This is a genomic window from Kaistia adipata DSM 17808 (genome assembly GCF_000423225.1).
Classification (GTDB): Bacteria; Pseudomonadota; Alphaproteobacteria; order Rhizobiales; family Kaistiaceae; genus Kaistia; species Kaistia adipata.
The window spans coordinates 1-57,671 of record NZ_AUHO01000012.1 but is presented as its reverse complement, the minus strand read 5'-3'; the positions used below and the strand labels follow the sequence as shown (position 1 = coordinate 57,671).

At 67.2% G+C, this 57,671-nt stretch carries 45 protein-coding genes (1 of these 45 running past the window's edge); 37 read left to right on the top strand and 8 right to left on the bottom strand.

All coding sequences use genetic code 11. The features are described from left to right. From G539_RS0112540 to G539_RS24615, 15 genes are all read left to right on the top strand, one after another. Positions 1-886, top strand: partial view of a hypothetical protein gene (locus G539_RS0112540; RefSeq protein WP_029075511.1) — the 3' portion only. The gene continues 419 nt to the left of window position 1, outside the view; the window shows 886 of its 1,305 coding nt (coding positions 420-1,305); its start codon lies off the left edge, out of view; it ends in the stop codon at positions 884-886. A 174-nt stretch (positions 887-1,060) separates the two neighbouring features. Further along, a complete protein-coding gene (locus G539_RS24620) occupies positions 1,061-1,981 on the top strand; it encodes a glycoside hydrolase family protein (protein ID WP_051231345.1) in 921 nt (306 codons plus the stop codon). Then, positions 1,978-2,355 carry a hypothetical protein gene (locus G539_RS0112530; protein WP_051231344.1) on the top strand — a complete coding sequence of 126 codons (378 nt, stop codon included), beginning with the start codon at positions 1,978-1,980 and terminating at the stop codon, positions 2,353-2,355. The genes G539_RS24620 and G539_RS0112530 overlap by 4 nt, the downstream gene beginning before the upstream one ends. A 64-nt stretch (positions 2,356-2,419) precedes the next feature. Beyond that, the gene (locus G539_RS0112525) at positions 2,420-2,731 is read left to right on the top strand and encodes a PepSY domain-containing protein (protein ID WP_035831268.1); all 312 of its coding nucleotides are present in this window, start codon (positions 2,420-2,422) and stop codon (positions 2,729-2,731) included. 2 nt (positions 2,732-2,733) lie between these two features. Continuing rightward, positions 2,734-3,417 (top strand): response regulator transcription factor, encoded by a 684-nt coding sequence (locus tag G539_RS0112520; RefSeq protein ID WP_029075508.1) that lies wholly within the window; start codon positions 2,734-2,736, stop codon positions 3,415-3,417. Continuing rightward, positions 3,417-4,778 (top strand): ATP-binding protein, encoded by a 1,362-nt coding sequence (locus G539_RS0112515; protein ID WP_029075507.1) that lies wholly within the window; start codon positions 3,417-3,419, stop codon positions 4,776-4,778. The genes G539_RS0112520 and G539_RS0112515 overlap by 1 nt, the downstream gene beginning before the upstream one ends. A 90-nt stretch (positions 4,779-4,868) precedes the next feature. Further along, complete coding sequence (locus G539_RS0112510) at positions 4,869-5,336, top strand: glycine zipper 2TM domain-containing protein (protein WP_029075506.1); 468 nt, start codon at positions 4,869-4,871, stop codon at positions 5,334-5,336. 87 nt (positions 5,337-5,423) lie between these two features. Continuing rightward, the gene (gene ccmI, locus G539_RS0112505; RefSeq protein WP_029075505.1) at positions 5,424-6,566 is read left to right on the top strand and encodes a c-type cytochrome biogenesis protein CcmI; all 1,143 of its coding nucleotides are present in this window, start codon (positions 5,424-5,426) and stop codon (positions 6,564-6,566) included. A 9-nt stretch (positions 6,567-6,575) separates the two neighbouring features. Next, a complete protein-coding gene (ccmE, locus tag G539_RS0112500) occupies positions 6,576-7,040 on the top strand; it encodes a cytochrome c maturation protein CcmE (RefSeq protein WP_029075504.1) in 465 nt (154 codons plus the stop codon). Further along, a complete protein-coding gene (locus G539_RS0112495) occupies positions 7,037-9,016 on the top strand; it encodes a heme lyase CcmF/NrfE family subunit (RefSeq protein WP_029075503.1) in 1,980 nt (659 codons plus the stop codon). Before ccmE ends, G539_RS0112495 begins: the two co-directional genes overlap by 4 nt. Before the next feature lie 5 nt (positions 9,017-9,021). Continuing rightward, positions 9,022-9,477 (top strand): cytochrome c-type biogenesis protein, encoded by a 456-nt coding sequence (locus tag G539_RS0112490; protein ID WP_029075502.1) that lies wholly within the window; start codon positions 9,022-9,024, stop codon positions 9,475-9,477. Between the two features lie 228 nt (positions 9,478-9,705). Beyond that, positions 9,706-11,232 carry a Do family serine endopeptidase gene (locus tag G539_RS0112485; protein WP_029075501.1) on the top strand — a complete coding sequence of 509 codons (1,527 nt, stop codon included), beginning with the start codon at positions 9,706-9,708 and terminating at the stop codon, positions 11,230-11,232. Between the two features lie 140 nt (positions 11,233-11,372). Next, positions 11,373-12,053: a response regulator transcription factor gene (locus G539_RS0112480; protein ID WP_029075500.1), complete on the top strand. Its 681-nt coding sequence runs from the start codon at positions 11,373-11,375 to the stop codon at positions 12,051-12,053. After that, the gene (locus G539_RS0112475) at positions 12,037-13,431 is read left to right on the top strand and encodes an ATP-binding protein (protein ID WP_029075499.1); all 1,395 of its coding nucleotides are present in this window, start codon (positions 12,037-12,039) and stop codon (positions 13,429-13,431) included. Before G539_RS0112480 ends, G539_RS0112475 begins: the two co-directional genes overlap by 17 nt. Before the next feature lie 17 nt (positions 13,432-13,448). Further along, positions 13,449-16,439, top strand: a complete 2,991-nt coding sequence (locus tag G539_RS24615; protein WP_035831258.1) for a bifunctional [glutamine synthetase] adenylyltransferase/[glutamine synthetase]-adenylyl-L-tyrosine phosphorylase — start codon at positions 13,449-13,451, stop codon at positions 16,437-16,439. Positions 16,440-16,461: 22 nt separating this feature from the next. Here G539_RS24615 and G539_RS24610 read toward each other — a convergent pair whose 3' ends face one another. Further along, positions 16,462-18,786, bottom strand: coding sequence for a PAS domain-containing sensor histidine kinase (locus G539_RS24610; protein WP_245576876.1), 2,325 nt, complete (start codon positions 18,784-18,786; stop codon positions 16,462-16,464). 267 nt (positions 18,787-19,053) lie between these two features. Further along, on the bottom strand, positions 19,054-21,699 hold the full coding sequence (pepN, locus tag G539_RS0112460; protein WP_029075498.1) for an aminopeptidase N: 2,646 nt from the start codon (positions 21,697-21,699) through the stop codon (positions 19,054-19,056). A 244-nt stretch (positions 21,700-21,943) separates the two neighbouring features. On the opposite strand from pepN, the gene G539_RS0112455 reads away from it, so the two are divergent. The 9 genes from G539_RS0112455 (at position 21,944) to G539_RS0112415 (ending at position 31,515) form a co-directional block, all read left to right on the top strand. Continuing rightward, positions 21,944-22,318 carry a hypothetical protein gene (locus tag G539_RS0112455; protein WP_029075497.1) on the top strand — a complete coding sequence of 125 codons (375 nt, stop codon included), beginning with the start codon at positions 21,944-21,946 and terminating at the stop codon, positions 22,316-22,318. An 80-nt stretch (positions 22,319-22,398) separates the two neighbouring features. After that, positions 22,399-22,917 carry a YcnI family copper-binding membrane protein gene (locus tag G539_RS0112450; protein WP_029075496.1) on the top strand — a complete coding sequence of 173 codons (519 nt, stop codon included), beginning with the start codon at positions 22,399-22,401 and terminating at the stop codon, positions 22,915-22,917. Positions 22,918-22,921: 4 nt separating this feature from the next. Next, positions 22,922-24,520: a copper resistance CopC/CopD family protein gene (locus tag G539_RS0112445; protein WP_029075495.1), complete on the top strand. Its 1,599-nt coding sequence runs from the start codon at positions 22,922-22,924 to the stop codon at positions 24,518-24,520. A gap of 73 nt (positions 24,521-24,593) precedes the next feature. Continuing rightward, complete coding sequence (locus G539_RS0112440) at positions 24,594-25,619, top strand: LacI family DNA-binding transcriptional regulator (protein WP_156911949.1); 1,026 nt, start codon at positions 24,594-24,596, stop codon at positions 25,617-25,619. 74 nt (positions 25,620-25,693) lie between these two features. After that, on the top strand, positions 25,694-26,749 hold the full coding sequence (locus G539_RS0112435; protein WP_029075493.1) for a sugar phosphate isomerase/epimerase family protein: 1,056 nt from the start codon (positions 25,694-25,696) through the stop codon (positions 26,747-26,749). A 31-nt stretch (positions 26,750-26,780) separates the two neighbouring features. After that, positions 26,781-27,959, top strand: coding sequence for a Gfo/Idh/MocA family protein (locus G539_RS0112430; protein ID WP_029075492.1), 1,179 nt, complete (start codon positions 26,781-26,783; stop codon positions 27,957-27,959). Between the two features lie 22 nt (positions 27,960-27,981). Next, positions 27,982-29,514 carry a sugar ABC transporter ATP-binding protein gene (locus G539_RS0112425; protein WP_029075491.1) on the top strand — a complete coding sequence of 511 codons (1,533 nt, stop codon included), beginning with the start codon at positions 27,982-27,984 and terminating at the stop codon, positions 29,512-29,514. Next, positions 29,511-30,515 (top strand): ABC transporter permease, encoded by a 1,005-nt coding sequence (locus tag G539_RS0112420; RefSeq protein WP_029075490.1) that lies wholly within the window; start codon positions 29,511-29,513, stop codon positions 30,513-30,515. Before G539_RS0112425 ends, G539_RS0112420 begins: the two co-directional genes overlap by 4 nt. Before the next feature lie 55 nt (positions 30,516-30,570). Continuing rightward, on the top strand, positions 30,571-31,515 hold the full coding sequence (locus G539_RS0112415; protein ID WP_029075489.1) for an ABC transporter substrate-binding protein: 945 nt from the start codon (positions 30,571-30,573) through the stop codon (positions 31,513-31,515). Between the two features lie 392 nt (positions 31,516-31,907). On the opposite strand, the gene G539_RS0112410 is transcribed toward G539_RS0112415, so the two are convergent. Then, positions 31,908-32,360 (bottom strand): Lrp/AsnC ligand binding domain-containing protein, encoded by a 453-nt coding sequence (locus tag G539_RS0112410; RefSeq protein ID WP_029075488.1) that lies wholly within the window; start codon positions 32,358-32,360, stop codon positions 31,908-31,910. Positions 32,361-32,621: 261 nt separating this feature from the next. On the opposite strand from G539_RS0112410, the gene putA reads away from it, so the two are divergent. The 4 genes from putA to G539_RS27055 all read left to right on the top strand — a co-directional run bounded on the left by putA (position 32,622) and on the right by G539_RS27055 (position 39,463). After that, a complete protein-coding gene (gene putA, locus G539_RS0112400; RefSeq protein WP_029075487.1) occupies positions 32,622-35,717 on the top strand; it encodes a bifunctional proline dehydrogenase/L-glutamate gamma-semialdehyde dehydrogenase PutA in 3,096 nt (1,031 codons plus the stop codon). A 143-nt stretch (positions 35,718-35,860) separates the two neighbouring features. Beyond that, positions 35,861-37,828, top strand: a complete 1,968-nt coding sequence (locus G539_RS0112395) for a potassium transporter Kup (RefSeq protein WP_029075486.1) — start codon at positions 35,861-35,863, stop codon at positions 37,826-37,828. 1,097 nt (positions 37,829-38,925) lie between these two features. Next, the gene (locus tag G539_RS27060; protein WP_156911948.1) at positions 38,926-39,174 is read left to right on the top strand and encodes a hypothetical protein; all 249 of its coding nucleotides are present in this window, start codon (positions 38,926-38,928) and stop codon (positions 39,172-39,174) included. Beyond that, the gene (locus G539_RS27055) at positions 39,167-39,463 is read left to right on the top strand and encodes a hypothetical protein (RefSeq protein ID WP_210162820.1); all 297 of its coding nucleotides are present in this window, start codon (positions 39,167-39,169) and stop codon (positions 39,461-39,463) included. The genes G539_RS27060 and G539_RS27055 overlap by 8 nt, the downstream gene beginning before the upstream one ends. Positions 39,464-40,440: 977 nt before the next feature. Here G539_RS27055 and G539_RS0112385 read toward each other — a convergent pair. The 4 genes from G539_RS0112385 to G539_RS0112370 form a co-directional block, all read right to left on the bottom strand. Continuing rightward, positions 40,441-41,421: an SDR family oxidoreductase gene (locus G539_RS0112385; protein ID WP_029075485.1), complete on the bottom strand. Its 981-nt coding sequence runs from the start codon at positions 41,419-41,421 to the stop codon at positions 40,441-40,443. Positions 41,422-41,531: 110 nt separating this feature from the next. Further along, on the bottom strand, positions 41,532-42,728 hold the full coding sequence (locus G539_RS24605) for an MFS transporter (RefSeq protein ID WP_035831245.1): 1,197 nt from the start codon (positions 42,726-42,728) through the stop codon (positions 41,532-41,534). Beyond that, positions 42,728-43,141 carry an SET domain-containing protein gene (locus G539_RS0112375; protein ID WP_029075484.1) on the bottom strand — a complete coding sequence of 138 codons (414 nt, stop codon included), beginning with the start codon at positions 43,139-43,141 and terminating at the stop codon, positions 42,728-42,730. The genes G539_RS24605 and G539_RS0112375 overlap by 1 nt, the downstream gene beginning before the upstream one ends. Before the next feature lie 4 nt (positions 43,142-43,145). Further along, positions 43,146-43,967, bottom strand: coding sequence for a hypothetical protein (locus G539_RS0112370; RefSeq protein WP_035831244.1), 822 nt, complete (start codon positions 43,965-43,967; stop codon positions 43,146-43,148). A 409-nt stretch (positions 43,968-44,376) separates the two neighbouring features. On the opposite strand from G539_RS0112370, the gene G539_RS0112365 reads away from it, so the two are divergent. From G539_RS0112365 to G539_RS26225, 3 genes are read left to right on the top strand one after another with little or no spacing between them, the layout of a single operon-like run. Beyond that, positions 44,377-46,584, top strand: a complete 2,208-nt coding sequence (locus G539_RS0112365) for a putative bifunctional diguanylate cyclase/phosphodiesterase (protein ID WP_084639968.1) — start codon at positions 44,377-44,379, stop codon at positions 46,582-46,584. 45 nt (positions 46,585-46,629) lie between these two features. After that, entirely contained in the window at positions 46,630-47,919 is a 1,290-nt protein-coding gene (locus G539_RS0112360) for a winged helix-turn-helix domain-containing protein (protein WP_029075481.1), read from the top strand. 36 nt (positions 47,920-47,955) lie between these two features. Continuing rightward, positions 47,956-50,133, top strand: a complete 2,178-nt coding sequence (locus G539_RS26225; protein ID WP_051231343.1) for a putative bifunctional diguanylate cyclase/phosphodiesterase — start codon at positions 47,956-47,958, stop codon at positions 50,131-50,133. 9 nt (positions 50,134-50,142) lie between these two features. Here the strand turns inward: G539_RS26225 and G539_RS0112350 are convergent, their stop codons facing one another. Further along, positions 50,143-50,787: an SGNH/GDSL hydrolase family protein gene (locus tag G539_RS0112350; protein WP_029075480.1), complete on the bottom strand. Its 645-nt coding sequence runs from the start codon at positions 50,785-50,787 to the stop codon at positions 50,143-50,145. Positions 50,788-50,957: 170 nt separating this feature from the next. Here G539_RS0112350 and G539_RS0112345 point away from each other — a divergent pair, with 170 nt between their 5' ends. The 6 genes from G539_RS0112345 to G539_RS0112320 form a co-directional block, all read left to right on the top strand. Further along, a complete protein-coding gene (locus G539_RS0112345) occupies positions 50,958-51,542 on the top strand; it encodes a nitroreductase family protein (protein ID WP_029075479.1) in 585 nt (194 codons plus the stop codon). Between the two features lie 358 nt (positions 51,543-51,900). Further along, the gene (locus G539_RS0112340; protein ID WP_029075478.1) at positions 51,901-53,181 is read left to right on the top strand and encodes an ABC transporter substrate-binding protein; all 1,281 of its coding nucleotides are present in this window, start codon (positions 51,901-51,903) and stop codon (positions 53,179-53,181) included. A gap of 104 nt (positions 53,182-53,285) precedes the next feature. Beyond that, positions 53,286-54,224 (top strand): carbohydrate ABC transporter permease, encoded by a 939-nt coding sequence (locus G539_RS0112335; RefSeq protein WP_245576875.1) that lies wholly within the window; start codon positions 53,286-53,288, stop codon positions 54,222-54,224. Then, positions 54,221-55,075 carry a carbohydrate ABC transporter permease gene (locus tag G539_RS0112330; protein ID WP_029075476.1) on the top strand — a complete coding sequence of 285 codons (855 nt, stop codon included), beginning with the start codon at positions 54,221-54,223 and terminating at the stop codon, positions 55,073-55,075. The genes G539_RS0112335 and G539_RS0112330 overlap by 4 nt, the downstream gene beginning before the upstream one ends. A gap of 74 nt (positions 55,076-55,149) precedes the next feature. Next, positions 55,150-57,171 carry an aldo/keto reductase gene (locus G539_RS0112325; RefSeq protein WP_029075475.1) on the top strand — a complete coding sequence of 674 codons (2,022 nt, stop codon included), beginning with the start codon at positions 55,150-55,152 and terminating at the stop codon, positions 57,169-57,171. 201 nt (positions 57,172-57,372) lie between these two features. Beyond that, on the top strand, positions 57,373-57,671 hold a 299-nt coding region (locus tag G539_RS0112320), incomplete at its 3' end, for a transposase (protein WP_029075474.1).

The window sequence follows — 57,671 nt, the reverse complement described above, 5'->3', positions numbered from 1 at the left end:
CGTCGCCCGCTCGACGGTGACGGTCGTGCTCGACCTGCTGCAGGCCAACGGTTTCGGCAATCCGGTCGAGCTTGCCCGGGTAGCCGATGCGGCCGCCTGCAACGCGATGCCGGGCTCCTGGGCGCAGGATGGCGGCACGCTCTATGTCCGCCGCGCCGACGGGCTGGCGCCGACCAACGCCAATACGCGCGTGCTCATCGTCGTCGACGCCTTCTCGATCGATGTGACCGGCAAGTCCGTCTATCTCGAAGGCTTCGATTTCCAGGGCGGCGCCAATGGTGGCGTCTATATCCGCGGCACCGCCAGCCGCGCGATCGTCTGCGTCGATTGCTCGGCCCGCTTCGCCGGCGGGCCGAGCCATGCCGGCGACGGGTTCCGCATCGAGGACAACTCCGGCCTCGCGGCGCTCGTCCGATGCACCGCCGCCGCCAACGCCAAGGAGGGGCTCGATTTCCGCTGGTCGCTCGGCGGGACACCCGCCCTGCGGCCGCTCGCGATCGATTGCGAAGCCTATGACAATGGCCGCCACGGACACCTCTCCGACAGCGGCCTTGCCTGCCGCGAGGGGCTTGGAGGCATCGCGATCGGCGGCGACTACCACCACAATTTCGGCGCCAATCTCCGCCTCGGCGAGGCGTCGAAATTCTGGTGCCTCGGCACGATCGCGCGCGACAGCCAGGGCGACGCGGCGCGCGGCGGCAGCACGGCTGCCATCGACTTGGCCGCGTCCGGTACGGCGCAGTTGTGGCTGGAGCAGACGCGTTCGGCCGGATCTGCCCAGGCGATGGCCGCGACCGATACCGCGGCGATCCGCTTCCGGCGTCATGGTCCGTCCGCCGGTCAGGCTTATGCGGCGGTGGGCGGCGCCAGCATCGTCGACTTTTGACGGGCTGAAACGTGGAGCCCGCCGCTGGGGGGAGGAGCGGCGGGCTCGCCGGTTGGGGCACCGGGGAATGAGACGCATCGCATCTCAGCCAGCAAACGTCGCCGGATCCCCTTGGTTCCCGGCCGTTCCGCCGCCGATGTCGGTTTTTCCAGATCCTGGACGGGAGGCATCTCGATGTCGAACCCTGCTTCGCCTGCCGGCCGCGCGATCAGCGCCGCCGGGCTCGAGCAGTTGATCGCCGAGGAGGGCGAGGTGCTGCGCGCCTATCGCGACATCGCCGGCGTTTGGACCATCGGCGTCGGCCTGACGGCGGCGTCGGGCGTCGTGACGCCGAAGGCCGGCATGACCATTACCCGCGCCGAAAGCCGCGCGCTGCTCGCCGAGGCGCTGGCTCGCCGCTACGAGCCGCCGGTCGCGGCCGCCATGCCGGGCGCGGCCCAGCATGCGTTCGACGGCGGCGTGTCGTTCCATTTCAACACCGGCGCGATCGGCCGGGCCGCCTGGGCCGCCGCATGGCGGCGCGGCGACCGCAACGCGGTCCGCACCGGCCTCGCCGCCTGGAACAAGGCGGGGGGCCGCGTGGTCGAGGGGCTGGTCCGCCGTCGCGCCCGCGAGGCGGCGCTGATCCTCGATGGACGGCGCGAGACCGCCGGCGCGTCCTACGCCGCCTTGCGGCGCGGCTACACCGGCGAGGCGGTCCGCCTGCTGCAACGCGACCTGATCCGGCTGGGCGTCCTCGCCGGCGCCGCCGACGGAGCCTTCGGCCCGGCCACCGAGGCTGCGGTGCGCGCCGTTCAGGCGTCGCATCCCCAGCTCGTCGTCGACGGCATCGCCGGGCCGGGGACGCTGGCGCAGATCGCCCGCGTGCTCGCCGCCCGGGCCACCGTGGCGTCCACGGCGGCGGGCGGGGCCGTGGCCGCCGGTGGCGTCGTGGTGACGGGGACCGGCCCGGCGACGGAGACGGGCGCAGTTCCGGCCGATGCCATCGTCGCCTTCGGCATCCTTGCAATCTGCGCCACGCTGCTCGCGATCGTCCTCTGGCGCTATCGCGATGAGATCCGCGCCTACGTCACGCTGAAGAGGAGACGTCGATGATGCCCACGCTCAACCCGGTCGAGATCCTGCTCGGCGCACTCTCCGGCGCCGTGAACCGCATGGTCGGGCGCCCCGACGTGCCGCTTTCGCCGACGATCGCGCCGACCCTCACGGAGGCGCTGAAGGAGGAGCTGGTCGCTGACCCGGCGCTGCGCCACATCGCCAATGCCGAGCCCTGGTACGCCTCGCGCGTCACCTGGGGCGCGATCCTCGCGGCGCTGTCGCCGATCCTCGGTCTCGTCTTCGGCCATGCGCTTTCCGCAGAGGACAAGGCCTCGCTGGCCGAGATCGCCGTCGCGCTCGGCACATTGACGGGCGCGGGACTGGCGCTCTACGGTCGGTGGCGCGCCCGGGCGCCCCTTCGTCTCAAATGACGTTTCTCGCGCGGAGGTTGTCGGCATTCAGATCATGTTCATGTCCAGCCGGCTACGAGGGGGCATGTCAAAGCACCTCCTCACGATCCTCCTGCTGGCGGCCCTGTTTGTCTGGTTCGGATCCGATGTTTCGGGTCCGAAGGCGGCCTATGGAGAATCGTGCCTGTCGCAGGGGGAGGCCCGCCAGGCGGTGCAGCGCGGCGACGCGATCTCGCTGAGCGCGATCCGTGGCTCGCTCGCCGAGGGCGAGGTCGTTTCTGCGCAGCTCTGCATGGCCGGCAACCGCCTGGTCTATGTCGTCAACGTGCTGGGCGACGGCGGCGAGGTGAAGCGGGTGCGCGTCGATGCGCGCAGCGGCGCGGTGGTGGGACGCTAGACATGCGCATTCTCGTCGTCGAGGACGATCCCGATCTCAACCGCCAGCTCTCCGAGGCGCTGAAGACGGCCGGCTACGTCGTCGATTCCGCCAGGGATGGCGAGGACGGCCATTTCCTCGGCGATACCGAGCCCTATGACGCCGTGGTGCTCGACATCGGCCTGCCGCGCATGGACGGCATCAGCGTGCTCGAGGCCTGGCGCCGCGCCGGCCGCAACATGCCGGTGCTGATCCTGACGGCGCGCGACCGCTGGAGCGACAAGGTGCAGGGCATCGACGCCGGCGCCGACGATTATGTCGCCAAGCCCTTCCATATCGAGGAGGTGCTGGCCCGCATCCGCGCGCTGGTCCGCCGCGCCGCCGGCCACGCCACCAACGAGATCGAATGCGGCCCGGTCCGCATCGACACCAAGGCAGGTCGCGTCACCGTCGACGGCAATCCGGTGAAGCTGACCGCGCATGAATACAAGGTGCTCGAATATCTGATGCACCATCGCAACCGCGTCGTCTCGCGCACCGAGCTGATCGAGCATCTCTACGATCAGGATTTCGATCGTGATTCCAACACGATCGAGGTGTTCGTCGGGCGGTTGCGCAAGAAGGTCTCGGCCGACCTGATCGAGACGGTGCGCGGGCTCGGCTACCGCATCGTGACGCCGGGCGCCGCGGCCTCCGGCGGCGGCTGATGCGCTTCAACTCGCTCGCGTTCCGGCTGATCGCCGGCGCGTCGATCTGGAGCGCCATTGCTCTGGTCGCCGCTGGCATCATCCTGACCTCGCTCTATCGCGACACCGTCGAGCGCGCCTTCGACGAGCGGCTCTCCGTCTATCTGAAGACGCTGGTCGGCAATCTTGCGACCCAGGCGCCGGGACAGTTGAACGATCCCGGCAATCTCGGCGAGCAGCGCTTCGAGCTGATCTATTCCGGCTGGTACTGGCAGATCCGCCAGGTCAATGGCCCGGTGCTGCTCGCCTCGCGCTCGCTCTCCACCGATACGCTCGATCTCGCCAAGGCGACCTCGCGCTCCACGGTGGACGGTGTCGAGCAGGCGACGATCGAGGGGCCGGACCAGCAGCAGCTGCGGGTGCTGCAGCGGACGATCACCTTCGACGTCGACCATCGCTACGACGTGCTCGTCGCCGGCAACGCCTCGGAACTCAGCGAGGAGATCGCCGATTTCCGCACCAGCGTCGCCCTGACGCTCGCCGTCTTCGGCATCGGCCTGGTCGCCTCGACGGCGTTCCAGATCCGCTGGGGCCTGCGCCCGCTCGACCAGGCGCGGCGCGGCCTCGCGGCGCTCCGGAGCGGCAAGGAGCAGCGCTTCGACGGCCCGTTCCCGGCCGAGATCGAGCCGCTCGCCAAGGAACTCAACGCGCTGATGCAGTCGAATCAGCAGATCATCGAGCGCGCCCGCACCCATGTCGGCAATCTGGCGCACGCGCTGAAGACGCCGCTCAGCGTCATCACCAATGAGGCGCGCGCCGAGGACGGCAAGCTCGCGGCCAAGGTCGGCGAGCAGGCCGAGGTGATGCGGATGCAGATCAACCACCATCTCGACCGCGCCCGCATCGCCGCCCGCTCGCAGGTGATCGGCGCGGTGACGGACGCCGATCCGGTGCTGCAGCGGCTCGTCCGCGCCATGCGCCGCATCCACGAGGATCGCGGCATCGAGATTTCGCTCCATGTCGGGGCCGAGGCGCGCTTCCGCGGCGAGCAGCAGGACCTCGAGGAGATGGTCGGCAATCTCGTGGACAATGCCTGCAAATGGTCGAACGGCAAGGTCGCGGTCGAGGTCAGCCTGATCCCGGCCGGCCACGACATGGACGGTTCGCTGATCATCCGCGTCGACGACGACGGCCCGGGCCTGACCGCCGAGGAGATGCGCGAGGCGACCCGGCGCGGCAAGCGGCTCGACGAGAGCAAGCCGGGCTCCGGCCTCGGCCTCTCCATCGTCACCGATCTGGCGGGGCTCTATGAAGGGGCCTTCGAGATGGATCGCTCGCCGCTGGGTGGCCTGCGCGCGGAGCTTCGCCTGCCGGCGGCGTGACCGACTTCATTTCGCAATTCCGCCATGCTGTTATCGGATGGCGACGATGGATGGCTCCGGCCTCGTGCGGAGCAAAAGAGGTGGAATGTCATGCGGTTGGGTTCGTTGGTTGTCGTGGGGTTCGTCGCTTCGGCCCTGGCCGGCTGTGCCAGCACGGGCCGCAATGAAGGCGTCGGCACCGTCGGCGGCGCGCTGGCGGGCGGGGTCATCGGCAACCAGTTCGGCAGCGGCTCGGGTCGTGTCGCGGCGACGGCGGCGGGCGCGTTGATCGGCGGCGTCGCCGGCCAGTCGATCGGCCGCGGCCTCGACGATCGCGAGCGGCAGCGCGCCCAGCAGGCCGAGTTCCAGGCACTGGAATATGGCCGGCCCGGAACGCCCATCGACTGGCGCGGCGACCGCGCCGGCTATCGCGGCGAGGTCGTGCCCGGTCCGCGCTACCGCGTGAACGCCTATGATTGCCGCGACTACACGCATCGCATCTGGGCCGGCGGCGAGCCGCAGGCCGCGCGCGGTACCGCCTGCCGCCAGGGCGACGGCACCTGGCGTTCGATCGACTGACGCACTGCGGCGGAGACCTTCCGTCCGCGACACAATGCGGCGTGCGTCGCCGCAGGGGAAAGGCTAGAACCGGTCCAAGGACAAATCATGCTTCTTTGGATCGTCATGGCCGTGCTGACGGCCGCCGCCTCGCTCACCGTGCTCATTCCGCTGGGCAGGGCCCCTCGTGTCCAGACCGTTGCCTCCGGCGGCGCGGCGCGGTCGATCTATCGCGACCAGCTCGACGAGCTGGCGCGCGACCGCGAGCGCGGGCTGATCGGCGACGCCGAGGCCGAGGCCGCGCGAATCGAAATCTCCCGCCGCCTCCTCAATAGCGAGGCCGGCGCGACGACGTCGTCGGGGACCGGCTCGGCCTATCGCATCGAGCGGCTCGTCGCGGTGATCGCGGTGCCGCTCGTCGCCATCGGGCTCTATCTCTTCGTCGGCTCGCCGCAGCTCGCCGATGTCCCGATCGCGAGCCGCGCGACCGAGCCGGCGGCCGAAGGCAGCGTCGACGACCTGATCGCCAAGGTCGAGACCCATCTCGCCGCCAATCCCGAGGATGGCCGCGGCTGGGAGATCCTGTCGCCGATCTACATGCGGCTCGGCCGTTTCGACGATGCCGTCCGCGCGCTCGGCAATGCCAAGCGCCTGCTCGGTTCGACCGCCGAGCGCGAGTCGCTCTATGGCGAGGCGCTGACCCGCGCGAGCGGCGACGTCGTCACCGACGAGGCGCGGGCCGCTTTCGAGAAGGCGCTGAAGTTCGATCCCCAGGATATCCGGTCGCGCTTCTATCTCGCCTATTCGCTGGCCCAGTCCGGCAAGAAGGACGAGGCGATCTCCGCCTGGAACGCGCTGATCGATTCGGCGCCGACCGATGCGCCCTGGCTCGGCGCCGCGCGGGCCGAGCTGGCCAAGCTGCAGCCGACGACGACGGTGCCCGCCGAGGCCACGGTAACTCCTGCGGCGCCGGGGCCGACCCAGGCCGACATCGCCGCGGCGGCCGAGCAGACGCCGGCCGAGCGGCAGGCGATGATCGAGGGCATGGTCGGCGGGCTGGCCGCGCGGCTCGACGCCGAGCCGGCCGATCCGCAGGGGTGGGAACGCCTCCTGCGCGCCTATATGGTTCTCGGGCGCACGGACGAGGCGAACGCGGCGCTCGCCCGCGCCCGCACGGCGCTCAAGGAACGGCCCGATCTCCTCACTGTCGTCGAAACGGCGGCGCGCGACATTGGCATTGGCAAGGACTGATCGCACGACATGACCCGCAAGCAGCGCCGCCTGACCCTCATCGGCCTCGCCGGCATTGTGCTGGCGAGCGCACTCGGGCTCGTGCTCTACGCCTTGTCTGACGGCATCACCTTCTTCACCTCGCCCTCCGACGTGCTGGCAACGCCGCCATCGCCGGAGCAGCGCATCCGCCTCGGCGGCTTGGTGGAGCAGGGCTCCATCGTCAAGGAGACGGGCGGGATCGTGCGCTTCGCCGTCACCGACGGCAAGGCGACCGTCCCGGCGCGCTATGTCGGCATCCTGCCCGACCTGTTCCGCGAGGGGCAGGGCGTCGTCGCCGAAGGCAAGGTCGACGCGAACGGCCTGTTCGAGGCCGATACGGTGCTCGCCAAGCATGACGAGACCTACATGCCGAAGGAAGTGGTCGAGGCGCTGAAGAAGAGCGGCGAGTGGCGGCCCGAGGATGGCGCCGCGCCGGAAGCGGTGACGCAATGATCGTCGAACTCGGCCACTACGCTCTCGTTCTCGCACTCGCGCTCGCGCTGGCCGGCGGCACGCTGCCGCTCTGGGGCGCGCTGCGGAACGACACGCGCCTGATGGCGGTCGCCTCCACCACGGCGGTGGCGCAGTTCATCCTCGTGGCGCTTTCCTTCGCGGCGCTCACCTACGCCTATGTCGTCTCCGACTTCTCGGTCCTGAACGTCGTCCAGAATTCGCACTCCCTGAAGCCGATGATCTACAAGATCTCCGGCGTCTGGGGGAACCATGAGGGCTCGATGCTCCTCTGGGTGCTGATCCTGGTGCTGTTCGGCGCGCTGGTGGCGCTCTTCAGCGCGAACCTGCCGCTCCGCCTGAAGGCGCTGGTCCTCTCGGTGCAGGCCTGGATCGGCGCGGCCTTCCTCATCTTCATCCTGATCTCGTCCAATCCGTTCCTGCGGTTGCATCCGGTGCCCTTCGAGGGACGCGATTTGAACCCGCTGCTGCAGGACGTCGGCCTCGCCATCCATCCGCCGCTCCTCTATCTCGGCTATGTCGGTTGTTCGATCTCCTTCGCCTTCGCCATCGCCGCGCTGATCGACGGCCGCATCGATGCCGCCTGGGCGCGCTGGGTGCGGCCCTGGACGCTGGCGGCCTGGGGCTTCCTGACGCTCGGCATCGCGATGGGCTCCTACTGGGCCTATTACGAGCTCGGCTGGGGCGGCTGGTGGTTCTGGGATCCGGTCGAAAACGCCAGCTTCATGCCGTGGCTGTCGGCCACCGCGCTGCTGCATTCGGCGATCGTCATGGAGAAGCGCGAGGCGCTGAAGATCTGGACGATCCTGCTCGCCATCCTGACCTTCTCGCTGTCGCTGCTCGGCACCTTCCTGGTGCGGTCGGGCGTGCTGACCTCGGTGCACGCCTTCGCCACGGACCCGACGCGCGGCATCTTCATCCTGATCATCCTCTGCATCTTCATCGGTGGCGCCTTCTCGCTGTTCGCGGCGCGCGCCGGCACGCTGAGCCAAGGCGGCCTGTTCGCGCCGATCAGCCGCGAGGGCGCGCTCGTCCTCAACAACCTGCTGCTGACGGCGGCCTGCGCGACGGTCCTCGTCGGCACGCTCTATCCGCTGGCGCTCGAGGCGCTGACCGGCGAGAAGATCTCGGTCGGCGCGCCGTTCTTCGACATGACCTTCGGCCCGATGATGGTGCCGCTTCTGATCGCCGTGCCGTTCGGGCCGTTCCTGGCCTGGAAGCGCGGCGATATCGTCGCCGCCGGCCAGCGCCTGCTCTTCGCCTTCGGCGCGGCGATGGCCGTCATGATCCTCGGCCTCGCCCTGATGGGTACGCCGGCGGCGCTGGCGCTGTTCGGCGTGGCGCTCTCGGTCTGGCTGATGGTCGGCTCGATCTCGGAAATCGCGTTCCGCGTCAAGCTCGGGCGGGCCAGCCTCGCCGAGAGCTGGCGGCGCGGCGCCGGCCTGCCGCGATCGGCCTGGGGCACGGCGGTGGCGCATTTCGGCGTCGGCGTCACCGTGCTCGGCGTCGTGGGGGCGACTGCCTGGAACAGCGAGGAGATCGCCACGCTGAAGCCGGGCGAGGCGATGTCGATCGGCGCCTATTCCGTCACCATGGACGGCTTCGTGCCGCTGAGCGCCTCCAACTACACCGGCACGGCGGTGCGCTTCACCGTGCGCGAGGGCGGCAATGTCGTCGCCACGATGGAGCCGGAGAAGCGGCTCTACACCGTGCCGAACACGCCGACCACGGAGGCTGCGATCAAGACCTTCGGTTTCTCGCAGCTCTATGTCTCGCTCGGCGACATCGGGACCGATGGCGCGACGGTGGTGCGCATCTACTGGAAGACGCTGGTCACGCTGATCTGGATCGGCGCGCTGATCATGACGGCGGGCGGCGCCCTGTCGCTTTCCGATCGCCGCCTGCGCGTCGGCGCGCCCAAGCCGGCGCGTCGCGCCGTTCCCGTGCCGGCGGAGTAGGGCCCATGCGTCGCCTCCTGCTCGCCCTTTCCCTGCTCGCCGCCACCCTGCCGGCCTTCGCCGTGCAGCCGGACGAGGTCCTGAAGGACCCCGCACTCGAGGCTCGGGCGAGGGCGCTTTCCGTCGAATTGCGCTGCCTCGTCTGCCAGAGCCAGTCGATCGACGATTCGGATGCGCAGATCGCCCGCGACCTCCGGATCCTTGTCCGAGAGCGGCTCCAGGCGGGAGACACGGACGAAGAGGTCAAGGCGTTCCTGGTCGATCGCTACGGCGAATACGTCTTGCTGAGGCCGCGCTTCACCTGGCACACGGCGGTGCTCTGGGGCGCGCCGCTCGTTCTGATCGGGCTTGGCGCCATCCTGGCTGTCGGCCTGTTCCGGCGCCGCCGCGTGGTCGCCCCGGCCGGGCTGACGCGCGAGGAGGAGGCCCGCGTCGAAGCGCTCCTGGCGCGCGACGACTAGGTCTTTCCTCGCTTTCCCGGAAACGACGGACGGCGTCAACGCCTTGTTTGATCGCGCTTTCTCGCGCGGATGGACAGCGTTTCACGCGCGGACGCGTGGTCCGGGGCGAACATTACGAACCTTTCATGTTCGTGTCAGGCGGCTGTAAGGTTGCCTGCCCCATCTTCGTCGTCATGGAGCCGCGACCTCCCGCGCAGCTCAGCCTTCAAAATGTCGACGGAGACAGCAATGACCGAACAGACTCCCGCTCCGAAGCCCACCCAGCGGTTCCGCACTCGCGCCCTGCTCGGCACGGCGCTCGCCGCCGTGATCGTCGGCGGACTCGCGGGGCAGGCTGTTGTCAGCTCCCACACCCCGGCCTACGCCGAGGCGGTTCGCGTCCAGCCGCAGCAGATGCCGAGCTTCGCCGACCTGGTCGACAAGGTTAAGCCCGCTGTCGTCAGCGTCCGCGTCAAGTCCGTGGCGCCCGCTTCCGACGCGATGGGCGGCCCGGATGCGTTCGGCTTCCCGAACCCGGACCAGTTCCCGCCCGGCTCGCCGATGGAGCGCTTCTTCCGCCAGTTCCAGGACCAGCGCGGCCAGCAGGGCCAGAACCGGATGCAGCGTCCGCAGCAGCGCCAGTCCGTCGGCCTCGGCTCCGGCTTCTTCATCTCCGAGGACGGCTATGTCGTGACGAACAACCACGTCGTCGACGGTGCCAGCGAGTTCACCATCACCAATTCGGACGGCAAGGAATACAGCGCCCGTCTGATCGGCACCGACGAGAAGACCGATCTGGCTCTGCTCAAGGTCGATGACAAGGAGAAGTTCACCTACGTCGAGTTCGCCAAGGGCGAGACCCGCGTCGGCGACTGGGTCGTGGCCGTCGGCAATCCGTTCGGCCTCGGCGGCACGGTGACGGCCGGTATCGTTTCGGCCAAGGGCCGCGAGATCGGCGCCGGTCCGTATGACGACTTCATCCAGATCGACGCCTCGGTGAACAAGGGCAACTCCGGTGGCCCGACCTTCGACCTCAGCGGCCAGGTCATCGGCATCAACACCGCGATCTACTCGCCGTCGGGCGGCAGCGTCGGCATTGCCTTCGACATCCCGGCCGCCACGGCCGAGCGTGTCATCAAGGACCTGAAGGAACATGGCGAGGTCGTCCGCGGCTGGCTCGGCGTGCAGATCCAGCCGATCACCAAGGACATCGCCGACAGCCTGAACCTGAAGGAAGCTAAGGGCGCGCTCGTCAGCGAGCCGCAGGAAGACAGCCCGGCCACCGTTGCCGGCATCAAGTCCGGCGACGCCATCCTGTCGGTCAACGGCAAGACGGTCGAGGACGCCCGCAACCTGGCGCAGATCATCGCCGGCTACGCGCCGGATACGACGGTCAAGCTCAGCGTCTGGCGCGGCGGCAAGGCCGAGGAAGTCGACGTCAAGCTCGGCAAGCTGCCGGGTTCCGAGAAGCAGGCCAGCCTGAAGCAGGGCGACGAGAAGGGCGGCTCCGTCGCCGATCTCGGCCTCGCGCTGACTTCGGCGCCGGACGGCAAGGGTGTCGTGGTCGCCGACGTCGATCCGAATGGACCGGCCGCGGACCAGGGTATCCAGACCGGCGACATCATCCTCGCGGTTGGCGGCAGTGAGGTCACGCGTCCCGGCGACGTCGAGCGTGAAGTCGTCGATGCCAAGAAGCAGGGCATGAAGGCCGTGCTGATGCGGGTCAAGTCAGGGGAGCAGACCCGCTTCGTGGCCCTGCCCTTCGGCAAGGCCTGAAAACGGCCGATGGCCAGCGAGGGACCTGTGTGAGCCCCAGTACCCTCGCTGGGCCTGGCAGGCGGGATATCCATCCCGCCTGCCTCTTTTCGTTGTAGGGGGCGACTGCACAAGCCGGAAAAAGAGACTAACCTGCGGCCATGCGAATCCTGCTTGTCGAAGATGATCGTGAGACTGCCAGCTACCTCCTGAAGGCGCTGCGCGAGACCGGCCATGTGCCCGACCACGCCGCCGATGGCGAGGAGGGAGCCTTCCTGCTCGATTCCAACAAGTACGACGTCATCGTCGTCGACCGGATGCTGCCCAAGAAGGACGGGCTGACGCTGGTCGAGGAGACGCGGCGCAAGGGCAACGACACACCCGTTCTCATCCTTTCGGCGCTGGGCCAGGTCGATGATCGCGTCACGGGCCTGCGCGCCGGCGGCGACGATTATCTCGCCAAGCCCTATGCCTTCTCCGAACTGCTCGCCCGCATCGAGGTGCTGGCCCGCCGCCGCAAGCCCGGCGAGGCCGAGACGCTGCTGAAGGTCGGCGACCTCGAGCTCGATCGGCTCAGCCACCTCGTTCGCCGCGGCGACATCAACATCCCGCTGCAGCCGCGCGAATTCCGCCTGCTCGAATATCTGATGAAGCATGCCGGCCAGGTCGTGACCCGCACGATGCTGCTCGAGAACGTCTGGGACTATCACTTCGACCCGCAGACCAACGTCATCGACGTGCACATTTCGCGGCTGCGCTCGAAGATCGACAAGGGCTTCGCCGAGCCGCTGCTGCATACGGTTCGTGGCGCCGGATACATGGTCCGTGACAGCGTTCGGTAAGGTCGTCCGCACGACCGCTTTCAAGCTCTCGGCCGTCTATTTCGTCGTCTTCACGGTGTTCGCCGTCGTCTTCGTCGGCTGGATCACGCGCGAGACGGATCGCTTCCTGACGCAGCAGGTGCGCGATACGATCGACGCCGAGATCGGGGTCCTGGCCGACGAGGGGCTGCGCGGCGGCCTGACCGGCATCGTCGCCGCCATCGAGCAGCGCAGCCGCATTCCCGGTGCCAGCCTGTTCGTGGTGACGGATTCGCAGGGCCGCGTCGTCGCCGGCAACGTCACGGAGGTGCCGCCGGCGCTCCTGAAACTGAGCGGGCTCGATCCGGTCACCGTCCCCTACAAGCGGCTGGAGGGCGAGTCCGGGCACCATGTCGCCATGGTGCAGGTGCTGCCGCTTCCCAACAATTTCCGCATGCTGGTCGGCCGCGACATCAGCGAAGTCGAACGCATCCGGGACGTCATCGGCAAGGCGACAATCGGCGCGCTCGGCCTGCTGATCCTGCTTGCCCTTCTGTCCTGGTTCTTCGTCAGTCGTCGCGTGCTGAAGCGGATCGATTCCGTCACTGCCACCAGTCGCCGCATCATGGCGGGCGACCTGTCGGGCCGGCTCGAGGTGACGCCGGCCGGCGACGAGTTCGATCGCCTGGCGGAGAACCTCAACACCATGCTCGACCGCATCGAGCACCTGATGCACGGTCTCAAGGACGTCTCCGACAACATCGCGCACGATCTGAAGACGCCGTTGACGCGGCTGCGCACCCGCGTCGAGGCGACGTTGGCGGGACCGGAAGAGACGCCGGCCTATCGCGCGGCGCTCGAGGCGACGATCGACGAGGCGGACCAGTTGATCCGCACCTTCAACGCGCTCCTGATGATCGCCCGCGTCGAGGCGGGCTCGCCGGACGGTGCCATCGGTCCGATCGACATCGCCACCATCGCCGCCGACGTGGTCGAGTTCTATGAGCCGGTCGCCGAGGAGGCCGGTGTCGCGCTGACGCTGAAGCATGACGAGACGCTGCCGATGGAGGGCAGCCGCGAACTGATCAGCCAGGCGCTCGCCAACCTGCTCGACAACGCGATCAAATACGTGAAGAGCGGCGAGGGCGGGCCGGAAGCCCCCGCGGTGGCCGTCGAGGCGCGGCGGGTCGGCGACGACGTCGTGGTTTCGGTATCCGACAACGGCCCCGGAATCCCGCCCGAGGAGCGCATGCATGTGCTGCAACGCTTCGTGCGGCTGGAAAAGAGTCGTTCACAGCCGGGCAGCGGTCTCGGCCTCAGCCTTGTCGATGCGGTTGCGAGGCTTCACCATGGCGTGGTCGCCATGAGCGATGCCGGACCGGGACTCGTCGTGACGCTGCGCTTCCCCGTCCAGACCTGACGCGGAAGGACAGGGCGATGGCTGCACCGAAACCGAAATCGGCGATCGAGTCCGCCGGCCGTCCGCTCGCCGCCGCCATCGACGCTGACCTGCGCCCGCCCAAGGCGGCCCGCAGCCGCGCGATCCTCACCGACCTGCAGGCGGCCGCCAAGGAGGCGGACGCCGCGCCGGCGCTTGCTGCGCTCCTGCAGGCCAATTCCGGGCTCGGGCCGTTCCTCGCCGCCGTGTTCGATGCGTCGCCCTTCCTGCGCCAGATCGCGCTCGACGATGCGGCGCGCCTCGCCGCCATCCTGTCGGAGGATCCGGACGCGCGCTTCGTCCGCCTGATGACGGATGTCTCCGCGGCATGGCGCGATACGGACGAAGCGTCGCTGATGACGACGTTGCGCCAGGCGCGTGCCGAAGTCGCGCTGCTGGTCGGCCTCGCCGATCTCGCCGGCCACTGGCCGGTCGAGCGCGTCACCGGCGCGCTGACGTCCTTCGCCGAGGCCGCCGTCTCCGCCACGGTCGATTTCCTCCTCGCCGACGCCCACCAGGCCGGCAAGCTCGAGTTGTCCGATCCGGACGATCCGTCGCGCGATTCCGGCTGGATCCTGCTCGGCATGGGCAAGTGCGGCGCGCGCGAGCTCAACTATTCGAGCGATATCGACCTGATCGTGCTGTTCGATCCGGAGCGCGCCCGACCGACCGACCGCGACGAGATCGCGGCCCTGTTCGTCAAGATGACCCGGCGGCTGGTCAAGATCCTGCAGGAGCGGACTAGCGACGGCTACGTGTTCCGCACGGATCTCAGGCTGCGGCCCGATCCGGGTTCCACCCAGGTGGCGATGTCGACGCCGGCGGCCTTCCTCTACTATGAGGCGAGCGGCCAGAACTGGGAACGAGCCGCCATGATCAAGGCGCGGCCCGTCGCCGGCGACATCGAGGCGGGCGACACTTTCCTGGCCGAGCTGGCGCCGTTCATCTGGCGCAAATATCTCGATTTCGCCGCGATTGCCGACATCCATTCGATCAAGCGCCAGATCCATGACCATCGCGGTCACGAGCAGGTCGCGGTCGCCGGCCACAACATCAAGCTGGGTCGCGGCGGCATCCGCGAGATCGAGTTCTTCGTCCAGACGCAGCAATTGATCGCCGGCGGACGCGACCGCGAACTGCGCGGCCGGCGCACGCTCGACATGCTGAAGATCTTGGCCGCCAAGGGCTGGATCACCAGTGAAACGGCCGACGATCTCGGGCGCTGCTATCGTTTCCTGCGCGCCATCGAGCACCGGCTGCAGATGATCGCCGACGAGCAGACCCACACGCTTCCTGAGACGGAGGAGGGGCTCGAAGTCATCGCCCGCCTGATGGGCTTCAAGACGGTCAAGGCGTTCTCGAAGGATCTGGTCGCGACGCTCGAAACCGTGCGCGATCACTACATCCAGCTGTTCGAGGCGGCGCCGTCGCTTTCCTCGTCGATCGGCAGCCTGGTCTTCACCGGCGACGACGAGGACCCCGAGACGGTCGCAACGCTCGCCGGCCTCGGCTATCGCAATCCGCGCGAGGTCAGCCGCACCATCCGGGGCTGGCATTTCGGCCGCTATCCGGCGATGCGCTCCGCCGCCGCGCGCGAGCGGCTGACCGAGATCACGCCGGCGCTGCTCGAGGCGCTGTCGTCGACGGACAAAGCGGACGCGGCGTTCAACGCCTTCGACCGCTTCCTCGCCCGCCTGCCGGCCGGCGTGCAGCTGTTCGCACTGCTCGGCTCCAATCCGGGCCTGCTCAATCTCCTGACGACCATCATGGGAACGGCGCCGCGCCTGGCGGAGATCGTCACGGCGCGGCCGCATGTGCTCGACGCGGTGCTCGATCCGGCCTTCTTCGGCCGCCTGCCGGACAAGGCGACGCTGTCCGCCCGTCTCGACGCCAGCCTCGCCGAGGCGGAATCGCTCGAGGACGTGCTCGACCGGGCCCGCATCTTCGGCAAGGAGCAGAGCTTCCTGATCGGCGTCCGGGTCGTCGCCGGCTCGGTCAGCACGCGCGCCGCCGGCTCCGCCTATGCCGATCTCGCCGATCTCCTGGTCGCGACGCTGCTCGACCATGTCCGCCGCGCGCTGGAGGAACAGCACGGGCGGATCCGCGACAGCCGCATCGCGCTGCTCGCCATGGGCAAGTTCGGTGGCCGCGAGATGACGGCCTCGTCCGATCTCGACCTGATCCTGCTCTATGACTTCCCCGACAGCGAGACCGGTTCCGATGGCGCGCGGCCGCTTTCCGGCAGCCAGTATTTCGCGCGGATGACCCAGCGCCTGATCGCGGCGATCTCGGCCCAGACGGCGGAAGGCGCGCTCTACGAGGTCGATTTCCGCCTGCGGCCGTCCGGCAATTCCGGCCCGCTCGCCACCCATATCCGCTCCTTCGTCGAGTACCAGAACAAGGAGGCGTGGACCTGGGAGCACATGGCGCTGACGCGCGCCCGGCCGGTCGGCGGCGATCCCACGCTTATCGCTCAGGCCGTCGAGGATATCCGCGCCATTCTCTCGTCCCAGCACGACCCGAAGAAGGTACAGCGCGACGTGCTCGAGATGCGCGGCCTGCTGGAAGCGGAGAAGACGGCCGAGGGGCCCTGGGACCTGAAGCAGGTGCCGGGCGGGCAGATCGATATCGAATTCATCACCCAGTATCTGCAGCTCGTGCACGGCGCCGAGCATCCGGAGATCCTGGACGCCGAGACCGAGGTGGCGCTGGCGGCTGCCTCGCGCACCGGGCTGCTGTCGCCTACCGACGCCGAGATCCTGCTGCCGGCGCTCCGGCTCTACCAGAAGCTGGTGCTGGTGCTGCGGCTCGGCGTCGACGGTCCGTTCAACCCGGCCGAGGCGCCGCGCGGCCTGCTCGGCCTTCTGGCGCGGGCTGGCGAGCTGCCGGATTTCGCCACCCTCGATGCCCATGTGCAGGCGACACAGAAGGATGTCCGCGCCGCCTTCGAACGCATCATCGGCAAGGTTCGCAAGGCCAAGAAGGCCTAGCGACCCTGCCGACGCAACCGCCCTAGCGGGACGGTTCGGCGGAGGCGCCGAGCCGGAGGGCGACGCCGGCCGAGGCGCCGGTCGGCGGCTCGGGCTCGGCGGTCTGGGCCAGCGGCAGGCGGATCGAGACGATCGTGCCCCGGCCCTCCTGGCTGCGGATGCGCATGGCGCCGCCATGCAGCTCGGCCAGCGAGCGGGTGATGGCGAGGCCGAGGCCCGAGCCCTTGTGGCTCTTGGTGAACTGGTTCTGCACCTGTTCGAAGGGCTGGCCGAGCTTCTTCAGCGCTTCCTTCGGAATGCCGATGCCGTTGTCCTCGATGGTCAGCGTCACGGCGCTGCCGATGCGGCGGGCGCGGATGCCGATATGGCCGTTCTCCGGCGTGAACTTGACGGCGTTCGACAGCAGGTTGAGCACCATCTGCTTGACCGCGCGGCGATCGGCGTTGAGGGCGAGCCCGTCCTCGAGGTCGGACTCGATCGTCACCTTGCGGGTCGAGGCTTCCGGCGACATCACGCGCGCCGCGTCGTCGACGATCTCGTCCAGGCGCAGCGGCTCCATGTCGAGCGTCATCCGGCCGGCCTCGATGCGGGCCATGTCGAGCACGTCGTTGATGACGTTGAGCAGGAAATTGCCGCTCGCGTTGATGTCCTGGCAGTACTCGCCGTATTTCGGCGAACCGAGCGGCCCGAACAGGCCCGACTGCATGATCTCCGAGAAGCCGATGATGGCGTTGAGCGGCGTGCGCAGCTCGTGGCTGATATTGGCGAGGAATTCGGATTTGGTGCGGTTCGCGGCCTCGGCGCGATCCTTCTGCTCGGAGTACTTCTCCGCCAGCTCGACCATCTCCTGCGCCTGCTGCTCCAGCTTCTGGCGCGACTGGCGGAGATCCGCGATCGTTGCCATCAGGCGGCGCTCGCCGTCGATCAGCTTTTCCTCGTGGCGCTTGATCGTGGTGATGTCGGTGCCGACCGAGACGAAACCGCCGTCCTTGGTGCGGCGCTCGCTGATCTGCAGCCAGCGGCCATCGTTCAGCTGCGCCTCGAACGAGCGGGCGCCTTCCTCGGCCCGGCCCTCGCTCGGGATCTGGGCCCGCACGACCGGCTGGTGGCCAGCGCCGATGACGGTGGCGTAGGGCGTGCCCGGATGCAGGGCGCTATCCGGAATGCCGTGCAGCTGCTGGTACTTCGAGTTGCACATCACGAGCTTGTTCTCGGTGTCCCAGAGCACGAAGGCTTCCGAGATCGTCTCGATCGCGTCGCGCAGGCGGATGTCGGCGGTGCGCGAGCTCTCGGCGAGGCGCATCTGCTCGGTGACGTCGACGGCGATGCCGATCAGGTGCGGCTCGGTGCCGTCGGCGTCGACGAGCTCGACGCGGATGCGTAGCCAGACATAGCTGCCGTCGGCCTTGCGCATGCGGAACATGCGGTCGACCGTGGTCTCGTTGGCCTCGTAGAGCGCCTCGACCAGGTTCATCAGGTCGCCGTCGTCGGGGTGGACGAGGCCGTTCACCTCGCCGAAGCCGAGCAGCGCGTCGCGCGGCGCCATGCCGACCAGCTCGAACATCGATTTCGACCAGAACAGGCGGCCGCGCGCGACATCCCAGTCCCACAGGCCACAGCGGCCGCGGCGCAGCGCCGTGTCGAAGCGGTCATAGGTCTCCTGGTAGATCTGGTCGGCTTCCTGGGCCCGCGCAGACTGTGCGAAATACCCATAGAGGATGACCAGCAGGATGCCGCTGGTGCCGATGAAGATCGAGACGTTGAGCGATACGTCGGCGCGCCAGTCGCGATAGATCGCCTGCAGCGGCGTCGCGACGGCGACGAAGCCGAGGCGGCCGTCGAGGTGGCGGAGCGTGGCGAGCGCCGGCTGGTCGCCGTCGAGGTCGACGGTGAGGACGCCGGCCCGTTCGCCGAAGATCACCAGCGGCTGCGCGCCGGAAACGATGGTGCTGAAGTCGCGGGCTTCCTCGCTGGGCGAGCGGGGCGCCGTGGCGATGACCTGACCGGTCGCATCGGCGACATAGACGCGCTGGCCGGTGGTGGTCGTCGTCGGGGGAAGGGCGTTGTCGAGTGCGTTCTGGACCGCCATCTGGTAGCGGTCGGCGGGCAGCGTCGGCTCGACCTGTCCGAGCGACCGGGCGATCGAGCTCGCCACCATGCCCATCATGTCGCGCGCCTGGTTCTCGCGCTCCATGCGCAGGTCATAGAGCTGCATGAAGCGGGCGAGCGCCACGATCAGCAGGAAGATGACGATGAGGACGGGGATGCAGCGGCGCAGGATCGGCTCGGCGGCGACGAGCTTCTCATAGGCAGGCTTGGCGAGCAGCCTGGCGTGGCCCTTGATCATCTGCTTGCGTCGAAACAACATCCCGGCAATAGGCATGCGCTCGCCCGCAGACGCACTGGCTGTCTCTGCCCGCGCCATCTCGGCCCCCTGAATTTCGCTGTCATCGGGTCAGTCCCGTGCCCCGAATCACCCCCATTTGAATCGACGCGAATCACAAAGTCCAGACGCCATTAGGGTTTCGTTAAGCATAATTTTCAGGCCCGGCCGGGAGGTGGTCCCGGCCGGTTGAAAATGGCATCGAAATGGCGGATTTGCTGGGTTTTCGGCTCAGGCCAGCGTGCGCGTGACGATGTCCTGCGTATCCGGCGACAGACCTTCCGCAGCGGCGATTCGCCGGAGCGCTGATTCGGCTCTGGCGCGGCGTCCCGGCTCGAGCGCGCGCCACGAGCGGAAGCTCACCAGAATGCGCGACGTGGTCTGCGGATTGCGCTTGTCGAGATCGAGCGCGAAGTCGGCCAGGAAGTCGTAGCCCGCTCCGTCGGCGCGGTTGAACTGGGTCTGGTTGGCGGCGGCGAAGCTGCCGACGAGCGCGCGGATCCGGTTCGGATTGTTCGCCTGGTAGGAGGGGTGGCGCAGGAGCTCGCGCACCCGGTCGAGCGTCTCCGGCGCGGGCACGGTCGCCTCCAGCATCAGCCATTTGTCGAGCACGAGCGCGTCGCCGGCATAGCGATCGTGGAAGGCGTCGAGCAGCTGGCGCCGCTCGGGCAGGCCGGCCTGCGACAGCGCGCCGACGGCGGCGAGCCGGTCGGTCATGTTGTGGGCGCCGTCATAGTGGCGCAGCGCCTGGTCGATCGCGGCCGAAGTGCCGGTCGCCAGCAGCAGGTCGAGCACCGTGTTGCGCAGCGCGCGGCGTCCGGCGCTGCCCGCGTCCGGCGCGTAGGCGGCGCCGTCCTCGGAAAGGGCGGCGTAGCGGCGCTGCAGCCGGTCTTCGAGGCCCCTCGCGATCGCGCCGCGCAGGGCTCGCCGGGCCGCGGAGATGGCGTCGGGATCGACGTCGCGGCCGATCTCGCGGGCGATGTCAGCCTCGCTCGGCAGTTGCAGTACCTGGGCCCGGAAGGCGGGCTCGAGCCGCTCGTTGTCGAGGATCTCGCCGAGCGCCTCGATCAGCGCGGGCTCGACGGCGGGCGCGCGACCGGCGACCTGCTCGGCCGTGCCGGCGATCAGGTTGCGCATGGCGAGCGTCTGCGCCGCCTGCCAGCGGTTGAACGGATCGCTGTCGGCGCGAACCTGGAACAGGAGGTCGGCGGTCGAGATGTCGATGGCGAGGCGGACGGGCGCCGAGAAGCCGCGCAGCAGCGACGGCACGGGCCGCGCGCCGACGCCGGAGAAGGTGAGCGTCTGGTTCGCCTCCGTCAAGTGGATTACCCCGTCCTCGACGCGGCCGCCCTCGACGTCGCTGAAGCCCATGTCTTCGCCGTTCGGGCCCATCAGGCCGAAGCGGATCGGCGTGTGCATCGGGCGCTTCTGGCTCTGCCCCGGCGTCGCCGGCACCGTCTGGGTCAGCGACAGCCGATAGGTCTTGGCATCCTCGTCATACTGGCCCTTGGCGACGATCTGCGGCGTGCCGGCCTGGGAATACCAGAGCATGAACTGGGAAAGGTCGACGCCGGCCGCGTCGGCGAAGCTGGACACGAAATCCTCGACCGTCGCGGCCTCGCCGTCATGGCGCTCGAAATAGAGATCCATGCCCTTCCGGAAGTCCTCGGGGCCGAGGATCGTCTTCAGCATGCGCACCACCTCGGCGCCCTTTTCATACACGGTCGGCGTGTAGAAATTGCTGATTTCATGATAGATTTCCGGTCGGACCGGATGGGCGAGGGGGCCGCCGTCTTCGGGGAACTGGCGCGCCTGCAGCGTGCGCACGTCGGCGATCCGCTTGACCGCGCGCGAGCGCATGTCGGACGAGAATTCCTGGTCGCGGAAGACCGTCAGGCCCTCCTTCAGGCAGAGCTGGAACCAGTCGCGGCAGGTGATGCGGTTGCCGGTCCAGTTGTGGAAATACTCGTGCGCGATGACGCCCTCGACATTGGCGTAGTCGGCATCGGTCGCGGTGTCGGGGTCGGCCAGCACATACTTGTCGTTGAAGATGTTGAGGCCCTTGTTCTCCATCGCCCCCATGTTGAAATCCGACACGGCGACGATGACGAAGATGTCGAGGTCGTATTCGAGCCCGAAGACGTCCTCGTCCCACTTCATCGACCGCTTCAGCGCGTCCATGGCATAGCCGCAGCGCGCCTCCTTGCCGTGCTCGCAATAGATGCGCAGCTCGACCTCGCGGCCCGACATCGTGCGGAACGAGTCCTTGATGACGCCGAGATCGCCGGCCACCATGGCGAACAGGTAGGAGGGCTTCGGGAAGGGGTCGTGCCAGACGGCGAAATGGCGGTCGGTGCCGGGAATGTCGCCGCTTTCGACCGGGTTGCCGTTGGCGAGCAGGACCGGCGCGTCCGCCTTGGTCGCCTCGATGCGCGTCGTGTAGACGGCGAGAACGTCCGGCCGGTCGAGGAAGTAGGTGATGCGGCGGAAGCCTTCCGCCTCGCACTGCGTGCAATAGGTGCCGCTGCTGCGATAGAGGCCCATCAGCTTGGTGTTGGCGTCGGCGTCGATCTCCGTCTCGATCTCCAGCGTGAAGGGCGCGTTCGGCGCGCCCTCGATCACGAGGAGTTGCGGCGTCGCCGTGTAGCGTTCCGCCGGCAGGGCGACGCCGTCGAGCTTCAGCCCCTTCAGGACGGTTTCGTCGCCGACCAGTTCGAGCCTGCCCTGGGCGGCCTCGTCGGTGTTCGGGCGGATGGCGAGGGTCGCGGTGACGCGCGTCGCCTTCGGCGCGAGCACGAAATTGAGGTCCACCGTGTCGATGGTGAAGGCCGGGGCGCGGTAGTCCTCAAGCCGGAAGGGGGCGGCGTCGGTCTTCATCAGGCTCTCTCCCGCAGTGCCGGCCCTCCAGGCGGCCGGCTTCGATCGGTGGCCAGTCTAGGGGCTTCGTCCGACCCTCGCCACGGCAAAGCCCGAAATCCCCCGATTGACGGGGAACCCGATCGGCCCATGTGACATCCAAGTCCCCGTCGGCCATCCAAGCCAATGCGTCGCACTGGTCGGGCGCGGGCAAACTCGGTAACACTCGGACCGGTTGCGGGCCTCCGGCCTGCGGGAGCATCGGATGAGACACCCCTGGCAGCAGGTCGCGGGAGAGGTTGGGCGCGCCTTCGGCGTGCTGGCCCTGCTCGTGCTCACCCTGCTGGCGCCGATCCATGCGAGCGCCGAAGCGCGTCTCGCCATGGGCGACCGCAGCGGGCTGACAATCCTGTGCCTGCCCGCCGAGCAGCAATCCGATCCTGCCAAGGGCACCACGATCGCGCCCTGCGATCTCTGCGTGCTCGCCCACGTCGCGAAGGCGCTCGGCCCGTCAGCCGGGTTCGCACTGCACGCGCCCGAACAGCATGCTTATGTCCCGGTCCGGCCGCCCGTTCTCACGGTCGATGCCGGCGCGACGCTTGTCTTCCTGCCAGACGCGCGCGGCCCGCCACCCGCCTGAGATCGCCGGCCGCCCTCGGGGAGGCCGTTCCTGCCGGTGCGATCCGCGCCGGCAATTCCTAGCGATTTCAGGCATTTATCATGAACAAGCTTTCGTTCGCGGGCGCTGCCGGCGTCCTCCTCCTGTCCGTTTCCGCCGCCGCGGCCCATGTCACGCTCGCCACTCCCGAGGCCACGCTCGGCGGCAGCTACAAGGCCGTCCTTCAGGTCGGCCATGGCTGCGCCGGCTCGCCGACCGTCAAGGTCCGGGTGCAGATCCCGGAGGGGGTCGTCAACGTCAAGCCGCAGCCGAAGCCCGGCTGGACCGTCGAGACGGTGAAGGGCGCCTATGCGAAGTCCTATGATCTCTGGGGCGCCAAGGTGTCGGAGGGCGTCAAGGAGATCGTCTGGTCGGGCGGCAGCCTGCCGGATGATTTCTATGACGAGTTCGCCTTCCGCACCTACCTGACCGCTGATCTCCCGGCCGGTCCGCTCTACTTCCCGGTCGTCCAGGAATGCGAGAAGGGCTCCGAGCGCTGGATCGAGATCCCCGCGCCGGGCAAGTCGGACGACGACTATGAAAGTCCGGCCCCGGCCGTGATCCTGAAGCCGAAGGGCTAGATCCATGTCGCTGCGTGGCATCTTGATGTGCCTCGCCCTGATCATCCTCGCGGCGCCGATGGCGCCGCGAGGAGCCATGGCGCATGCGGCGCTGGTGGCGAGCGAGCCTGCCGCCGGAAGCGTTCTGGCGGCGGCTCCGGATCAGGTCGAGCTGGTTTTCAGCGAGCCGGTGGCGCCGCTGGTCTTCCGGCTGCTGGGGCCGGACGGCGAGGCAGCCGAGCTCGCCGGTGCGGGCGTGGACGGGGCAAGGCTCACCCTGCCGCTGCCGCCGGAGCTTCCTCAGGGTACGCAGGTCTTGAGCTGGCGCGTCGTCTCCGAGGACGGCCATCCGATCGGCGGAACGCTGGTGTTCTCCATCGGCGCGCCGAGTGCCGCGGCCGACGGCCTCGCCGTCCAGGATCGCGCGCCCGGCGTCGCAGTCCTGCTCTGGCTGGCGCGCGGCGGGCTCTATGCGGGTCTCTTCATCGGTATCGGTGGCGTCTTCTTCCTGTCCTGGTCGTCGCGCCGGGCCCTGCCGTCCGGAAGTCTGCGACGCGTCCTGACTATCACGCTCGCCGCCGGGGCCGTCGCGGCGGCAATCGGGCTCGGTGCCCAGGGGCTGGACGCGCTGGATAAGCCGCTTTCGGCTCTGGCGAGCCCGACGGTCTGGATGGCGGGGCTCAGCACCAGCTTCGGCCGGACGGCGATCCTCGCCATGCTCGCCTCTGTCCTTGCCCTCGCGGCGTTGCGGGCAGGGGATCTGCGCGTCCGCCGCGCTCTTGCGGCTCTCGCCCTGCTGGGACCCGGACTGGCGTTGGCCGCCACCGGCCATGCATCCGCCGCGAGCCCGCAATGGCTGATGCGGCCGCTGGTCTTCCTGCACGCGACCGCCATCGCGCTCTGGGCCGGCGCGTTGCTGCCGCTCGCGCTGGCGCTTCGCGACGGTGGAGGCCGGGGCGCGCTCGCCCGCTTCTCCATCGCCGCGCCAGTTGTCTTCGGCGTCCTGCTCCTGAGCGGCTGCGTCATCGCCGTGGTCCAGCTCGGTTCGGTTCCGGCGCTCTGGCAGACGGAATACGGCCTCGTCCTGCTCGCCAAACTCGTCGCTGTGGCGGCGATCTGTCTGTTCGCGCTCTACAATCGCCGGGCACTGACGAAGCCATTGCTGCGTGGCGACGACGGCGCCGCGCGACGGCTGGTCCGCTCGATCGTGGCCGAGATCATTCTGGTCTTCGTCGTCTTCGGCCTGGCCGCCGCCTGGCGCTTCACGCCACCGCCGCGCGCGCTGGTGGCCGCCGTCGTGCCCATCGAGCTGCACCTGCATGGCGCGCGCGCCATGGCGGAGGTCGTCGTGACCCCGCGCGCCGGCGCGGCGAGCCTCGAGATCGAGCCGCTCGACGGGGAGGGCGTGCCGTTCAAGCCGCTCGCGGTCGAGGCGCAGCTCGCGCCGGCGGATGGGCGGATCGAGCCGATCCGCGTCGTCGCGGAGCCGGTGGCGGACGGGCGATGGCGGGCCGAACTGCCCGGCCTCGCCGGCGGCGGCCGCTGGACGCTGCGCGTCGATCTGCTCGTCAGCGACTTCGAAAAGGCCATGCTGGAGGGCGATCTGACACTGTCCACGCCCTGATCCCGCCCGTTCCGATCTTTGAGTTGCCCACCTCATTTCCTGATGCTATTTCATCACCAGGGAGGAGTTCCTCGTGGGTAAGACGACGCTTCAAGACGTCGCCCGGGAGGCTGGCGTCAGTCTCGCGACGGTGGATCGCGTGCTGAACGGAAGAGCCGGCGTCCATGCGCGAACGGTCGAAAAGGTGCAGAGTGCTGTCGACCGGCTGAACTATCAGCCGGATCGGATGGCGTCGCGCCTGGCGCGCGGTCGTGATTACCGCTTCGAGATCCTGCTGCCGAGCGGCTCCAACGAGTTCATGCGGGTCCTCGAGGCCGAGTTCCGCGCCACGGCCGAACGCTATGTGCAGGAGCGTGTCCTGCTCAACGTCACTCAGGTCGACGTCTTCGACGGCGAGGCGCTGGCGACTGCGCTGGAGGGGCTGCCGGCCGACATCGACGGCCTTGCGGTTGTTGCGCTCGACCATCCGGCCGTCGCCGAGGCCATCAACGCCATCATCGCCCAGGGCACCGCCGTCGTGACGCTGGTCTCCGACCTGCCGGGCACGCGCCGTTCGCATTTCGTCGGCATTGACAATTTCGCCGCCGGCCGCACGGCGGCGAGCCTGCTCGGCCGTTTCGTTGGCCCGCGCCGCGGCAAGGTCGGCCTGATCGCCGGCTCGCTGGCCCTGCGCGACCATATCGAGCGGCAATACGGCTTCGAACAGATCATCGCGCGCGAATATCCCGATCTTGAAGTGCTGCCCGTCCGTGAGGGCCGCGACGAGGATGCGCGCGTTCAGCAGGTGGCCGAAGCCCTGCTCGCGGAGCATGACGACCTCGTCGGCATCTACAATGTCGGCGCCGGCACGCCGGGCATCGTCGCGGCGCTGGAGCAGTCCGGCCGCACGCGCGACATCGTCTTCATCGCGCATGAGCTGACCGTCTTCAGCCGGCGGCACCTGATCCGCGGTCCGATCGATGCGATCATCAATCAGGATCCCGGCCACATGGCCCGCAGCGCGGCGCGCATCTTGCTCGCCATGCGCGAGGGCATGGAGATCATTCCCGGCCAGGAACGCATCAAGATCGACATCTTCATCCGGGACAACGTGCCGTAGCGCGTCGCACCGGTTCAGCCGACCACCGAAAACCTGGGCGTCAGCCCGAGACGAAGATTTGAAGGAGACATGCGATGAAGACGATCAAGGGTCCCGCCATCTTCCTGGCGCAGTTCGCGGGCGACGCCGCGCCGTTCAATTCCTTCGACGCGATCTGCGGGTGGGTATCCTCGCTCGGCTACAAGGGCGTCCAGATCCCGACCTGGGACAGCCGCCTGATCGACCTGAACAAGGCCTCGGAATCCAAGGACTACTGCGACGAGCTGGCCGGCACCGCCGCCAAGCACGGACTCGAGATCACCGAGCTCGCCTCGCACATCATCGGCCAGCTGGTCGCCGTGCACCCCGTCTATGACGAGCTGATGGACGGCTTCACGATCCCCGCCATGCGCGGCAATCCGAAGGCGCGCCAGGAATGGGCCGTCGATCACCTGAAGCGTTGCGCCAAGGCGTCGAAGAATCTCGGCCTCAAGGCGCATCCGACCTTCTCCGGCGCGCTCGCCTGGCCGTTCCTCTATCCGTTCCCGCAGCGTCCGGCCGGCCTGGTCGAGGAAGCCTTCGCCGAGCTCGGCCGTCGCTGGACGCCGATTCTCGACGTGTTCGAGGAGAACGGCGTCGACGTCGCCTACGAGATCCATCCGGGCGAGGACCTGCATGACGGCATCACCTACGAGATGTTCCTCGCCGAGGTGAAGAACCATCCGCGCGCCAACCTGCTGTACGATCCCTCGCACTTCGTGCTGCAGCAGCTCGACTATCTCGACTACATCGACATCTACCACGAGCGCATCAAGGCCTTCCACGTGAAGGACGCCGAGTTCAACCCGTCGGGCCGCCAGGGCGTCTATTCGGGCTACCAGAACTGGGTCAACCGCGCCGGCCGCTTCCGCTCGCTCGGCGACGGCCAGGTCGATTTCGGCGCGATCTTCTCCAAGCTCACCGCCTATGACTATGACAGCTGGGCCGTGCTCGAGTGGGAGTGCGCGCTGAAGCATCCGGAAGACGGTGCGCGCGAGGGCGCCGAGTTCATCAAGCACCACATCATCCGCGTCACCGAGCACGCCTTCGACGATTTCGCCGGTTCCGGCACCGACGAGGCGGCCAACCGCCGCATTCTCGGCATCGCCTAAGCGTCGCAACGGATCAGATCGGGAGAACATCATGGCAATCGGAGCCAGCAAGGAAGAAACCGCCGGTCGGCGCATCCGCCTCGGCATGGTCGGCGGCGGGCAGGGCGCGTTCATCGGCGCGGTGCACCGCATCGCGGCCCGCCTGGACGACCAGTATGAGCTGGTCGCCGGCGCACTGTCGTCGGACGCCGCCCGCGCCAAGGCGTCGGCTCGGGATCTCGGCATCGCCGACGACCGCGCCTACACCTCGTTCGAGGAGATGGCCAAGGCCGAGGCCGCCCGTCCGGACGGCATCGAGGCGGTCTCGATCGTCACGCCGAACCACATGCACGCCCCGGCCGCCAAGGCCTTCCTGAAGGCCGGCATCCACGTCATCTGCGACAAGCCGATGACGCTGACGGTCGAGGAATCGAAGGAACTCGTCGATCTCGTGAAGTCGACGGGCAAGATCTTCGCGCTGACGCACAACTACACCGGCTACCCGATGATCCGGCAGGCCCGCGCCATGGTCGCCAAGGGCGAGCTCGGCGAGATCCGCCTGGTGCAGGCGGAATATCCGCAGGACTGGCTGACGGAGAAGGCTGAAGCCGATCCGAACAACAAGCAGGCCGGCTGGCGCACCGATCCGGCGCGTTCGGGCGCCGGCGGCTGCATCGGTGACATCGGCACGCACGCCTACAACTTGGCCTGCTTCGTCACCGGACTGGAACTCGACCAGCTTCTGGCGCAGCTCTCGACCTTCGTCGAAGGCCGCCAGCTCGATGACGATGTGCAGATCCTGTTGAAGTGGAAGGGTGGCGCCAAGGGCATGCTCTGGGCCAGCCAGGTCGCGGTCGGCAACGAGAACGGCCTGAAACTGCGCGTCTACGGCACCAAGGGCGGCCTTGAGTGGACGCAGGCGGACCCGAACTATCTGTGGTTCACCCGCTTCGGCGAGCCGAAGCAGCTCCTGACCCGCAACGGCGCCGGAGCCTGGGCCGAGGGCACCCGCGTCAGCCGCGTGCCGGGTGGTCATCCCGAGGGCTATCTCGAAGGCTTCGCCAACATCTATACTGAGGCAGCGCGCGCCATCCATGCCGCTCGCGAAGGCAAGAAGCCCGACGCCGAGGTGCTGTACCCGACGGTCGAGGACGGCTTGATCGGCATGCAGTTCATCGAAGCGGCGGTCGCGTCGTCCAAGGCGGGCAACGTCTGGACGAAGGTCGGCTGACATCATCGCCTGGGGAGGAGAGATGGTGACGACTGGAAAGCCGCCTCTCCTCGAGGCGGCAGGGATCTCGAAATCGTTCGGGCCCGTCGAGGTGCTGGGTGACATCAACCTGGCCCTCGAGCCCGGCGAGGTGCATGCGATCATCGGCGAGAACGGCGCCGGCAAATCGACCCTGATGAAGATCCTCGCCGGCCATCTGGCGCCGACGAAGGGTGAACTGAAGATCGACGGGACGCCGGTCGTGATGGCCGGCCCCGTCGACGCCGAGCATCGCGGCATCGTCCTGGTGCACCAGGAGATCCTGCTCGCGCCCGACCTGACGGTGGCGCAGAACATCTATCTCGGCCGCGAGATCCGGAAGGGGCTCTCGGTCGATGACAAGGCGATGAACAAGGGCGCGGCGGAGGCCGTCCGCGCGCTCGGCATCGACATCGATCCGAACATCGTCGTGGGACGGCTCTCGATCGCCCAGCGCCAGCTGGTGCAGATCGCGCGCGCTCTTCTGGTGCCGCATCGGGTCGTCATCTTCGACGAGCCGACCGCCTCGCTGACGCTGACCGAGACCGACGCGCTGCTGCGCGTCATCCTCGACATAAAGAAGAAGGGCGCCGCCGTCCTCTACATCTCGCACCGCCTTCCGGAGGTGAAGGAGATCGCCGACCGCGTGACCGTGCTGCGCGACGGCAAGCTGATCACCACGCGCCCGGCCGAAGGGCTGGAGCCGGTCGACATGGCGCGGCTGATGGTCGGTCGCGACGTCGCCAAGCTCTATCCCGACCGCGTCGCGACCCAGGCGGTCGACTACGCGCTCGAGGTCGAGGGCATGGACGTGCCGGGCTATGCCCACAAGGCCTCGTTCAGGCTGAAGCAGGGCGAGATCCTCGGCTTCGCCGGCCTCGTCGGCGCTGGCCGCACCGAGCTGCTCGAGGGCGTCGTCGGGCTGCGCTCCGCGCATGGCAAGGTGAAGCTGAACGGCAAGCCGGTGCATTTCGTCACCGTGCGCGACAGCATGCGGGCCGGCATCGTCTATCTGAGCGAGGACCGGAAGGGGAAGGGCCTGCTGCTCGCCCAGAACCTCGGCATCAACCTCACCCTGGCGGCGCTCGGCCAGTTCCTGCGTGGCATGCTGATCGACCGCCGCAAGGAGGCGAAGGCGCTCGACGGCGCGATCGCCGAGTTCGACATCCGCACGCGCAGCAAGGACCTGCTCGCCGGCCAGCTTTCGGGCGGCAACCAGCAGAAGCTGCTGCTCGCCAAGATGATGCTGCTCGACCCGAAGATCGTCATCATCGACGAGCCGACGCGCGGCATCGACATCGGCACCAAGGAACAGATCTACAAATTCATCGCCGAGCTCGCCGAGAGCGGCAAGTCGGTCATCGTCATCTCGTCCGAGATGCAGGAAGTGATCGGCATCTGCGACCGCATCCTCGTCATGCGCAACGGCCACATCGTGGGCGAGGTGACGGGCGAGCATATGACCGAGGACGAGATCGTCGTGCTCGCGACGGGTGTGACATCGAGGGAGGCCGCCATGACGGCGGCGCACGCATGACCGATACCACGGCAAACAAATCAGCCGCGCGTCGATCGCTCGGCGACATCGATCTCCGGGCCGTCGCGCCCTTCGTCGCGCTGGCCTTCCTGCTGGTGCTGGGCGCGCTGGTCAACCCCAACTTCCTCGGCGTCGACAACCTCTTGAACGTGCTGACGCGCAGCGCCTTCATCGCGATCATCGCGGTCGGCGCCACCTTCGTCATCTCGGCCGGCGGCCTCGACCTGTCGGTCGGCGCCATGTCCGCCTTCGTCGCCGGCGTCATGATCCTGTTCATGAACACCGGCGTGATCGAGGGCCAGATCCCGATGCTCATGGTCGCCATGCTGCTGGCGGTCGGCGTCGGCGCGCTCTGCGGCCTCGCCAACGGCGTGATTACCACGGCCGGCAGGATCGAGCCCTTCATCGTCACGCTCGGCACGATGGGCATCTTCCGCGCGCTGACGATCTATCTCGCCGAGGGCGGCTCGATCGCCATGAAGGCGCCGGATCTGCGTGCCGCCTATCGGCCGGTCTATTTCGGCAATCTCTTCGGTGTGCCGATCCCGATCCTCGTGATCCTCGCGGTGGCGCTGATCGGCGCCTTCCTGCTCTACCGCACCGCCTTCGGCCGGCACGTCATCGCGGTCGGGTCGAACGAGGACGTCGCGCGCTATTCCGGCATCCCGGTCAACCGGGTGCGCACGCTCACCTATGTCATCCAGGGCGTCTGCGTCGCCATTGCCGTGCTCGTCTACGTGCCGCGCCTCGGCGCCGCCACGCCGACGACGGGCCTGCTCTGGGAGCTGCAGGCGATCACCGCGGTGGTCATCGGCGGCACCGCGCTCAAGGGCGGCGTCGGCCGAATCTGGGGCACGGTCTGCGGCGCACTCATTCTCGAAGTGGTCGGCAACATCATGGTGCTGTCCAACTTCGTCAGCGAATACCTCATCGGAGCCGTTCAGGGCGCGATCATCATCATCGCGATGCTGGTCCAGCGTTCGCTTGTTCGGCGGCGGTGAGGCGGGAAAGGGGGAGCCAATCCCCCGAACAACTGGTTCAACGAGGGAGAGACAAATGCGGAAGCTTCTACTCGGTTCGGTCGCCGCGGGCCTGATGCTCGTCGCCGGCCTGGCGCAGGCGCAGGAGAGCAAGACCATCGCCGTCTCCATTCCCGCCGCCGACCATGGCTGGACGGGAGGCGTGGTGTATCACGCGCAGGAGCAGGCCAAGCGCCTCGAGCAGCGCTATCCGGGCCTCAAGGTCATCGTCAAGACGTCGCCGGACGGCGCCTCGCAGGCGAATGCGCTCGAGGACCTGACGACGCAGGGCATCGACGCGCTGGTCACCCTGCCGCACAATTCCGACGAGCTGACGGACCCGATCCGCCAGGTCAAGGACAAGGGCGTGTTCATCACCGTCGTCGACCGCGCGCTCACCGACAACTCGGTCGCCGATCTCTACGTCGCCGGCAACAACCCGGCGCTCGGCCGCGTCGCCGGCGAGTACATCAAGGAAAAGCTGAACGGCAAGGGCAAGGTCGTGGTCATCCGCGGTCTGCCGATCGTCATCGACGAAGAGCGCAACAAGGGCTTCGACGAGGGCATCGCCGGCAGCGACATCGAGGTCCTCGATCGCCAGTTCGGCAACTGGAGCCGTGACGACGCGTTCAAGGTCATGCAGGATTACCTGGCCAAGTATCCGCAGATCGACGCGGTCTGGACCCAGGACGACGACATGGCGGTTGGCGTGCTCGAGGCCATCAGCCAGGCCAAGCGCGAGGACATCCAGTTCGTCATCGCCGGCGCCGGCATGAAGGACATGATCAAGAAGGTCATGGACGGCGACAAGATGATCCCGGTCGACATCCTCTATCCGCCGGCGATGGTCGCCGTCGCGATGGATCTGACGGCCGCCGGCCTCTACGACCACCTGCCGGTCCGCGGCAGCTACATCCTCGACGCCACGCTGGTGACGAAGGACAACGCCAAGGACTTCTACTACCCCGACTCGCCGTTCTGATCGGATCGGCCTCGTCGGATACCTGGCCCTCTCCCGCGCCGCGGGGGAGGGCTTTTTGTTGGGATCTTCCGCGTACGCCCGCCGCCAACTCGGGCTCGCCGTAGCGGCTGCTCAGGTTCGTGCATGCTAGCCCCTAGCTCGCCGTCATCCCGGGCGAAGACCGACCCGGGAAGGCGTAGTTCTTCACCTCTCCCTGAGGGAGAGGTCGACGGCCGAAGGCCGGCGGGTGAGGGTTTACGGCCTCACAGGACAAGCTTCGCGACCGGTGTCATCTCCGGATGGTTCCCTAAACCCTCACCCGGCTCTCCGAGCCGACCTCTCCCTCAGGGAGAGGTAAGGATGGACCTGCGCCGGTAGACCGGGATCATTTGTCCATGCTGCGTCCCCGCCCCCTAAAGCGGCAGCAGATCCGTGTTCTTGACCTCTTCCATCACGGCATAGGTGTGCGTCTCGCGCACGCCGGGCAGCGACAAGAGGCTGTCCGAAAGGAAGGCGCGGTAGGCGTTCATGTCGCTGACGCGGGCCTTGATCAGGTAGTCGAAGCCGCCCGCCACCATGTGGCACTCCGTCACCTCGGACGCGCGGCGGACGGCGGTGGCGAAATGCTCGAACACGTCGGGCGTGGTGCGGTCGAGCTTCACCTCGACGAAGACGAGCAGGCCGAGGTCCAGCTTTTCCGCCGAAAGCCGCGCGTGATAGCCCTCGATATAGCCCTCGCGGGTCAGCCGCTTGACGCGGTCCGCCGTCGCCGTCGGTGACAGATTGACCTTGGCGGCGAGGTCCAGCGTGGTGATGCGGCCATCCGCCTGCAGGGCCTTCAGGATGGCGCGGTCGATGCGGTCCATGCGGTTCCGGTCTCTTTCGGATCGTCAGTCGGTCGGCAGCGTCTCCAGGAGGGCGACGGTTTCGACGCCGCTTCCCGGCCGGGCGAGGTCGTCGTTGACGAGGTTCATCGGGGCATCCATCGGCATTTGCGACCGGCGGGTAGCGACTATCGCGGAGAAGCCGCTCCGTGCCGAGATAATCACGGTTTGGGTGGGCATCAAACCCCAAAGCGGCGCTGCCGGAGGCGGTAGATTGCGGCCAACACGATTTCGGAGCCTTTCATGCCGACCGCCGCCTACGAACTCTTCCGTGCCCCCTATGCCGGCGACGACGCCGCGCTGATCCGCCATGCGATCCGTGGCGCCATGCTGGACGCGAGCGCCGAGACGCGCATCGATCGGCGCGCCACGGCCTTCATCGAGGCGATCCGCAGCCAGTCCGGCGCCGTCGGTGGCATCGAGGACTTTCTGAGGGAGTTCGGCTTGTCCACCCGCGAGGGGCTGGCGCTGATGGTGCTGGCCGAGGCGCTTTTGCGCGTGCCGGACGCCGCGACGCAGGACCGGCTGATCGAGGACAAGCTGGGCGGCGCCGACTGGAGCGAGCATAGCGGCAAGGCGGAGGGCTGGTTCGTCTCCGCCTCGACCTGGGCGCTGGGGCTCTCGGCCCGGATCGTCCAGCCGGGCGACAGTGCCGACGGCATCATCGCCGGCCTCGTCAAGCGCGTCGGCACGCCGACCGTGCGCACCGCGACGCGCCAGGCGATGCGCTTCCTCGGCTATCACTTCGTTCTCGGCCAGACGATCCAGGACGGTTTGAAGCGCGCCAGGACGCTGGAGAAGCAGGGCTTCCGCTATTCCTACGACATGCTGGGCGAGGGCGCCCGCACCGCCGAGGACGCCGAGCGCTATTTCCAGAGCTACGCCATGGCGATCGACGCCATCGGCAAGGGCGCCGGCAAGAAGGCGCTGCCCGACCGCCCCGGCATCTCCGTCAAGCTCTCGGCGCTGTATCCGCGCTACGAGGCCACCAACCGGGCGCGCGTGATGGCCGAGCTGGTGCCGCAGCTGGTCAAGCTGGCGGCGCAGGCCAAGAGCTACGACCTCAACTTCACCGTCGACGCCGAGGAGGCGGACCGGCTGGAACTGTCGCTCGACGTCATCGCGGCGGCGCTGGCCGACCCGTCGCTCGCCGGCTGGGACGGCTTCGGACTCGCCATCCAGGCCTATCAGAAGCGCGCTGCGGCCGTGATTGACTGGATCGGCGAGCTGGCCAAGGTGCTCGATCGCAAGATGATGGTGCGGCTCGTCAAGGGCGCCTATTGGGACACCGAGGTGAAGCGGGCGCAGGAGCGCGGGCTCGACGACTATCCGGTCTTCACCCGCAAGGCCGCGACCGACCAGAACTATCTCCACTGCGCGCGCAAGCTCTTGGATCTCCGGCCGCGCATCTTCCCGCAATTCGCCACCCACAATGCGCTGACCGTCGCCACCATCCTCGAAATGGCCGGCGAGGCGACCGGCTTCGAGTTGCAGCGCCTGCACGGCATGGGCGAGGCACTGCACAAGGCGGTCCATGAGAGCGTGCCGACGGTCTCGACGCGTATTTACGCACCGGTCGGCGGCCATCGCGACCTGCTCGCCTATCTGGTCCGCCGACTGCTCGAGAATGGCGCGAACTCGTCGTTCGTGGCCGTCGTCGGCGATCGCTCCGTGCCGATCCAGAACCTGCTCGGTCGCCCGGATACGACGCTCGAGGGCGGGGCGCGGGCCCGTAACCGCAACCTGGCCCTGCCGGCCGACCTCTATGGCGCGAGCCGACGCAACTCGGCCGGCCTTGAGTTCGGTCACGCCGCGACACTCGCCGCGCTGGTCGAGGGCATGAAGGCGGAGGACGGCACGGCGCTGGTCGCGAAGCCGGTGGTGGCGACGCCGCTCGAAAACGGCAAGCCGCAGCCGGTGCTGAGCCCGGTCGACGGGCGGACGGTGGTCGGCTCGGTCGTGACGCTGCCGGAAGAGGCGGTCGAGGCCGTCATGCAGGCCGGCCAGAAGGGATTCCGCGCCTGGCAGGCGACGCCGGTCGAGGACCGCGCCGTCATCCTCGAAAGAATGGCGGATCTGCTGGAGGAAAACCGCGACCGGCTGATGAGCCTGCTCGCCCGCGAGGCCGGCAAGACGCTCGGCGACGGCCTCTCCGAAGTGCGAGAAGCGACGGATTTCTGCCGTTTCTACGCCGCCGAGGCGCGCCGTCATTTCGGCAAGCCGACCCTGATGCCGGGCCCGACCGGCGAGCGCAACGAGCTTCAATATCGCGGCCGTGGCGTCTTCGTCGCCATCTCGCCGTGGAACTTCCCGCTGGCGATCTTCCTCGGCCAGGTCACGGCGGCGCTCGCCGCCGGCAACGCCGTCGTCGCCAAGCCGGCCGAGCAGACGCCGATCATCGCCTTCGAGGCGATCCGGCTGCTGCACGAGGCGGGCGTGCCCGTCGCCGCCTGCCAGCTCGCTCCTGGCGACGGCAAGATCGGCGCCCGGCTTGTTAACCATCCGTTAACCTCGGGCGTCGCCTTCACCGGCTCGACCGAGACGGCCTGGTCGATCAACCGCGCGCTCGCGGCGAAGAAGGGGCCGATCGTGCCGCTGATCGCCGAGACGGGCGGTCTGAACGCCATGATCGTCGACGCGACCGCGCTGCCGGAGCAGGTGACCGACGATGTCGTGGCCTCGGCCTTCCGCTCGGCCGGCCAGCGCTGCTCGGCGCTCCGCATCCTCTATCTGCAGGAAGACGTCGCCGACCGCATGCTGGAGATGATTGAGGGCGCGGCGGCCGAGCTTCGGGTCGGCGACCCGCGCGATCCGAGGACAGACCTCGGCCCGGTGATCGACGCCGAGGCGAAGGGCAATCTCGACCGCCATTTAGCGGCGATGCGGAAGTCCGAGACGGTCCTGTTCGAGGGCAGGGTGCCGAACGCCGGTACCTATGTCGCGCCTGTAATCATCGAGCTCAAGGATGCGAAGACGCTCGACCGCGAGGTGTTCGGGCCGATCCTGCATGTGGTGCGCTGGAAGGCGAAGGAGCTCGACAAGGTGATCGCTTCGGTCGCCGCGACCGGCTACGGCCTGACGCTCGGCATTCACAGCCGCATCGACGAGACCGTCGACGCCATCGTCGAAAAGCTCGCGGTCGGCAATGTCTATGTGAACCGCAACCTCATCGGCGCCGTCGTCGGCACCCAACCCTTCGGCGGCTCCGGCCTCTCCGGCACCGGCCCGAAGGCGGGCGGCCCCAATTACCTGCTGCGCTTCGCCGAGGAACAGGTGATCTCGGTCAACACGGCGGCGGCCGGCGGCAATGCTTCGCTGATGGCGATGGCGGACGGATAGGCGCGCCACCCCGCCGGCGTCCGCCAGGGTCGGGCGCCGGCGCGGGGGCGATAGTGTCGGCGGCCCGCGCGTTGTATGCTTCTCGTCATCTGCTATAAGCACGCGCGGCCGCCGGGATGCGCGGTGAACGAGATGACGAGTTCATGGCTTTGAATACTCAGGGGTCCGACACCGGAACCTCCACTCCGGGTGCGGTCACCGCGACGTCATCCGGAAGCGCTGCCGAGGAGAACGGCGGCAGCTCGCCGGTTGCCCATGCCGGTTTCTTCACGCTCGCGCTCGGTTCAGTCGGCGTCGTCTATGGCGACATCGGCACCAGCGTCATCTACGCCCTGCGCGAAGCGCTGCACGCGGCCGAGAAGGCCCATGGCGTGCTGGCCCGCGAGGAGGTGATCGGCGTCATCTCGCTCATCATCTGGACGCTGACGATCATCGTCACGCTCAAATATGTCGTCATTTTGCTGCGCGCCGACAACAATGGCGAAGGCGGCACGCTGTCGCTGATGGCCCTGGCGCTCCGCGCGACGGGCCGGTCGGCGCCCATCATCTTCGTGCTCGGCGTGGCCGGCGCGGCGCTGTTCTACGGCGACGCGGTGATCACGCCGGCGATCTCGGTGCTGTCGGCGGTGGAGGGCCTGACGCTGGTGACGCCGGCCTTCGACGGCTATGTCGTGCCGATCACCATCGTCATCATCGCGGCGCTCTTCCTCGTGCAACGCTACGGCACGGCCAAGGTCGCGTCCTGGTTCGGGCCGATCACGGCGCTCTGGTTCGTCGTCATGACGATCGGCGGCTTCCTGCACATCGCCGACGATCCCGGCATCTTCGCCGCCTTCAATCCCTATCACGCCGTCAGCTATGTGGTGACGCACGGCCATACCAGCCTGCTCGTCATCGGCGCCGCTTTCCTGTCGGTGACGGGCGCCGAGGCGCTCTATGCCGATCTCGGCCATTTCGGCCGCAAGCCGATCCAGGCCACCTGGCTCGCCTTCGTGTTCCCCGCGCTGACCGCCAATTATCTGGGCCAGGGCGCGCTGGTGCTCGCCAATCCCGACGCGATCAAGAACCCGTTCTACCTGCTGTTCCCGGAATGGGCGCTGCTGCCGGTGGTGCTGCTCGCCACGCTGGCGACGGTCATCGCCTCGCAGGCGGTCATCACCGGCGCCTATTCGATGACCCGCCAGGCGATCCAGCTGAAGCTGCTGCCGCGGATGGAGATCTCGCACACCTCGGAGACGCATGTCGGCCAGATCTACATGCCGCAGGTCAACTCGATCCTGATGGTCGCCGTGCTGCTGCTGGTCATCATGTTCGGCTCGTCCAGCAAGCTGGCCACCGCCTATGGCATCTCGGTGACGGCCGAGATGGTCATCACCGCCTGCCTCGCCTTCATCGTCGTCTGGCGGTTCTGGCGCTGGCCGCTCTGGGTCTCGGCCCTCTTGATCGCGCCGTTCCTGCTGATCGACCTGATCTTCTTCGGCGCCAACCTGCTGAAGATCACGGAAGGCGGCTGGCTGCCGATCCTGCTGGCGCTCTCGATCATGTTCATCATGCGGACCTGGGTGCGCGGCACCAAGATCCTGTTCGAGAAGAGCCGGCGCGCCGACGTGCCGCTCGCGGAGCTTGTCAAGAACCTCGAGAAGAGCAGCGTCGTGCGGGTGCCCGGCACGGCGGTGTTCCTGACGAGCGATCCGGAAACGGCGCCGTCCTCGCTGCTGCACAGCCTCAAGCACTACCGCGTGCTGCACCAGAAGAACGTGCTGCTGACGGTCGTCACCAGCAACACGCCGCGCATCGACGAGGCGGACCGGGTGCGGATCGAGCCGATCAACGACAGCTTCACGCGCATCTTCATGACCTTCGGCTACATGGAGACGCCGAACGTGCCGGCGGCGCTGGCGCTCTGCCGCAAGCAGGGCTGGAAATACGACATCATGTCGACGTCGTTCTTCCTGTCGCGCCGCTCCATCAAGCCGGCGAGCCACCACCTGCTCGCGCGGTTCCAGGACAAGCTGTTCATCAAGCTGGCGATCAACGCCAGCGACGCGACGGAGTATTTCCATATTCCGACCGGCCGCGTCGTCGAGATTGGCACGCAGATGTCGATCTGATTGGCGGGGGCGTCGCGCTTCGGCGCCCCGCCTGTCCAGCTATTGAAAAGGCCGTCGCGAGACAATCGTGGGCGGCCTTTTCAATTGGACGGATGAAAACACGGCACCGGGTAGCGCGAATGTCTGACATGGGGTGGAAAGCGGACTGGCAGGTTTTCGGGCGGCGACTTCGGGAAATTTGCCCTTCACATGATCAACTACCTTTGGCAGGGAAGCGCCCATTGCGGCGGTTCAAGCTAAGCTCGCTTCTCCCGAAAGCCGTCATTGCTTGTGACGAAGCCGAGCGTCAGCCAGCTGTTTCGGCGTATGTGTACGAATCCCGTCTGGTCCGCCAATTATTGCCGCCGATCATCTCATAAATTTGTTCGCAATCGCTTGTGCTGTGCCGCCGACACCCCTCTACAGCGCGATTGAATCGCAGTTCGCGCGCCTACCGAGCCGTATCTCTGCTGAGACACGCTATTTAGGTCGACACGGCTCGGAACTCCCTTTGAGTCTCGTGGCGGTTCGCTGTGGTCTGCTGCCAGCTAGCGACCTACGTCGGAAAACTCATACTCATCATCAACAACGCTTGCACGCCAAAGGTGACCATTCGCTTCAAGTTGCTCATTGATCCAAGCGAGGGGAACCACCTCACGATCCCACCAGACTCCATCGAAGGATAGGCCCTGAAGAGCAAAGTACCGCTTCTTGATCTGCTCGACGATCAACCGTCGCGCCTTATAGTGGGGTGTGTCGGGCGCGTCTGCACCACGCCCCGGCTCGGTTATCGGCTCATAGTAAGGCCAGCGCATATGGGCTGTTCGTTGCGTGTCGTGTTGCCCTAATAGCTCATCACCCCTGAAAGCGCGCCCTCCTCTTCCTCCGCGGCCGTCAGGCTGTGATGCTTCTCCCCCTTTGCCGCCGGCTACGAACGAATTGCCACCTACAGCATAGCCATCACCGCCCCGCCCGCCTTCATCTCCATTCTGGCCGCCTCGTGCCAACAAGATGATCCTGCCATCTATAGTGATATAAGAATCGCTCGGCCCCACGGGAAATGGATCAGGCTTGTCTGCGCCGAGGGGATCTTCCAACGAGGCATCATCAGGTAGAATGTGAGCGTCTCCACCTCTTCCCCCCGACCCGATACCTCCTCGGCCACCACGCCCTCCGACAGCGTGACTTTGATCGGCAGCGACTATCGCGTGACCGCCGTCCCCACCATCGCCAATGACGGCATCTCCACCTATGCCTCCTTCCGCAGTGCTGTCTTCTCCATATACATTGGCATCGCCGCCGCGCCCTCCGGAACCCTTTCGTTTCATTACACGCCTCTTACTTTGAAAGGTCTTGTCTATGGATGAAAATCAAATTGTGAATGGTCTGTCGCTCAAGGTATGGAAAGCGATATTCAGGCCCGGCATGCCCGAATTCGCCGCCACATCGTTTTCCTTCACGCCTGAGTCGCACGATCTTGTTCGCATCGCATTCGGAAACGGTGGGCCAGCAGTCGGTCCAGAGGGGCTACGAGAGCCGGTATATACCCATGCGTTGACCCTCACCCCTGAGTTGGCTGTGGATTTGGCTGGCATGTTGCTCAAGCACTATGCGCAGCCGGAGGGTGAGCGCAGTTCGCCCAGCGCAGTACTTTAGCCTCTACCGCCATTTCCTCCTCTGGCGACGGATCGTCTTCCCTTTGCCGTCGCCATGCCTCCATCGCCGCCGTCGCCACTTCCCGCATCACCTCCGCGTCCGCCAATTGCCTGGCTATCCTCACCGGACGCGAAGGCGCGGCCACCTACACCGCCTCTAAGCCCGTCCAGTTGATTCTTCTGGTAGGCGAGGTATACGGCCCAGCCAACGAGTGCGACCGCAATGAAAGCCCCAATGACTGATGCCCAACTAGGGAGTTCTGGCGAGAATTTCGTGAGCACAACACCCAATAGAACCCCCGCGGCACCAAGCGCCAGCGGTATCCAGATCGTTGCGTTTCTTTCTGAGACCATTCGAACCCTCCAAAATGCTGTCGAGCATCGGCAAGTTATCACAGAATAGCAGTAGACGTACAAACAGTTTTCTCCTTCAGATTCGCGTTAAGAAGGGTTATTGAGCGCTATAGTGAAGGTAGCTCTCTATTACATCGTCTTCGCCCGCCGAACGCCTCCGGTTCCCGTACATGGCCCGACATTTTCGCTGATCGCTGCACAATAGAAACAAAGTAGATGCCACAGACTCTACGCTATGAGCCGAGATTGAGTGCAACCGCTGCCCAAAAGGTGCGGATGCGCCCCCTGCAGGACAGCCGTCCCGCCATAGATCTGATAGAGTGGCTTGACCGGCACCGGCGTCACGGGCCGAGCAGCATAGTCAGCGCGAGCGAGCTGACAATCTATGATGAATGCCCGCTATCGCGGTTTGGTTCTTGAAACCGGACAGGCCGCTCACGGCCCGACACTGCCGTCCGTAGGGAACCGAACGATTGGCAGGTTTCGGGCGGCGACTGGAGCATCTCGAACGGCGACAATGGGGGCGCGAGCGGACCTACCACCTTGGTGGGATTTGCCGCGAACGTTGCATGGCGTGGCAATGGGCGGAGCAGGTGCCTCGCTCGGCAGCTGCTTCCGCCGTCCCTAGCCTAGCGCCGACTGCTCGCGGCAGATCCGGTCCACCAGGGCGTCGAATTCGCCCTTGGGAGGACGCTGCGCCGCGAGGCGCTGCTTGAGGTGATGGATCGGCTCGGCCAGGATCTCGTCGAGGCTCTCGGCGCAGTGGAAGTCACCGACCACGCTCTTGATCTTGGAATTGTCGAAGATCGCCGTCCACGCCTTGTCGCCGGTCAGCGGGCCGATCCATTCCGGATTGTAGCGGACCAACGTGTCGGTCGGGACATGCACGATCCTGGCCTCGACGCCGAGCAGGCGGCCGATCGCCTTCTGGATGTCGTCCCAGATATGGGCGCGGTCATTGGTGATGTGGAAGATGTCGTTCAGCGCCGCCTTGTTGCCGAACAGCCCGACGAAGGGCACCGCGAAATCAACCGATCGGGTCAGCGTCCAGGGCGTATGGCCGTCTCCGGCGACGATGGTGGGCTCGCCGTCCAGCATGCGGCGCGCCATGATATCGCTGTCGCCCATCATGATCGGCAGCCCGGTGCGGACCGTATGGCTGGGGCGCACGATCGTCCAGTTCAGGCCCTCGGCATTCTCCAGCAGCTTCTCGCAGGCGATCTTGGCCTGGCTGTAGGGCCAGTACGGATTGATCGCCGGCGTCTTCTCGGTGATCACGTAGTGGCGCGCCGGCTTCTCATAGACCGAGGCCGACGAGATGAAGATGTACTGTCCGCAATGGCCGGTGAAGATCTCGATGTCCCGCGCCACCTGGTCCGGCGTGAAGGCGATGAACTGGCAGACGACATCGAAATTGTGCCGGGCCAGATCCGCATATTCCGGTCCGGCCAGGTCGCCGAGGATCGACGTGACGCCCGAAGGGAGGTCGCTTTCCCGCTTGCCGCGATTGTAGACGCTGACGTCATGCCCCTGCGCCACGGCGCGTTCGACGCAGGGATACGAGATCTGGCCTGTGCCGCCGATGAAGAGAATACTCAGAGTCATCTGGAGAACCTTTCACGGAAACGGAGGAACGTGAGCGCGGGATGTCGATGTGTCGGAGCGGGCCTTGGCCTTCTTCTGGCATGGGTTTCGGGAGCCGGCGCTTCCCGAACTCAGTCGACCGGCAGTTCGTTGGTTGCCTTCCGCACGGGGCGGGCGAGGAAGATCAAGAGGGCGACGAAACCGGCCGCCACCGAGATCGGCAGCGCTTCCGACCCGAACAGGTCCATCAGCACGCCGATCAGGGTGGAGCCGATCACCGAGCCGGCCGAATAGGCCATGGCGAAGCCCGTCGAGACGACGGCCAGTCGCTGGCCACGAAAATCCTGGCCGATGAGGACGATGCCCAGCGTGTAGAGGCCGGAGACGGTGCCGCCGGCGAGGAAGATGACCGGTTCGAGCAGGAACGCCTGGTTCATCACCAGCGGGAAGGCGAGGGTGCTGACCACCGCGAGGACGGTGCAGCCGATCAGCGTCAGCCGCCGGCCGTGCCGGTCGGCGAACCAGCCCAGCGCCACGATCAGGACCGCCTCGCCGAGGCTGAAGACGGCGACGAGGCGCGAGGCGCCGGCCTCGGTCAGCCCGTAGGCGAGGCCGTAGAGCGGCAGCAGGCTCTGCATCGCCGTCTCGCCGATGCCGGTCAGGAAGGCGGCGGCGATCAGGCTTCCGGCCAGCGTCAGCGACATCCGCAGCGTGTGGACGTCGCCGCTTTCCTCGTCGTCCTCGACCTCGCCGACGGCCGAGCGGATCGACAGCGCCACCGCGACGCCGATCGCGAGCGGGACCATGGCGACGACGAGCGGCAGGCTGCCGGTCGAGCCAGTGCCGCTGAGGAGCAGCGGGCCCATGAACTGGCAGGCCGCGTAGAGCGTGCCGGAAGCGCCGACGATGCGGCCGCGGTTCCTGTCGTCGACGACGCCGTTCAGCCAGATCTCGGTCGTCGTCCAGAGCGCCGAGAAGCAGGTGCCCATGACGAAGCGGGCCACGAACCAGACGACGATGTCGTCGAAGAGGAGGATGGCGGCGAAGGAGGCGAGCGACAGGGCGAACTGCGCCGCCACGAGCAGGCGCAGGCCCAGCCTGTCGATCAGCCAGGGCACGAAGGGGCCGAAGATCAGGATGCCGGCGCCGGCGATCGAGGCGTTGAGGCCGATCAGCCAGGTGGCGATGCCCTTGCTCTCCAGCGCGAGCGAGAAGAACGGGTAGGAATAGCCGAACAGCAGCGCCTCGATGCCGATCAGCAGCAGCACGCCGGCGACGCGCCAGTAGCGGGCGCGCGCCTCGGTCTTCTTCGGGTCGCTGGACGGCATCAGATCTCGCAGAGCGGCTCGGGGCACCAGCAGCGGATGCCCTGCGGCACCAGGTCGAAGGTGCGGTAGTCGGCGGTCAGTTCCTCGCCGGCGGCGATGTCGCGATCGGCGAACACGTAGAGCTGGTCTTCCACCCGCGTGTTCGGACGGCAGGAATGGTTGAGGAAATCGATGCCGGCCGGCGCCTCCATCGGCAGCAGGCAGAGCAGCTTGCGGCCGATCAGCTTGAGGTGGACGGATTGCCGCCACCAGTAGTCGTCGAGCTCGCTCTGCCGGTCGAGGTCGATCAGCATGGCCTTGCCGTCGAAGAAGCCGAGCAGCGTGTCCTTGGGGATGTCGATGCGGGCGTGGATCGTCTGGTGGTCGTCGCTGATGGCGCGGACCTCGATGGCCTCGTCATTGGTGTAGCTCATGAACTCACTTCCTGAAGTCGAAGGCCGGGATGCCGCCGGACTGTCCGTCGCGGCTCGCCTCGTAGCGCTGTCCGTCGAATAGCGCAGCGAGCCATTTCTCGCAAAGCCGCTGCGCGTAGACCACCGGCATTTCGTGGTCGTGCGGCTCCTTGGCCAGCTCGGCGAAGACGGGGTCGTTGTGGGGCGCCGTCCAGAACTGCCGGTCGTCGGAAAGATGCACGGCGCGCTCGGGCGTCGCCGACACCTTCTGGTAGCCCTGGATCGTGTTGATCGACATCTTCTGCCAGGCGGCGGCGCATTTCTGCAGCAGCCGCGCCAGCTCGCTCCGCTCGCGCACCTCATGCGGCGCGCAATGGAAATGCCGCTCGCACAGGTCGCGCACCAGCATGCCGAAGGCGAAGGCATCCGACGTGGTGTTGATGGCGAGGAAGGGGGTGCTGAGCGCCGGGTCGTAGAGCGGATCGGCGACGGCGGCGGCATGGGGGCAGAAGGCGACGGGAAAGAACTCGTACACCGTGGGGATGCCCGTGACCGGGCAGATGACGTCGAACGGGATCGCCACGGTCTCGCTGTTGACGAGGGCGCCGGCGCTGTCGGCATAGCCGGCATCGACCATGATCTGGGCGAGGGCGCGCAGCTCGTCCTCGGAATTGGTAAAGCTGAGCGGCGTCGCGACGATCGCCAGGAAGCCGGTCTTCCGATATTCCTCGACATCCTGCCGGAAGGCGGTCAGCGCCTCGGCGAACTGATAGCCGTTGCGGACATGGGCGACGGTGTAGCGGCCGAGCTGAAACTCGCGCTTGCCGGCCGAGCAGCGAAGATCCACCTGCAGCCAGTCGTCAAATTCGCTGTTTGACGGTACCTTGGGATGAAATGGGCAGCCGACGGCGACTGACGGCGCCATCCCAGCCGAATCATCATCCGGTGGGAAGTTCATAATGCCCCCGCAGCGCTACGCAGACCTCAAGTGGATGTGATCGGTTTGAAATTGCAGGAAAATTCAACGCAAAGTCAACCGTATTATAGCCAAGTCTACTGTTCTCTTTCATGCGACGCCTCGCTTCGTGCCGAGTGAAAGAGGGCGCCGGACACCCGATGGCCTTGCCGACTCACCGTTTCGTCCGCCCGTTTCGTCCGCTCACCAACGATCGCTAAAATCGTCGGAAACCGGTTAAGGCCGCATAAAAGGCTGATGCCTAGGGTAACGCGTCGAAGAAAAGAGATGGACACGACGTATGTCTCACCCGATCGCCGGACGAATTACCTTCAATCTTGTGGCCGGCATTGTCGTCACGATCGTGACCGTCATCTCGGGCGTCGCCTGGATGGCCTACCGACAGAATGATCAGGCTGCCCAGCAGACCCGGACGATGGTGATGGGCGGCGTTGACGCCATGCACACGCGCGTCCAGGGCCTGGCGAACGACTATTCGTGGTGGGAAGAGGCGTATGAGGCGTATGGCCGGGGCGACAGGGACTGGATCGACGCCAATATCGGCACCGGCATCGTCGATACGCTGATCGCCGATTTTCTCGCGATCCTGTCGCCGCAGGGCGAGCTGAAATATGGCTGGTGGACGCCGGAGGGCGCGCCGAGCCCGCAATCCGTCATGACGCCGGAGCTGATCGCGCGGATCCAGGAGCTGATCCGCACGGCGCCGATCGAGAACAACGCCGCCCGCTCCGCCTATATCGAGACGCCGGCCGGCACGCTGCTGTTCGCGGTGTCGCGCATCGCGCCCGTGTCGAAGCTCGATACCGTCAAGCCCGAGGATCTCCCGGTCCTGGTGATGGGCTTCTATCTGAGCACCCAGCGCCTGTCGGAGCTCGGCCGCAGCTTTCTCATCAACGATCTCCGCCTGCAGCCGGGCGACGCCGAGTCGGCGAAGGGCTTCCCCGAGATCCGCGACATCTACGGCAAGGTGATCGGCCATTTCGTCTGGACGCCGCCGACCCCCGGCTTCGCGGTGCTGCGCAACGTCGTGGCGCCGATCGCCGGCGGCCTGCTGGTGTTCTGCCTGATCGCCATGTGGACCGTGCTGCGCGCCCGCCGCCTGGCGCTGTCGCAGGCGCTGAGCGAGCGCCAGGCGGTCACCGCCGCCCGCACAGACAGCCTGACCGGCCTCACCAACCGCTATGGCTTCAACGAGCTCAGCGACAGCGATCAGTTTGGCGATGCCTGCGCCAATGGCGAGGCGGCGATCATCTATCTCGACGTCAACGGCTTCAAGGCGGTCAACGACTCGATCGGCCACCAGGGTGGCGACGAGCTGGTCGGGCTCCTGGCCGAGCGGCTGTCGATGATCCTGCCGCCCGACGCCCGCTTCGCCCGCGTCGGCGGCGACGAGTTCGCCGTGGCGCTGACCGGCAAGACCGCGCAGGCGACCGTCGCCGGCGTCGCCTCGGCCATGGTGCATTCGCTCGACCAGCCTTTCGGCGTAGCCGGCTTCCAGTTCCAGGTGACCGCGGCGGTCGGCTATGCGGTCGCCGACGGCAAGGACGTGACGCCGTCGGAGCTGATGCGCCGGGCCGACCTCGCCATGTACCAGGCCAAGAACGCGGCCGAGCGCGACGCCGTGCCCTATCATTCCGGGCTCGAGACCGGCGCGCTGCACCGCAAGCGCCTCGGCATCGCGCTGCGCGGCGCCATCGAGGCGGACGAGTTCTCCGTCGTCTACCAGCCGATCGTCCGGGCGAGCGACCTCGCCGTGGTCTCGGTCGAGGCGCTGGTGCGCTGGGACTCGAAGGAGTTCGGTCGCGTCTCGCCGGCCGAGTTCATCCCGGTGGCGGAGGAGACGGGCGCGATTCACGAGATCGGCAAGTTCGTGTTCCAGCGCGCCTGCCGCGACATGGTCGAATGGCCGGGCCTCAAGATATCGATCAACGTGTCGCCGGCGCAGCTGCGCGACCCGAGCTTCGCCAATGATCTCGGCGCCATCGCCCGCCGCCACGATGTCGTGCCGAACCGCTTCAAGCTGGAGCTGACCGAGGGCCTGCTGGTCCGCAACCCGACCATCGCCAAGCGCAAGCTGGCGCGCCTGAAGTCAATGGGCTTCGGCCTGTCGCTGGACGATTTCGGCACCGGCTTCTCGTCGATCGGTTATCTGCGCCAGTTCCCCTTCGACTGGCTGAAGATCGACAAGTCCTTCATCGCCGAGCTCGGCACCAACCCGACCGCGAATGCGCTGATCCAGTCGATGATCGCGCTCGGCGACGCCATGGACATCGCCGTCGTCGCCGAAGGCATCGAGACGGTCGAGCAGTTGCAGCTGCTGCGCCTGCTGCAATGCGAGTTCGTCCAGGGCTTCCACCTTTCCAAGCCGCTGGCGGCGGCCGAGGTGACGGCGCTGCTGGCGGGCCTGGGCGAGAGCCGCCGGCTGTTCCCCGACCTGCCGCCGCCCAAGGCCGAGCTGGAGCGCCAGATCAATCTGGTCCAGTCCTGAGCGCGGCGGCTGGTTTCCGAACCGGCCGCCTGCGATAGTCGGGACATGACGATTCACCAGAGCCAGCTTCAGGGTACCCTTGCGGCGGACGAAGCCCGCCGGATCGCGCTCGCCGCGCAGGGATTTGGCGGCGGCCGCGTCGACGGGCTGGCGCAATGGCGCCGGATCGCGCCCGTCGTCGCGCGGATGGGGCTGCTGCAGATCGATTCGGTGAACGTGCTGGTGCGCTCGCACTATCTGCCCGTTTTCAGCCGCATCGGCGCCTATTCCCGCGAGGCGCTGGACGAGCGCGCCTTCGCCGGCGGCGCCCGGCGGGCGCTGTTCGAATACTGGGCGCATGAGGCATCGCTGCTGCCGCTCGAGATGCAGCCGCTGATGCGCTGGCGCATGCGCAGGGCCACCGCTGGAATTGGCATCTATGGCGGCCTCGTCCGCTTCGCGACCGAGAACCCGGACTATATCCGCGCCGTCATCGCCGAGATCGGCCGGCGCGGCCCGCTCGCGGCGGGCGAGCTCGACGACCCGGGCGAGCGCAGCGGCCCCTGGTGGGGCTGGCACAAGGGCAAGACGGCGCTCGAATATCTGTTCTGGACGGGCGAGGTCACGACGAGCCACCGCCGCGGCTTCGAGCGCGTCTACGACCTGACCGAGCGGGCCATTCCCGCCGCTGTCCTGTCGGCGGCGACGCCGGAGGAGCCCGACGCGATCCGTGCCCTGACGCTCGCCGGCGCGCGGGCGCATGGCGTGGCGACCGAGATCGACATTCGCGACTATTTCCGCCTGCCGGTCGCCGAGACCAAGCGGGCGATCGCCGAACTCGTCGAGGACGGCGCGCTCGAGCCGGTGACGGTCGAGGGCTGGAAACAGCCGGCCTATCTCGCCGCGGGGGCCCCGATCCCGAAGCGGCTGACGCCGACGGCGCTGCTGTCGCCCTTCGATCCCCTGGTCTGGCACCGGCCGCGCACCGAGCGCATCTTCGACTTCCACTACCGGCTGGAGTTCTACACGCCGGAGCCGAAGCGAATCTTCGGCTATTTCGTCATGCCGTTCCTGCATCGCGGCCGGCTCGAGGGGCGCGTCGATCTGAAGGCCGACCGGGCCGGCGGGCGGCTGCGCGTCTTCGGCGTCTTCGTCGAGGACGGCGTGCGCCGAACCGACGACATGCTCGGCGCGCTGGCCGGGGGGCTTCGGCGGCTCGCCGGCTGGCTGCGACTTTCGGAGATTTCGGTGGAGGCGGACACACCGGCCGCGGTGACGCTTCGGCGCGCCCTGACCGTCGTCGACGACGATTCCAAGTCTAACGACTTCCTTCATTCGCCCTTATCGACTGAATGATTGTATGCCGTTAGGGTACACAATTCTAACGGTGCCATGAGTCTCATTCCGCGCTCGACCTTCAGATTCGCGCTGCGCATCGCCCTGCCGGTTCTCGTGATCCTGGCGGGCTCGATCATGTTCATGATCTTCGCCCTGAACGAGATGGCCGGCGAGGTCGACAGCATCGATGCCACGGCGACGACCGGCTCGGCCGATGCGTCGCTGCAGGCGATGCTGAAGCGCCTGCGCGAGGTCCATGGCGACTATGCCGTGTGGGACGACGCCGCGGTGCGCCTCTATGGTGTGGTCGATCAGGATTTCGCCGAGCGCAATTTCCGCGAGGCGACGCGCTCCGCCGTCTTTTTCGACGCCGCCTACCTGCTCGATGAAAACGGCCGGGCGGTCTTCTCCTATCGCCGTGGCGGGATCGCGCCGCGCGGGCCGATCGAGGAGTTCGGCTCGCCGCTGCAGGCGCTGACAACCGCGCTCGTCGAGAACTACACCCAGTATGACGCCAAGGTCGGCGTCATGAAGGACCGCTCGGGCGCCATCGCCGCGGTGGCGGTCGGCTCCGTACTGCCGTCGAGCCGGGACTCGCTCTTGCCGCAGGGGCGGCCGCGCCTGCTCGTGATCTCGCGCACCTTCGACGACGAGATGATCCGGAGAATGGGCAGCGACTTCACCATCAAGGGCATGGCGCTCAGCTTCGACCCTGACTACGACGGCCACAAGGTGCAGCTGATCGATCCGCTGGGGCAGGCCATCGGCGCGCTGACCTGGGAGCGCCGCAGCCCGGGCGGCGAAGCCTTTGGCCGGGTTGCGCCGCTCGCCTATGTCATGCTCGGGCTGATCGGCCTGACGATCCTGTTCCTGCTCGGCATCGGCTATGCCAACCTGATCTCGGCGCGCCGGCGCGAGCAGCAGGCCGTGCATGACGCCCATCACGACAGCCTGACCGGCCTGCCGAACCGCGCGGCGCTGATCAAGGGGCTCGACGCCGCCGTGCGCCGGACCGGGAAGCCGCCGCTCGCCGTGATCTTCCTCGACCTCGACGGCTTCAAGGAGGTCAATGATTCCTATGGCCACGAGACCGGCGATCACCTGCTGGTGCGGGTGGCCTCGGGCTTCCGCTCGATCTGCTGCGACCGGGGCCTGCTCGCCAGGGTCGGCGGCGACGAGTTCGCGCTGGTGCTCGACAACCGCGACACGGTCGGCGCGGCCGAGGAGATCGCCAACCGGCTCGTCCAGTATCTGCAGGCGCCGATCACCATCGACGGCCGCGTGCTGACCATAGGCACCAGTGTCGGCATCGCCTTCGCGGACGATGGCGGCATGTCGGCCGAGGAACTGCTGCGCCGCGCCGACGTGGCGATGTATCAGGCCAAGGAAATGGGCCGCAGCCGCGTCGCGCTTTACGATCGCTCGATCGACGCCGACAAGATCGAGCGGCGGCAGCTCGCCGACGAACTGCGCGCCGCGCTCAAGGCGGATGCGCTGCATATCGTCTACCAGCCGATCTATGACGCCAGGACCATGCGACCGGCGCTGGTCGAGGCGCTCCTGCGCTGGGACCATCCCGAACATGGCTCGATCCCGCCCGATCGCTTCGTCTCGGTCGCCGAGGAGATGGGGCTTATGGAGGAGCTGGGCACCTGGGTGCTCCGCCACGCCTGCCGCGACGCGGTCGCGTGGCCGGCCGTGCGGCTCGCCGTCAACGTCTCGGCCATCCAGTTCCGCAATCCCGGCTTCGACCGGATCCTGGCCACGATCCTGTCGGAGACGGGCCTGCCGGCGTCACGGCTCGAGGTCGAGATGACGGAGACCAGCCTGGTCGCCTATCCCGATCGCGCCCAGAACATCGTCGCCACGCTGCGCGTTCTCGGCGTGACGGTGGCGCTCGACGATTTCGGCACCGGCTATTCGTCGATCGGCTATCTCCGGCGGTTTGTCTTCGACAAGCTGAAGATCGACCGCTCGCTGGTGAACGGCGTCTCGGTTGATGTCGAGACGCGCCGGCTCTGCGAGGCGACGGTCGCGCTCGGCCTGGCGCTCAATCTCAAGGTCACGGCCGAGGGGCTGGAAACGGCGGCCGATGTCGAGATCATGCGGGCGGCCGGCTGCTCGCATCTGCAGGGCTATTATTTCCACCACCCGATGACGGCAGAGGCCGTCACCGAACTCCTGCTGGAGGCGGCCGCCGCGCGCGATCCCGACACGCTGCGGCGGGCCTGACGCCGCGGCTCAGGCCAGCGTCTTCACGGCGGCGGCGATCGCCTTGCCGAGTGCCACCTGCGCATCCGGATCGAAGTGAATGCCGTCAAAGGCGCTGGAGCGGATGTGCTGGCCGGCGTCGAGGAAGGCCGTGCCATGCTCCTTGGCGATCGCAGCGTAGAGCGTCGCGAAGGCCTGCGATTTGGCGAGGCCGCCCGCCAGCATCGGCGTATATTCCGGCTTCTCGCCCGTATGGTCGAGCATCGGCGGCGGCGCGACGATCAGGATCTTCGGCACGCCGGCATTGTTGCCGGCCTCGGCCTGCTTGATCAGCTTGACGAGCTCGCCGACGCCCTTGGCGATGTCCTCGGCCGGCACATTGAAGCGCGCCTTCAGGTCGTTGGTGCCGAGCATGATGACGACGACGTCGAGCGGACGGTGGCTGCGCAGGCAGGGCAGGAGATAGGCCTTGCCGTTCATGTACTCGCCCTCGATCGGGTCGGAATGAACGGTGGTGCGGCCTGGCAGGCCTTCCTCGATCACATGCCAATCATTGCCGAGCTCGGCCTGGGCGACGCCCGGCCAGCGCTCGTCGCGGCCATAGCGGTCGTCGGGGCGCGGAACGGTGGCCGCGCCCCAGGTGTTGGAATCGCCATAGGCGAGAACTGTCTTCATCGAATGCTGCTCCTCCCGGCGATTCGCTTCGCCGTCCCGCGATCAGACATCAAGCGTGCCTTATTTCTCAAGCCGGGGGCTTACGGTCTTGGCCGGCATCACTACGATCACGTCAGGCGACGGATTCTGTCCGGCCGCGAACGATCCGAAATGCCGATGGAGATGGATGAATGCGGAAGCCCGCCGAGACCGACGTGCCGATCCTGCCGGTGATTGCCGAGCGCTGGAGCCCGCGCGCCTTCGATCCCGTGAAGACCCTGACCGAAGCCGACCTGAAGCCGCTGTTCGAAGCGGCGCGCTGGGCGCCGTCCTCCTCCAACAGCCAGCCCTGGCGCTTCGTCTACGCCTTCCGCGGCGAGCCGTTCTTCGATGCGCTGGTCGATTGCGCCGCCGAGGGCAACCAGCCCTGGGTGCGGCGCTGCTCGGTGCTCGGCTACGCCATCGCCAGGACGCATTCCGACAGCGGCCGCGCGCTCTGGCACAATCGCCACGATACCGGCATCGCGCTCGGCTACCTGCTGCTGCAGGCGACCGCCAATGGCCTGGCCGTGCACCCCTTTGGCGGCTTCGACAGCGACAAGGTGATCGCCGCCGCCCATGTCCCCGAGGGCTTCGAGCCCTGCACGGGCATCGGCATCGGCTTTGCCGGCGATCCGGACGTCCTGCCGGAGCGCGACCGCGAGCGCGAGCTGGCCGGCCGCACGCGTCGCGCGGTGCGTGATTTCGCCTTCCATGGCGGCTGGCCCGAGGGCTGAGCCTCCGGGGCCGCAGCATCCCATGGTGGCCGGCCATCGCGCCGGCCGCCTTCCGTCCCGCCCGGGCGCCGGCCGGGGCGGATGCGCGTGACGCAGCGGGCGGCCGGCAAGACTATAATATTATTCAAATATGTCTTCTTGTTCCGAAGCTGTGTCGGGTGTTCCGTGAAGTAGGTCGGTGCCGCGATACAGTTTTGAGGTGCGCACCTAGATTGAGTTGACATTCGCTCCGGGGCGTATCCCTAATGATGCCCAAGACACGCCGGAGGACTTGACTATCCGGTGACGGGGGAGGGCGGCCGAATGGCCGTTCCGTCGCTGCGACAACCAAAAATCGCGTGTCTCTGGGAGGACTGAAATGAGTGACGTGCCGTTTCGCGCGACCAGTCGTCGTACGCTCCTGAAATCCCTCATGGCCGGTGTCGGCGCCGTCGCGATCGGCGGCGGCATGGGCCCCGCCTTCGCCGAGGACCGAACCCTCGTCATCAACACCAACATCGGCGGCGAGGGCCAGCGTAAGCTGATGGCCCAGTTCATCGACGAGTTCACCAAGGAGACCGGCATCAAGGTCCAGCAGAACGCGATGGACCATGAGGGCTACAAGACGGCGATCCGCAATTTCCTCGTCGCCAATCCGCCGGATGTCTGCCTCTGGTTCTCCGGCGACCGCATGCGCGCCTTCGTCAATCGCGGCCTGTTCGACGACATTTCCGACCTCTGGGCCAAGGAAGGCTGGGCCGACAAGGTCGGCGCGCTGACCACGACCGTCACCGTCGACGGCAAGCAGTACGGCGTGCCGACGGGCGCCAGCTTCTGGGGCATCTGGGCGCGCAAGGACTATCTGGAGAAATACGCCGGCGGCAAGGAACCCCAGACCTGGGACGAGCTGGTCGCCTTCGGCGACAAGATGGTGGCCGACGGCATCTCGCCGTTCGCGATCGGCACCAAGGACCTCTGGCCGACCGCGGCCTGGTTCGACTATCTGAACCTCCGCATCAACGGCTACGACTTCCACATGCAGCTGATGGCGGGCGACGCCTCCTACGAGGATCCGAAGCTCGACGCCGTCTTCGACAAGTGGCAGGAGCTGATCGACAAGAAGTTCTTCATTCCGAACCACACCTCCTATGACTGGCAGGGCGCGGTGCCGTTCCTGCTGCAGGGCAAGGCGGGCATGTATCTGATGGGCCAGTTCCTGACCCGCAACATCCCGGCCGGCGACCTCGACAACTACACCTACCTGCAGTTCCCGGTGATCGACGCGGCCGTGCCCGTCGCCGAGGAATTCCCGGTCGATTCCATGCACATACCGTCGGGCGCGAAGAACAAGGATCTGGCGCGCCAGTTCCTGACCTTCTTCTACCAGCCCGAGCGGCTGGCGCTCTGGGTCGAGCCCGAAGGCAACATCCCGACCCGCTCCGACGTGCCGGCGCTGAAGAAGGACTGGCTGCTCGAGAAGGGCCAGGCGATCCTGAAATCGGCGAAGTCGGCCTCGCAGTACTATGACCGCGACACCGATCCCGACATGGCGCAGATCGGCATGAACGGCTTCCAGCAGTTCATGGCTGATCCCTCCAGCCGCAAGCAGGTGCAGGCGCGGCTCGAGCAGACACGCCAGCGCATCTTCAAGAAGGACTGACGCGAGCGACCGGCGCGGCAGAGGTCGCGCCGGTCTCCTTCATGTCGGCCGGGCGCGGGATACCCCGCACCGGCCGGCGGTTCGGCAGGCGGACGGCGCATTTCATGGCAGACGTGTTGCGAGCATCGGGCGGACGCAGGGAGGAACTCCGGGCGCCGTCCTCGGCCTGGCGGCGGCATCGGGAATGGATCACGCCGACCCTGCTCCTGGCGCCGGGCCTGATCCTCTTCCTGCTGATCATCGTCATACCGACGCTGCAGAGCTTTCGCCTGAGCCTCTATGACTGGGATGGCCTCGGCCCGCAGACCTGGGTCGGGCTCGGCAATTATCGCGAGCTGATCTCCGATCCGCAGTTCATCACCAGCCTGCGCAACAACGTCATCTGGCTGGTGCTGTTCATGATCGCGCCGGTCGGCGGGCTGGTGCTGGCGCTGCTGGTCAACCAGAGGATTCGCGGCATCCGCCTGGCCAAGTCGCTGTTCTTCATGCCGCTGGTGCTGGCGCCGGTGACGGTCGGCGTCGTCTATACCTGGTTCTACGATCCGACCTTCGGCATGACGGCGCTGATCTTCCAGGCCTTCGGCGCCACGGCGCCAGCGATCCTGTCCGATCCTCAGCTCGTCACCTTCGGGATCGTCGCGGCGGCACTCTGGCCGCAGATCGCCTTCTGCATGGTGCTGTTCCTCGCCGGCTTGAACAATCTCGACGAGGACGTGCTCGGCGCCGGTCGGGTCGACGGCGCGCGCGGCTTCCTGATGTTCTGGCATGTCGTGCTGCCGCAGCTCCGCGCCGCAAGCTTCATCGCGCTCACCGTGACGGTGATCGGCGCGCTCCGCAGCTTCGACCTGATCGCGATCATGACGCAGGGCGGCCCCTACGGCTCGTCCTCCGTGCTTGCCTACCAGATGTACGAGCAGGCGATCTTCTCCTACCGCATGGGCTATGCGGCGGCGATCGCGACCGTGCTGTTCGCCGTGATGGCGGTGTTCATCACCTGGTACCTGATGCGCGTCGTCCGCGCCGAGCGGAGCCGCGACCGATGAGCTATCCGCTTCCGATTCAGCAGGCGAAACCGACCACCCGCGCGCTCTATCCGATCGCCATCATCGTCGTGCTGGCGCTCTGGCTGCTGCCGCTTTTCGCCATCACGCTGACGTCGATCCGCTCGGCCGAGGATCTGATGGTCGGCAATTACTGGGGCTGGCCGAAGAGCTTCAACCTGTTCGAGAACTACCAGGCCGTCTTCACCCAGACGCCGATGGCGCGCTTCTTCCTGAACTCGATCGTCATCACCGTGCCGACCGTGTTCTTCGTCATGATCCTGTCGACCATGATGGGCTTCGTGCTGGCGCGCTATCGCTTCCGCGGCAACATGCTGCTGTTCGCGCTTTTGATCGGCGGCAATTTCATTCCGCACCAGATCCTGATGATCCCGGTGCGCGACTTCATGCTGAAGGTCGGGCTCTACGACACCCCCTATGCGCTGATCCTGTTCCACACCGTGTTCCAGACCGGCTTCGCGACGCTCTTCATGCGCAATTTCATCGCCGAGCTGCCACGCGAGCTGTTCGAGGCGGCCAAGGTCGAGGGCACCTCGCCCTGGCAGGTGCTCTGGCATGTGGTGACGCCGCTGGTGCGGCCGGCGCTCGCTGCGCTGGGCGTGCTGATCTTCACCTTCGTCTGGAACGACTATTTCTGGGCGCTGGTGCTGACCCAGGCCGACACGGTCCGTCCCGTCACCGCCGGCCTCGCCACGCTGCGCGGCCAATACGTCACCGCCTGGAACATCATTTCGGCCGCGACGGTGCTTGTCGCCATCCCGCCGGTCGTGATGTTCTTCCTGATGCAACGCCATTTCGTCGCCGGACTGACGATGGGCGCGGTCAAGGGCTAGCCGTTCGCGATTTCCGTTTCCCCAACCTTCCGCCGGCGACCCGCGCCGGATGATCGACAACGAGAGAGACTGACATGACGACTGAGGGCAACAGCCAGCAAACCGTTCGCTGGGGCATCATCGGGCCGGGCGGCATCGCCAAGGCGTTTCGCGATGGCCTGACGCATTCCAGGACAGGCAGGCTGGTCGCCATCGGCACGCGCAATCCCGCAAAGCCCGGCCTCTCCGAGGATTTCCCCGGCGCCCGCATCCATGACGGCTACCAGGCGCTGCTCGACGATCCCGAGGTCGAGGCCGTCTATATCGCGACGCCGCATCCCGGCCATGCCGAATGGGCGATCAAGGCGGCCGAAGCCGGCAAGCACGCACTGGTGGAGAAGCCGCTCGGCCTGACCGCCTTCGAGGCCGAGGCGATCTTCCACGCCCACAAGAAGGCCGGCACCTTCGCGGGCGAAGCCTTCATGTACCGCGTCCATCCGCAGACGAAGAAGCTCTACGACCTCGTCGCCAGCGGCGCGATCGGCGAGGTGCGCGCCATCAAGTCGAGCTTCGGCTTCGCCATGCCGAAATTCGATCCCGAGCACCGGCTCTACGCCAACGACCTCGCCGGCGGCGGCATTCTCGACGTCGGCTGCTATCCGGTCTCGATGACGCGGCTGATCGCCGGCGCGGCCGCCGGCAAGCCCTTCCTCGATCCCGTCCAGGTGCAGGGCGCGGCGCATCTCGGCAAATCCGGCGTCGACGAATGGGCGGCTGCGATCCTGACCTTTCCGAACGAGATCATCGCCGAAGTCTCCTGCAGCGTGTCGCTGGCGCAGGACAACGTGCTGCGCATCCTCGGCACCACCGGCCGCATCGAGGTCTCCGACTTCTGGTTCGCCGGCGGCAAGCAGGGCGGCACCGGCACGATCCGCATCGTGCGGCCGGACGGCAGCACGGAAGCGGTCGAGGTGGTCGAGCCCGGCTGGCTCTATTCCTTCGAGGTCGACGCGGCGGGCGAGGCGATCCGCGCCGGACGGCAGGAGCTGGCGTCCCCCGGCATGAGCTGGGCCGACACGCTCGGCAATCTGCGCACGCTCGACAAATGGCGCGCCAATGTCGGCCTCGTCTACGACATCGAGAAGGCGTCGCGGAAGACCGCCACCATCAAGGGCGCCAGGCTCGCGCGCGGCGAAAAGTCGATCCCGAAGCGCCAGATCGCCGGCGTCAGCCAGCCGACTTCCGTCGCCGCGCTCGGCTTCGAGTTCTTCCCCGATTTTGCGAGCGCATCGGTGCTGCTCGACGCCTTCCACGAGGCCGGCGGCAATCTGTTCGACACGGCCTACATCTATGCCGGCGGCAAGACGGAGAAGATCCTCGGCGACTGGCTGACCAGCCGCGGCGTGCGCGACGAATCCGTCATCATCGGCAAGGGCGCGCATTCGCCGCTCGTCTATCCCGACGTCATCGGCAAGCAGCTCACCGAGACGCTCGACCGGCTCAAGACCGACCATGTCGACATCTACTTCATGCATCGCGACAACCCGGACGTGCCGGTTGGCGAGTTCGTCGACGCGATGGATGCCGAGGTGAAGGCCGGCCGCATCCGCGGTCCCTATGGCGGCTCCAACTGGACGCGCGAGCGCATGGACGCGGCGATTGCCTATGCCGAGGCGAACGGCAAGCAGAAGCCGGGCGCGCTCTCCAACAACTTCTCGCTGGCCGAGATGCTCGATCCGATCTGGGCCGGCTGCGTCGCCGCTTCGGATGATCCGTGGAAGGCCTGGCTGAACGAGCGCCAGATCCCGAACTTCGCCTGGTCGAGCCAGGGGCGGGGCTTCTTCACCGACCGCGCCGGCCGCGACAAGCGCGACGACGAGGAGATCGTCCGCGTCTGGTATTCGGAGAAGAACTTCGGCCGCCGCGACCGGGCGATCGAGCTGGCGAAGAAGCTGGGCCGCGACCCGATCCACGTCGCGCTTGCCTATGTTCTGGCGCAGCCCTTCCCGGTGGTGCCGCTGATCGGCCCGCGCACGCTGGCCGAGCTCGAGGATAGCCTCTCCGCGCTCGACATCAAGCTGACGCCCGAGCAGGTCGCCTGGCTCGACAAGGGCTGAGCGGACCCTCACCCCAACCCTCTCCCGCATGCGGGAGAGGGGACCGGCTGCCATACTGAGGTAGTCGCGTCCGTACGCCAGTCTCAAGCGCCTGGTTTCAAAGAACTCGACCATCATCCTGAGTGTCTGGCCCGTAATGTCTAGGTGGTCCTGATCAAGTGTGATTCTCTTTGATTTGCGAAGATCAGGGAGGCTCACAGCATGGTTTGGACCAAGACCACCCGGCGGCAGCATGAGCGTGCGGCGGGGCGCTATGCAAGCGATTTGACGGATACGGAATGGGCGCTGATCCTGCCATTTTTGCCGGCGAAGTCGGCGCTGGGCCGCCCGCCGTCCACGTCGATGCGGGCGGTCGTCAATGCGCTCTTGTATGTGTTGTCGACGGGGTGCCAATGGCGTTCGGTTCCGCGCGATTTCCCGCCACGCACGACCGTGCAACGGTACTTTTACCGCTGGCGCGACCAAGGCATCTGGGAGCGGCTGAACGCGCATCTGGTCGC

Bases quoted from the DNA above. Each gene is read 5' to 3' on its own strand.
- G539_RS24620 (WP_051231345.1), top strand. From the start codon at position 1,061: ATGTCGAACCCTGCTTCGCCTGCCGGCCGCGCGATCAGCGCCGCCGGG.
- G539_RS0112530 (WP_051231344.1), top strand. From the start codon at position 1,978: ATGATGCCCACGCTCAACCCGGTCGAGATCCTGCTCGGCGCACTCTCC.
- G539_RS0112525 (WP_035831268.1), top strand. From the start codon at position 2,420: ATGTCAAAGCACCTCCTCACGATCCTCCTGCTGGCGGCCCTGTTTGTC.
- G539_RS0112520 (WP_029075508.1), top strand. From the start codon at position 2,734: ATGCGCATTCTCGTCGTCGAGGACGATCCCGATCTCAACCGCCAGCTC.
- G539_RS0112515 (WP_029075507.1), top strand. From the start codon at position 3,417: ATGCGCTTCAACTCGCTCGCGTTCCGGCTGATCGCCGGCGCGTCGATC.
- G539_RS0112510 (WP_029075506.1), top strand. From the start codon at position 4,869: ATGCGGTTGGGTTCGTTGGTTGTCGTGGGGTTCGTCGCTTCGGCCCTG.
- ccmI (WP_029075505.1), top strand. From the start codon at position 5,424: ATGCTTCTTTGGATCGTCATGGCCGTGCTGACGGCCGCCGCCTCGCTC.
- ccmE (WP_029075504.1), top strand. From the start codon at position 6,576: ATGACCCGCAAGCAGCGCCGCCTGACCCTCATCGGCCTCGCCGGCATT.
- G539_RS0112495 (WP_029075503.1), top strand. From the start codon at position 7,037: ATGATCGTCGAACTCGGCCACTACGCTCTCGTTCTCGCACTCGCGCTC.
- G539_RS0112490 (WP_029075502.1), top strand. From the start codon at position 9,022: ATGCGTCGCCTCCTGCTCGCCCTTTCCCTGCTCGCCGCCACCCTGCCG.
- G539_RS0112485 (WP_029075501.1), top strand. From the start codon at position 9,706: ATGACCGAACAGACTCCCGCTCCGAAGCCCACCCAGCGGTTCCGCACT.
- G539_RS0112480 (WP_029075500.1), top strand. From the start codon at position 11,373: ATGCGAATCCTGCTTGTCGAAGATGATCGTGAGACTGCCAGCTACCTC.
- G539_RS24615 (WP_035831258.1), top strand. From the start codon at position 13,449: ATGGCTGCACCGAAACCGAAATCGGCGATCGAGTCCGCCGGCCGTCCG.
- G539_RS24610 (WP_245576876.1), bottom strand. From the start codon at position 18,786: ATGATCAAGGGCCACGCCAGGCTGCTCGCCAAGCCTGCCTATGAGAAG.
- pepN (WP_029075498.1), bottom strand. From the start codon at position 21,699: ATGAAGACCGACGCCGCCCCCTTCCGGCTTGAGGACTACCGCGCCCCG.
- G539_RS0112455 (WP_029075497.1), top strand. From the start codon at position 21,944: ATGAGACACCCCTGGCAGCAGGTCGCGGGAGAGGTTGGGCGCGCCTTC.
- G539_RS0112450 (WP_029075496.1), top strand. From the start codon at position 22,399: ATGAACAAGCTTTCGTTCGCGGGCGCTGCCGGCGTCCTCCTCCTGTCC.
- G539_RS0112445 (WP_029075495.1), top strand. From the start codon at position 22,922: ATGTCGCTGCGTGGCATCTTGATGTGCCTCGCCCTGATCATCCTCGCG.
- G539_RS0112435 (WP_029075493.1), top strand. From the start codon at position 25,694: ATGAAGACGATCAAGGGTCCCGCCATCTTCCTGGCGCAGTTCGCGGGC.
- G539_RS0112430 (WP_029075492.1), top strand. From the start codon at position 26,781: ATGGCAATCGGAGCCAGCAAGGAAGAAACCGCCGGTCGGCGCATCCGC.
- G539_RS0112425 (WP_029075491.1), top strand. From the start codon at position 27,982: ATGGTGACGACTGGAAAGCCGCCTCTCCTCGAGGCGGCAGGGATCTCG.
- G539_RS0112420 (WP_029075490.1), top strand. From the start codon at position 29,511: ATGACCGATACCACGGCAAACAAATCAGCCGCGCGTCGATCGCTCGGC.
- G539_RS0112415 (WP_029075489.1), top strand. From the start codon at position 30,571: ATGCGGAAGCTTCTACTCGGTTCGGTCGCCGCGGGCCTGATGCTCGTC.
- G539_RS0112410 (WP_029075488.1), bottom strand. From the start codon at position 32,360: ATGGACCGCATCGACCGCGCCATCCTGAAGGCCCTGCAGGCGGATGGC.
- putA (WP_029075487.1), top strand. From the start codon at position 32,622: ATGCCGACCGCCGCCTACGAACTCTTCCGTGCCCCCTATGCCGGCGAC.
- G539_RS0112395 (WP_029075486.1), top strand. From the start codon at position 35,861: ATGGCTTTGAATACTCAGGGGTCCGACACCGGAACCTCCACTCCGGGT.
- G539_RS27055 (WP_210162820.1), top strand. From the start codon at position 39,167: ATGGATGAAAATCAAATTGTGAATGGTCTGTCGCTCAAGGTATGGAAA.
- G539_RS0112385 (WP_029075485.1), bottom strand. From the start codon at position 41,421: ATGACTCTGAGTATTCTCTTCATCGGCGGCACAGGCCAGATCTCGTAT.
- G539_RS24605 (WP_035831245.1), bottom strand. From the start codon at position 42,728: ATGCCGTCCAGCGACCCGAAGAAGACCGAGGCGCGCGCCCGCTACTGG.
- G539_RS0112375 (WP_029075484.1), bottom strand. From the start codon at position 43,141: ATGAGCTACACCAATGACGAGGCCATCGAGGTCCGCGCCATCAGCGAC.
- G539_RS0112365 (WP_084639968.1), top strand. From the start codon at position 44,377: ATGTCTCACCCGATCGCCGGACGAATTACCTTCAATCTTGTGGCCGGC.
- G539_RS0112360 (WP_029075481.1), top strand. From the start codon at position 46,630: ATGACGATTCACCAGAGCCAGCTTCAGGGTACCCTTGCGGCGGACGAA.
- G539_RS26225 (WP_051231343.1), top strand. From the start codon at position 47,956: ATGAGTCTCATTCCGCGCTCGACCTTCAGATTCGCGCTGCGCATCGCC.
- G539_RS0112350 (WP_029075480.1), bottom strand. From the start codon at position 50,787: ATGAAGACAGTTCTCGCCTATGGCGATTCCAACACCTGGGGCGCGGCC.
- G539_RS0112345 (WP_029075479.1), top strand. From the start codon at position 50,958: ATGCGGAAGCCCGCCGAGACCGACGTGCCGATCCTGCCGGTGATTGCC.
- G539_RS0112340 (WP_029075478.1), top strand. From the start codon at position 51,901: ATGAGTGACGTGCCGTTTCGCGCGACCAGTCGTCGTACGCTCCTGAAA.
- G539_RS0112335 (WP_245576875.1), top strand. From the start codon at position 53,286: ATGGCAGACGTGTTGCGAGCATCGGGCGGACGCAGGGAGGAACTCCGG.
- G539_RS0112330 (WP_029075476.1), top strand. From the start codon at position 54,221: ATGAGCTATCCGCTTCCGATTCAGCAGGCGAAACCGACCACCCGCGCG.
- G539_RS0112325 (WP_029075475.1), top strand. From the start codon at position 55,150: ATGACGACTGAGGGCAACAGCCAGCAAACCGTTCGCTGGGGCATCATC.